Annotated in this window: 54 protein-coding genes and 1 tRNA gene (1 of these 55 only partly in view); 21 read left to right on the forward strand and 34 right to left on the reverse strand. The window is 68.4% G+C overall.

What is annotated here, in order from left to right:
• On the forward strand, positions 1–212 hold a 212-nt coding region (locus tag AC1RU4_RS19765), incomplete at its 5' end, for a hypothetical protein (RefSeq protein ID WP_492892843.1).
• Between the two features lie 152 nt (positions 213–364).
• Positions 365–961, forward strand: a complete 597-nt coding sequence (locus AC1RU4_RS19770) for a glycosyltransferase family protein (protein WP_492892844.1) — start codon at positions 365–367, stop codon at positions 959–961.
• Between the two features lie 69 nt (positions 962–1,030).
• Here AC1RU4_RS19770 and AC1RU4_RS19775 read toward each other — a convergent pair whose 3' ends face one another.
• The 5 genes from AC1RU4_RS19775 to AC1RU4_RS19795 all read right to left on the reverse strand — a co-directional run bounded on the left by AC1RU4_RS19775 (position 1,031) and on the right by AC1RU4_RS19795 (position 5,377).
• Positions 1,031–2,023, reverse strand: coding sequence for a glycosyltransferase (locus AC1RU4_RS19775; protein ID WP_492892845.1), 993 nt, complete (start codon positions 2,021–2,023; stop codon positions 1,031–1,033).
• A gap of 42 nt (positions 2,024–2,065) precedes the next feature.
• On the reverse strand, positions 2,066–2,656 hold the full coding sequence (gene moaB, locus AC1RU4_RS19780) for a molybdenum cofactor biosynthesis protein B (protein WP_492892846.1): 591 nt from the start codon (positions 2,654–2,656) through the stop codon (positions 2,066–2,068).
• A gap of 14 nt (positions 2,657–2,670) precedes the next feature.
• Positions 2,671–3,567 (reverse strand): KPN_02809 family neutral zinc metallopeptidase, encoded by an 897-nt coding sequence (gene ypfJ, locus AC1RU4_RS19785; RefSeq protein WP_492892847.1) that lies wholly within the window; start codon positions 3,565–3,567, stop codon positions 2,671–2,673.
• 142 nt (positions 3,568–3,709) lie between these two features.
• On the reverse strand, positions 3,710–4,381 hold the full coding sequence (locus tag AC1RU4_RS19790) for an alpha/beta hydrolase (RefSeq protein WP_492892848.1): 672 nt from the start codon (positions 4,379–4,381) through the stop codon (positions 3,710–3,712).
• A gap of 63 nt (positions 4,382–4,444) precedes the next feature.
• Complete coding sequence (locus AC1RU4_RS19795; RefSeq protein ID WP_492892849.1) at positions 4,445–5,377, reverse strand: ring-cleaving dioxygenase; 933 nt, start codon at positions 5,375–5,377, stop codon at positions 4,445–4,447.
• A gap of 190 nt (positions 5,378–5,567) precedes the next feature.
• Between AC1RU4_RS19795 and AC1RU4_RS19800 the strand changes: the two genes are divergently transcribed.
• Entirely contained in the window at positions 5,568–6,503 is a 936-nt protein-coding gene (locus AC1RU4_RS19800; protein WP_492892851.1) for a LysR family transcriptional regulator, read from the forward strand.
• 27 nt (positions 6,504–6,530) lie between these two features.
• Here AC1RU4_RS19800 and AC1RU4_RS19805 read toward each other — a convergent pair whose 3' ends face one another.
• Positions 6,531–6,980, reverse strand: coding sequence for a MarR family winged helix-turn-helix transcriptional regulator (locus AC1RU4_RS19805; RefSeq protein WP_492892852.1), 450 nt, complete (start codon positions 6,978–6,980; stop codon positions 6,531–6,533).
• 127 nt (positions 6,981–7,107) lie between these two features.
• On the opposite strand from AC1RU4_RS19805, the gene AC1RU4_RS19810 reads away from it, so the two are divergent.
• A complete protein-coding gene (locus AC1RU4_RS19810; protein WP_492892854.1) occupies positions 7,108–8,130 on the forward strand; it encodes a sugar-binding transcriptional regulator in 1,023 nt (340 codons plus the stop codon).
• A gap of 102 nt (positions 8,131–8,232) precedes the next feature.
• Positions 8,233–9,567: an NAD(P)H-dependent oxidoreductase gene (locus AC1RU4_RS19815; RefSeq protein ID WP_492892855.1), complete on the forward strand. Its 1,335-nt coding sequence runs from the start codon at positions 8,233–8,235 to the stop codon at positions 9,565–9,567.
• Between the two features lie 167 nt (positions 9,568–9,734).
• Here AC1RU4_RS19815 and gnd read toward each other — a convergent pair whose 3' ends face one another.
• The 3 genes from gnd to AC1RU4_RS19830 all read right to left on the reverse strand — a co-directional run bounded on the left by gnd (position 9,735) and on the right by AC1RU4_RS19830 (position 12,544).
• The gene (gene gnd / locus AC1RU4_RS19820; protein ID WP_492892857.1) at positions 9,735–11,168 is read right to left on the reverse strand and encodes an NADP-dependent phosphogluconate dehydrogenase; all 1,434 of its coding nucleotides are present in this window, start codon (positions 11,166–11,168) and stop codon (positions 9,735–9,737) included.
• Positions 11,169–11,195: 27 nt separating this feature from the next.
• Positions 11,196–11,486, reverse strand: a complete 291-nt coding sequence (locus AC1RU4_RS19825) for a hypothetical protein (RefSeq protein WP_492892858.1) — start codon at positions 11,484–11,486, stop codon at positions 11,196–11,198.
• Positions 11,487–11,617: 131 nt separating this feature from the next.
• Positions 11,618–12,544, reverse strand: coding sequence for a LysR family transcriptional regulator (locus AC1RU4_RS19830; protein ID WP_492892859.1), 927 nt, complete (start codon positions 12,542–12,544; stop codon positions 11,618–11,620).
• 99 nt (positions 12,545–12,643) lie between these two features.
• On the opposite strand from AC1RU4_RS19830, the gene AC1RU4_RS19835 reads away from it, so the two are divergent.
• The 4 genes from AC1RU4_RS19835 (at position 12,644) to AC1RU4_RS19850 (ending at position 15,348) form a co-directional block, all read left to right on the forward strand.
• Positions 12,644–13,216, forward strand: coding sequence for an ester cyclase (locus AC1RU4_RS19835; RefSeq protein WP_492892860.1), 573 nt, complete (start codon positions 12,644–12,646; stop codon positions 13,214–13,216).
• Between the two features lie 43 nt (positions 13,217–13,259).
• The gene (locus AC1RU4_RS19840) at positions 13,260–14,027 is read left to right on the forward strand and encodes a 3-oxoacyl-ACP reductase family protein (RefSeq protein WP_492892861.1); all 768 of its coding nucleotides are present in this window, start codon (positions 13,260–13,262) and stop codon (positions 14,025–14,027) included.
• Between the two features lie 38 nt (positions 14,028–14,065).
• Entirely contained in the window at positions 14,066–14,668 is a 603-nt protein-coding gene (locus AC1RU4_RS19845; RefSeq protein WP_492892862.1) for an NADPH-dependent F420 reductase, read from the forward strand.
• Positions 14,669–15,138: 470 nt separating this feature from the next.
• A complete protein-coding gene (locus tag AC1RU4_RS19850) occupies positions 15,139–15,348 on the forward strand; it encodes a hypothetical protein (protein ID WP_492892863.1) in 210 nt (69 codons plus the stop codon).
• Positions 15,349–15,376: 28 nt separating this feature from the next.
• Here AC1RU4_RS19850 and AC1RU4_RS19855 read toward each other — a convergent pair whose 3' ends face one another.
• On the reverse strand, positions 15,377–16,033 hold the full coding sequence (locus tag AC1RU4_RS19855; RefSeq protein WP_492892864.1) for an exopolysaccharide biosynthesis protein: 657 nt from the start codon (positions 16,031–16,033) through the stop codon (positions 15,377–15,379).
• A gap of 129 nt (positions 16,034–16,162) precedes the next feature.
• Positions 16,163–16,321: a hypothetical protein gene (locus AC1RU4_RS19860; RefSeq protein ID WP_492892865.1), complete on the reverse strand. Its 159-nt coding sequence runs from the start codon at positions 16,319–16,321 to the stop codon at positions 16,163–16,165.
• Between the two features lie 129 nt (positions 16,322–16,450).
• On the opposite strand from AC1RU4_RS19860, the gene AC1RU4_RS19865 reads away from it, so the two are divergent.
• Entirely contained in the window at positions 16,451–17,926 is a 1,476-nt protein-coding gene (locus tag AC1RU4_RS19865) for a sensor domain-containing diguanylate cyclase (RefSeq protein WP_492892989.1), read from the forward strand.
• A gap of 48 nt (positions 17,927–17,974) precedes the next feature.
• On the opposite strand, the gene AC1RU4_RS19870 is transcribed toward AC1RU4_RS19865, so the two are convergent.
• Positions 17,975–18,379 (reverse strand): VOC family protein, encoded by a 405-nt coding sequence (locus AC1RU4_RS19870; protein ID WP_492892866.1) that lies wholly within the window; start codon positions 18,377–18,379, stop codon positions 17,975–17,977.
• Positions 18,380–18,578: 199 nt separating this feature from the next.
• On the opposite strand from AC1RU4_RS19870, the gene AC1RU4_RS19875 reads away from it, so the two are divergent.
• Positions 18,579–19,352, forward strand: a complete 774-nt coding sequence (locus AC1RU4_RS19875; protein WP_492892867.1) for a ferredoxin--NADP reductase — start codon at positions 18,579–18,581, stop codon at positions 19,350–19,352.
• Positions 19,353–19,391: 39 nt separating this feature from the next.
• On the opposite strand, the gene AC1RU4_RS19880 is transcribed toward AC1RU4_RS19875, so the two are convergent.
• On the reverse strand, positions 19,392–19,697 hold the full coding sequence (locus AC1RU4_RS19880; protein ID WP_492892868.1) for a hypothetical protein: 306 nt from the start codon (positions 19,695–19,697) through the stop codon (positions 19,392–19,394).
• A gap of 208 nt (positions 19,698–19,905) precedes the next feature.
• Here AC1RU4_RS19880 and AC1RU4_RS19885 point away from each other — a divergent pair, with 208 nt between their 5' ends.
• Complete coding sequence (locus tag AC1RU4_RS19885; RefSeq protein ID WP_492892869.1) at positions 19,906–20,409, forward strand: GNAT family N-acetyltransferase; 504 nt, start codon at positions 19,906–19,908, stop codon at positions 20,407–20,409.
• Between the two features lie 88 nt (positions 20,410–20,497).
• On the opposite strand, the gene ahcY is transcribed toward AC1RU4_RS19885, so the two are convergent.
• The 6 genes from ahcY to AC1RU4_RS19915 form a co-directional block, all read right to left on the reverse strand.
• Positions 20,498–21,919 (reverse strand): adenosylhomocysteinase, encoded by a 1,422-nt coding sequence (gene ahcY / locus AC1RU4_RS19890; protein WP_492892870.1) that lies wholly within the window; start codon positions 21,917–21,919, stop codon positions 20,498–20,500.
• 177 nt (positions 21,920–22,096) lie between these two features.
• Positions 22,097–22,393 (reverse strand): HPr family phosphocarrier protein, encoded by a 297-nt coding sequence (locus AC1RU4_RS19895; protein ID WP_492892871.1) that lies wholly within the window; start codon positions 22,391–22,393, stop codon positions 22,097–22,099.
• Positions 22,390–22,791: a PTS sugar transporter subunit IIA gene (locus AC1RU4_RS19900; RefSeq protein WP_492892872.1), complete on the reverse strand. Its 402-nt coding sequence runs from the start codon at positions 22,789–22,791 to the stop codon at positions 22,390–22,392. Before AC1RU4_RS19900 ends, AC1RU4_RS19895 begins: the two co-directional genes overlap by 4 nt.
• A gap of 274 nt (positions 22,792–23,065) precedes the next feature.
• Positions 23,066–23,551, reverse strand: a complete 486-nt coding sequence (locus AC1RU4_RS19905) for an HPr kinase/phosphorylase (RefSeq protein ID WP_492892873.1) — start codon at positions 23,549–23,551, stop codon at positions 23,066–23,068.
• A 10-nt stretch (positions 23,552–23,561) separates the two neighbouring features.
• On the reverse strand, positions 23,562–25,352 hold the full coding sequence (locus AC1RU4_RS19910; protein ID WP_492892990.1) for a stimulus-sensing domain-containing protein: 1,791 nt from the start codon (positions 25,350–25,352) through the stop codon (positions 23,562–23,564).
• A 118-nt stretch (positions 25,353–25,470) separates the two neighbouring features.
• Entirely contained in the window at positions 25,471–26,169 is a 699-nt protein-coding gene (locus AC1RU4_RS19915) for a response regulator transcription factor (RefSeq protein ID WP_213365125.1), read from the reverse strand.
• Positions 26,170–26,382: 213 nt separating this feature from the next.
• On the opposite strand from AC1RU4_RS19915, the gene AC1RU4_RS19920 reads away from it, so the two are divergent.
• From AC1RU4_RS19920 to AC1RU4_RS19930, 3 genes are all read left to right on the forward strand, one after another.
• Positions 26,383–27,150 (forward strand): HugZ family pyridoxamine 5'-phosphate oxidase, encoded by a 768-nt coding sequence (locus AC1RU4_RS19920; protein WP_492892874.1) that lies wholly within the window; start codon positions 26,383–26,385, stop codon positions 27,148–27,150.
• A gap of 159 nt (positions 27,151–27,309) precedes the next feature.
• On the forward strand, positions 27,310–28,905 hold the full coding sequence (locus AC1RU4_RS19925) for a phosphoenolpyruvate carboxykinase (ATP) (RefSeq protein ID WP_492892991.1): 1,596 nt from the start codon (positions 27,310–27,312) through the stop codon (positions 28,903–28,905).
• 37 nt (positions 28,906–28,942) lie between these two features.
• The gene (locus AC1RU4_RS19930; protein ID WP_492892875.1) at positions 28,943–29,458 is read left to right on the forward strand and encodes a DUF3016 domain-containing protein; all 516 of its coding nucleotides are present in this window, start codon (positions 28,943–28,945) and stop codon (positions 29,456–29,458) included.
• Positions 29,459–29,465: 7 nt separating this feature from the next.
• Here the strand turns inward: AC1RU4_RS19930 and AC1RU4_RS19935 are convergent, their stop codons facing one another.
• Positions 29,466–30,905 carry a sodium:proton antiporter gene (locus tag AC1RU4_RS19935; RefSeq protein WP_492892876.1) on the reverse strand — a complete coding sequence of 480 codons (1,440 nt, stop codon included), beginning with the start codon at positions 30,903–30,905 and terminating at the stop codon, positions 29,466–29,468.
• A 249-nt stretch (positions 30,906–31,154) separates the two neighbouring features.
• Between AC1RU4_RS19935 and recR the strand changes: the two genes are divergently transcribed.
• A complete protein-coding gene (gene recR, locus AC1RU4_RS19940; RefSeq protein ID WP_492892878.1) occupies positions 31,155–31,772 on the forward strand; it encodes a recombination mediator RecR in 618 nt (205 codons plus the stop codon).
• 123 nt (positions 31,773–31,895) lie between these two features.
• Here the strand turns inward: recR and AC1RU4_RS19945 are convergent, their stop codons facing one another.
• The 7 genes from AC1RU4_RS19945 to AC1RU4_RS19975 form a co-directional block, all read right to left on the reverse strand.
• Positions 31,896–32,465 (reverse strand): hypothetical protein, encoded by a 570-nt coding sequence (locus tag AC1RU4_RS19945; RefSeq protein WP_492892879.1) that lies wholly within the window; start codon positions 32,463–32,465, stop codon positions 31,896–31,898.
• 454 nt (positions 32,466–32,919) lie between these two features.
• Positions 32,920–34,260, reverse strand: coding sequence for an AmpG family muropeptide MFS transporter (locus AC1RU4_RS19950; protein ID WP_492892880.1), 1,341 nt, complete (start codon positions 34,258–34,260; stop codon positions 32,920–32,922).
• Between the two features lie 141 nt (positions 34,261–34,401).
• Positions 34,402–35,361 (reverse strand): transglutaminase family protein, encoded by a 960-nt coding sequence (locus tag AC1RU4_RS19955; RefSeq protein WP_492892881.1) that lies wholly within the window; start codon positions 35,359–35,361, stop codon positions 34,402–34,404.
• 69 nt (positions 35,362–35,430) lie between these two features.
• Positions 35,431–37,944, reverse strand: a complete 2,514-nt coding sequence (locus tag AC1RU4_RS19960) for a circularly permuted type 2 ATP-grasp protein (RefSeq protein ID WP_492892882.1) — start codon at positions 37,942–37,944, stop codon at positions 35,431–35,433.
• 97 nt (positions 37,945–38,041) lie between these two features.
• Positions 38,042–41,353 (reverse strand): transglutaminase family protein, encoded by a 3,312-nt coding sequence (locus AC1RU4_RS19965; protein WP_492892883.1) that lies wholly within the window; start codon positions 41,351–41,353, stop codon positions 38,042–38,044.
• Positions 41,354–41,638: 285 nt separating this feature from the next.
• Positions 41,639–44,815 carry an efflux RND transporter permease subunit gene (locus AC1RU4_RS19970; protein WP_492892884.1) on the reverse strand — a complete coding sequence of 1,059 codons (3,177 nt, stop codon included), beginning with the start codon at positions 44,813–44,815 and terminating at the stop codon, positions 41,639–41,641.
• A 79-nt stretch (positions 44,816–44,894) separates the two neighbouring features.
• Positions 44,895–46,094 (reverse strand): efflux RND transporter periplasmic adaptor subunit, encoded by a 1,200-nt coding sequence (locus AC1RU4_RS19975; protein WP_492892885.1) that lies wholly within the window; start codon positions 46,092–46,094, stop codon positions 44,895–44,897.
• Between the two features lie 239 nt (positions 46,095–46,333).
• Between AC1RU4_RS19975 and AC1RU4_RS19980 the strand changes: the two genes are divergently transcribed.
• Entirely contained in the window at positions 46,334–46,741 is a 408-nt protein-coding gene (locus AC1RU4_RS19980) for a hypothetical protein (protein ID WP_492892886.1), read from the forward strand.
• Between the two features lie 113 nt (positions 46,742–46,854).
• Positions 46,855–46,944 (forward strand) — tRNA-Ser (locus tag AC1RU4_RS19985).
• Positions 46,945–46,976: 32 nt separating this feature from the next.
• On the opposite strand, the gene AC1RU4_RS19990 is transcribed toward AC1RU4_RS19985, so the two are convergent.
• The 3 genes from AC1RU4_RS19990 to AC1RU4_RS20000 all read right to left on the reverse strand — a co-directional run bounded on the left by AC1RU4_RS19990 (position 46,977) and on the right by AC1RU4_RS20000 (position 50,193).
• Positions 46,977–47,336, reverse strand: coding sequence for a hypothetical protein (locus AC1RU4_RS19990; RefSeq protein ID WP_492892888.1), 360 nt, complete (start codon positions 47,334–47,336; stop codon positions 46,977–46,979).
• 282 nt (positions 47,337–47,618) lie between these two features.
• The gene (locus AC1RU4_RS19995) at positions 47,619–49,037 is read right to left on the reverse strand and encodes an FAD-binding oxidoreductase (protein ID WP_492892889.1); all 1,419 of its coding nucleotides are present in this window, start codon (positions 49,035–49,037) and stop codon (positions 47,619–47,621) included.
• Positions 49,038–49,131: 94 nt separating this feature from the next.
• A complete protein-coding gene (locus tag AC1RU4_RS20000; protein WP_492892890.1) occupies positions 49,132–50,193 on the reverse strand; it encodes an ABC transporter substrate-binding protein in 1,062 nt (353 codons plus the stop codon).
• Between the two features lie 292 nt (positions 50,194–50,485).
• Here AC1RU4_RS20000 and dapA point away from each other — a divergent pair, with 292 nt between their 5' ends.
• The 3 genes from dapA to AC1RU4_RS20015 all read left to right on the forward strand — a co-directional run bounded on the left by dapA (position 50,486) and on the right by AC1RU4_RS20015 (position 53,753).
• Positions 50,486–51,388: a 4-hydroxy-tetrahydrodipicolinate synthase gene (gene dapA, locus AC1RU4_RS20005; protein WP_492892891.1), complete on the forward strand. Its 903-nt coding sequence runs from the start codon at positions 50,486–50,488 to the stop codon at positions 51,386–51,388.
• 22 nt (positions 51,389–51,410) lie between these two features.
• Positions 51,411–52,493, forward strand: a complete 1,083-nt coding sequence (locus tag AC1RU4_RS20010; protein WP_492892892.1) for a hypothetical protein — start codon at positions 51,411–51,413, stop codon at positions 52,491–52,493.
• A gap of 63 nt (positions 52,494–52,556) precedes the next feature.
• Entirely contained in the window at positions 52,557–53,753 is a 1,197-nt protein-coding gene (locus tag AC1RU4_RS20015; protein ID WP_492892893.1) for an MFS transporter, read from the forward strand.
• Positions 53,754–53,776: 23 nt separating this feature from the next.
• Here AC1RU4_RS20015 and AC1RU4_RS20020 read toward each other — a convergent pair whose 3' ends face one another.
• The 4 genes in view from AC1RU4_RS20020 to AC1RU4_RS20035 are tightly spaced (at most 22 nt apart) and all read right to left on the reverse strand, a layout consistent with a single transcriptional unit that may run on beyond the window.
• Positions 53,777–54,427 (reverse strand): 3-oxoacid CoA-transferase subunit B, encoded by a 651-nt coding sequence (locus tag AC1RU4_RS20020; RefSeq protein WP_492892894.1) that lies wholly within the window; start codon positions 54,425–54,427, stop codon positions 53,777–53,779.
• Complete coding sequence (locus tag AC1RU4_RS20025; protein WP_492892895.1) at positions 54,424–55,095, reverse strand: 3-oxoacid CoA-transferase subunit A; 672 nt, start codon at positions 55,093–55,095, stop codon at positions 54,424–54,426. The genes AC1RU4_RS20020 and AC1RU4_RS20025 overlap by 4 nt, the downstream gene beginning before the upstream one ends.
• Before the next feature lie 22 nt (positions 55,096–55,117).
• The gene (locus AC1RU4_RS20030) at positions 55,118–55,933 is read right to left on the reverse strand and encodes an ABC transporter permease (RefSeq protein WP_492892896.1); all 816 of its coding nucleotides are present in this window, start codon (positions 55,931–55,933) and stop codon (positions 55,118–55,120) included.
• 2 nt (positions 55,934–55,935) lie between these two features.
• A protein-coding gene (locus AC1RU4_RS20035; protein WP_492892897.1) for an ABC transporter permease crosses the window boundary here: on the reverse strand, positions 55,936–55,962 show its end. The gene runs 1,209 nt beyond the window's last position; only the last 27 of its 1,236 coding nucleotides appear in the window; its start codon lies off the right edge, out of view; the stop codon is at positions 55,936–55,938.

Below are 55,962 nucleotides of genomic sequence, written 5' to 3' on the forward strand. Positions count from 1 at the left end.
CCGCCTCGGCCGCGCGGCGGGCCTGCCGCTCCTCGGCCAGCCGGCCGAGATGTTTTGGCGTGGACGGCCTGGGGTTCGAGGCGCTGGGGTTCGAGGCGCCGGACCGGGCGGCGGCGGGCGCGGCGGAGCGGGCCGCCGCGGCCTGGAGCGGAGGCCGCGGCGCGGCGGCGGAATCGGCAGGTGGGGCGGGGCGGCGTTCCATGCCCGATTAGCTAGCGCAAAGATGCGAACATATCAAGAACATCATGCAAAATGCCCCGGCGGGCGCTTCACGCGCCCGGTGGCTTGCTGTAGGCAGAACAAGGGTTTGCGGGGGCCGTCATCATTTGCGGGCGGCACGATTGACAAGGGATGGGCGCTTCGCGTGATCTCGGTGGTGATTCCGGCGCGCGAGTCGGGCGACCTCTTGATACCGACACTCGCGGCGCTGGTTCCGGGCGCCGCCGTCGGGCTGGTGCGCGAGGTTCTGCTGGTCGACGGACCCGCCGGGGCGGGAACCTATGGCGAGACCGCCGAGGTCGCCGACGCCGCCGGCTGCGAGTACCTCGAAGGCCCGGCCGATATCGGCGCGCGGCTGCAGATCGGCGCCGCGAGCGCGCGCGGCCCGTGGCTGCTGTTCCTCGAACCCGTGGGGCTGCTGCAGGAAGGCTGGACGCGCGAGGTGCGCAGCTTCATCGACCAGGCGGAACGCACGGACGGCACCGAGATGCGCGCGGCCAGCTTCCGGGTGGCGCTCGACGGCTTCGGCATCGGCTCGCGCCTCCGGGAGACCGCCTCCGTATTCCGGCAGGCGGTGACCGGCCGGCCCCGGCCCGAGCAGGGACTGCTGATCCATCGCCGGCTCTACGACCGGATGGGCGGCTACGAGACGGGCCCGACGGCGCCGCACCGGATGGTGGGCCGCATCGGCCGGGGGCGGCTGGTGCTGCTGCGCTCGCATATCCTGCTGCCGACGGGCTGATGGGGCCCTTGACGGCGGCTTCCGGCATCCGAACCGAAACGTCCTCCGGCTCGACGGCAGGCCGGCGCCTCAGCGAAACCAGTTGATCGGATTGAGCGCGCCGCCCGAGCGCTTCTTGCGCCGCCGCCGACGCGGGGGCGCCGGCTCGGCCGGGGGCGAGGATTCGGACGAAGGCCCGGCCGGGGGCGCATCCGGCGCGAGAGGCGCGCCGGCGCCCTGCTCGGCTTCGAGCCATTCGGCCCTCACCAGCTCGGCCTCCTGCGCCCTGGCCTCCAGCTCCCGGAGCTGGCCGCCGAGATGGCCGCGCAGCATCTCGAACTCGCCGTGGAAGGCGCCGTCGGTCACCTCGTCATATTGCCCGATCACCATTATCTGGCCGCGCAGCCGGTCGGCGGGCGACAGCTGGCTCCACTGGCCGCCGCCATGGTCGCGATAGACCGACATCGGCGTATGCAGGAGCCCGAGCGGGCCGGTGCGGGCGGCGCAGATATTGATCGCCCAGTCATAGGCGATGAGGTCGAACAGCCGCTCCGGCAAGGTGCGCAGCGCCGAGACCCGGTACATGCAGGCGGAGAAATTGCCGGGCACGTTGTCGAAGATCAGCGCCCGCGGCTCGAAGAAGCTGGAGCCGCCGTCGACCGGCACGCGGGTGCGCAGGGCGCCGTCGCGGGCGTTGAATATCTGGTAGTTGGCCGCGCAGATGCTGCATTCCGGGTGGGCATCGAGAAAGCCGGCCATAGTGGCGAGCCGGTCCGGCCGCGTCCAGTAGTCGTCGCCCTCCAGCACCGCGGCGTATCGGGCATCGCAGGCGGCGAAGGCGCGCCGGTAGTTGCGGGTGATGCCGAGATTGGGATCGGGGCCGAGGAAGCGCGCCGTCCGCCCCGCCGCCGCCAGCCGGCGCTCGATGATGGCACGGGTATCGTCCTGCGAGGCGTCGTCGGCGACGATGATCTCGAAGGGCTCGGCGGTCTCCTGCATCAGGATGCTGTCGAGGGCCTCGTCGATGAAGCGCGCGTGGTTGTAGGTGACGAGGATGACGGCGAGCTTAGGCTGTTCCGACAAGGCTGTGTTCCGCGTTGTTGCTTCCCGGCGGGCGGGGACATATCAGCTTCGCGCCTTGTCGCGCTTGAGGTGCTCGTCGAGGCGGGGGAGGATTTCGACGAAATTGCATGGCCGGTGGCGGATGTCCAGCTGACGCACCAGGATCTCGTCCCAGCCGTCGCGGCAGGCGCCGGGCGAGCCGGGCAGGCAGAAGATGTAGGTGGCGTTGGCCACCCCCGCCGTCGCCCGGCTCTGCAGCGTCGAGGTGCCGATCTTGGCGAAGGAGACCATGTGGAACACGGTGGAGAAGCCCTCCATCCGCTTCTCGAACAGCGGCTCCACCGCCTCCGGCGTGACGTCGCGGCCGGTGAAGCCGGTGCCGCCGGTGGTGACGACCACATCGATGCCGGCATCGGCGATCCAGCCGGACACGCGAGTGCGGATCGCCTCGACATCGTCCGGCACGATGGCGCGGTCGGCGAGGCGGTGGCCGGCGGCCTCGATGCGCGCGGCCAGCGTGTCGCCCGAGCGGTCGTCGGCGAAGGTGCGGCTGTCCGACACCGTCAGCACGGCGATGGAAAGCGGGACGAAGGACCTCTCCGCCGGGGCGGCGGGCGGGCGCGCGGACGGCACGTCGGCGGGCGGTGTGGCCATGGATCGGGCGCGCCTCAGATATTGCTGGCGTTGAAGGTGTTGCACTGCTGGAGCGAGCCGGTCTTCAGCCCGCGCTTGAACCAGGTGGCGCGCTGGGCGGAGGAGCCGTGGGTGAAGCTGTCCGGCACCGCATAGCCCTGCGCCTGCTTCTGCAGCCGGTCGTCGCCGATGGCGGACGCCGCGTTCAGCGCCTCGTCCACATCGCCATCCTCGAGAATCTGGAACTGCTTGTCGGCGTGAAAGGCCCAGACGCCGGCAAGGCAGTCGGCCATCAGCTCGACCTTGACCGACAGCGCATTGGCCTCGGCGCGGGAGACCTGGCGCTGGCGCTCCTGCACCTTGGCGAGCAGGCCGATCTGGTTCTCGACATGGTGGCCGACCTCATGGGCGATCACATAGGCGGCGGCGAAGTCGCCCGGCGCGCGGAAGCGGCTCTTCAGCTCCTGGAAGAAGGAGAGGTCGAGATAGACCTTCTGGTCGTTCGGGCAATAGAACGGGCCCATGGCCGACTGGGCATTGCCGCAGGCCGAGCGGGTGGCGCCGGAAAACAGCACCATGCCGGGCTGCTGGTAGGTGCGGCCGGTCTCCTTGAACACGGCGGTCCACACATCCTCGGTCTGGGCCAGCACGGAACTGGCGAACCGGCCGAGCTGGTCGTCCGGCGCGGCGCGCTTGGCCGGCGGCTGGGCGGTGTCGGTCTGCTGCTGGCCGTCGCCGAACAGGATCTCGGCGCCGCCGATCAGCACCGCCGGGTTGATGCCGGTGGCCCAGGCGATCAGGCCGACGATGATCAGGCCGCCAATGCCGAGGCCGCCCCGGCCGCCGGGCAGGCCGCCGCCGCCGCCGAAACCGCCCCCCGAACCGCGCCGGTCTTCGACATTGTCGCTGCGCCGGAAATCTTCCCACCGCATGGTCGCCTCCCGCGCCGGACGAACCGCCGGCTGTCATGATCCTGGTCCCGACCATAATAGGACGCGCGGCGGCGATCCAGCCGCGCCACAGCGGCAATGCGCGAGGACGCCGCCGGTTCCATGATGCCGGCGGCGAGATTCGTCAGGCGACGGGCGCGGCGAGCCCGTCGAGAAACTGCTTCGTCAGCGTGAGGTCCGGCGAAGACAGGCCGTGGCCGGTCGGCAGCACCTGGTGCGTCACCCGTGCGCCGGATGCCTTCAGCGTCGCGGCGAGGCGGGCGGCGTTCCCGGACGGCACGATCGGGTCCATGTCGCCGGAGAGGATGAGCACCGGCTTGCCGCCGATATCGGCCCTCGGCGGATTGGCGAAGGGCGACTTCTCCGCGAAGGGAGACATGGCCCGCAGCAGCACCGCGCCGGCCAGCGCCTCGGGGCGCAGCAGCAGCATAGAGGCGGCGATGTTGGCGCCGTTGGAGAAGCCGAGCGCCACCGGCGCCGGCAGGCCGTGCTCCCGGCGGATCGCTTCCACGAAATCGGCGAGCTCGTGGGTGCGGGCGGCGAGGTCCGCCTCGTCGAACACGCCCTCGGCAAAACGGCGGAAGAAGCGCGGCGCACCGCCTTCCGTCACCTTGCCGCGCGGGGAGATCAGCGCCGCGCCGGGCGCGACGCGCTCGCCGAGGCCGAGGAGGTCGTCCTCGTTGCCCCCGGTGCCGTGGAGCAGCAGCAGCGGCGCCCGGTCCGGCCGGTCGGCGGGGACGTAGCGATGGATGAAGGTCGGCGGAGTCGCAGCGGCCATGTTGGTGGCGGCAGTCATGACAGCCTCCTGTGGTTCGAAGGGGAGACGCCCCGCCGCGACGGGCGGCGGGACGATGGAAGGTCAGGCGACGTCGGGGAGCACCGCCTCGATATTGGCGCGGCGGCTCTCCAGGAAGTCCGGCAGCTTCAGCGCCTGGCCGAGGGTGGCCAGCGGCTCGTCCGCGGCGAAGCCGGGGATGTCGGTGGCGATCTCGAACAGGACGTGGCCGGGCTCGCGGAAATAGACGGAGCGGAAATAGTTGCGGTCCTTCTGCTCCGTGGTCTGGAGGCCGTGATGCTCGCGCAGCTTGCGCACCATCTCCTCCTGCGCCGCGTCGTCGGCCGCGCGGAAGGCGATGTGGTGCACCGAGCCGCCGCCCATGCGGGCCGGCAGGAACGAGCCGGCGACATGGATGTCGACGATGCCGCCCATGTCGGTGCCGTCCGCCTTGAAGCGCACCAGCGAGCCTTCGCGGCCGAGCTCCCTGAAGCCGAACACGTCGGTCAGGATGGCGCCGGTGGGCGCGGCGTCGGCCAGCAGCAGGTTGACGCCGTGGAAGCCGCGGATGGCATGCTCGGCCGGCACGTCGGTGCCGATCCAGGCGGTCTCGTTCTCGATGCCGGCGACGCCGACCAGAGCGAGGCGCATGCCGTGCGGGTCCTTGAAGGACAGCACGGTCTCGCCGAAGCGCTTCACCGGCGCGCTGTGGGCGACGCCCTTGTCGACGAAGCGATGCGTCCAGTAGCCGATCGAATTCTCCGGCACGCGGAACGCGGTCTCCTGCGTCTCGCCGATGCCGAGGCGGCCCGGTGCGACGTGGTCCCACGGAAAGAAGGTGAGGATGGTGCCCGGCGAACCGGCCTCGTCGCCGTAATAGAGGTGATAGGTGCCGGGATCGTCGAAATTGACCGTCTTCTTCACCAGCCGCAGCCCGAGGGTGCCGGTGTAGAATTCGAGGTTGCGACGCGCGTTGCCAGCGATCGCGGTGACGTGGTGAATGCCGTTGCGGGTCATGGTCTTTGCCCTCTCTGAAGCGCCGATGCGCTCTTGCATGGGCCAACACATAAGCCCGGAGCGGCGCGATGCCACGCCCTATCTATTGCATTGACGCAATCTATCCTCTGCTGATATGTATACCGCATTGCAACGAGGAAAGACGCGTTCTGAAATTCCTCAGTATCGCCAGCTACTTGGAAAAAGCGCCATGGCCGACCCTTTCAAGAACCTTGCCTGGGACGACTTCCGGCTGATCAAGGCGGTGGCGGACGCCAGGGGCCTTCCGGCCGCCGCGGCGCAGATCGGCGTCAACCATTCGACGGTGTTCCGGCGGCTGAAGCAGATCGAGGAGGCGCTCGGCACCACGCTGTTCGAGCGCCACCGCACCGGCTATGCGCTCACCCCCGCCGGCGAGGAGATGGTGGCGCTCGCCACCCGGCTCGACGACGAGATCACCTCCACCGGCCGGCGCATCGCCGGGCGCGAGCCGGCGCCCTGCGGCGAATTGCGGGTGACGACGCCGGATTCGCTGCTGATCCACCTGCTGATCCCGATGATGGCGGAGTTCCGCCGCCGCTACCCGCAGGTCCAGCTCGACATCGTGCTCTCCAACCAGGCGCTGAACCTGTCGCGGCGCGACGCCGACGTCGCCATCCGCGCCACCGACAGCCCGCCGGAAAACCTGGTCGGGCGGCGCATCGCCCGCATCGCCTGGGCGCTGTACGGGCGGGCCGAGGACTTCCCCGACCCGGCGGCGGTGGACATGGGCACGCTGCATGCCCGCAACTGGGTGTCGCTGGGGGAGAATCTCGGCACGCTGAAGGCGGTGAAATATGTCGAGGCCCATGTGCCGCCGGAGAATGTCGCCTACCGGATCAACACCGTGCTCGGCCTCGCCGAGGCGGTGGAGGCCGGGCTCGGCATCGGCCATATCCCGTGCATGATCGGCGATGCCCGCCCCTCGCTGGTGCGCCTCGCCCCGCCGGAGCCGGACTTCGCCGCCGACCTCTGGCTGCTGACCCACCCGGACCTGCGCCATTCGCCGCGGGTGCGGGCGTTCCTCGATTTCCTCGCCGAGGCGATCGCCCGGCATCGCCGCTTCATCGAGGGCAACGGCCTCGCCTCCACCGAGGCGGCGGCCTGAGCGCAAGCCGGGACTTAAGGCCGGGACCTACGCCTTGGAGCGCGCCAGCAGCGTGTCGCGCAGCGCGGCGAGCTCGCCGGTGAGCCGCTCCACCGCCTTGCGGTCGCGGGCGAGGCACAGGCCCATCTCGCGCGGCACGGCGAGCGCCTCGGCCTTCAGCGACTTGCCCTTGTCGGTGAGATAGATGCGCACCTGCCGCTCGTCCTGCGCGTCGCGCACCCGGCGCACCAGCCCGGCGCTCTCCAGCCGCTTCAGGAGCGGGGTGAGCGTATTGGTCTCCAGCAGCACCTTGTCGCCGATCTGGCCGACGGTCAGCCCGTCGCCGGACCACAGCGTCACCATGGCGAGATATTGCGGATAGGTGAGCCCGAGCCGGTCCAGCAGCGGCTTGTAGACGCGGTTGAAGGCGTGGTTCGCCGAATAGACGGCGAAACACAGGAAGTCGTCGAGCTTCAGCTTTTCTGAGGTGTCGGGCATGGCCGCGAATCTGCCCCCGATCGCCCGCCACCTCAAGCGCCAATTCGCCGCGCGACCCCCGGCATTTGAAGATGGACGGCGGCTCCTCTATAGCATCCGATACGGAACGACCGGGGAGACGGGGGACATGTCGGAAGGTGCCGCAAGGATGAAGCCTGCCGATCTGCCCGAGGCCGACGCCTATTCCGGGCTCAGCGCCAGCGGACGACGCTCCGCCCGCCTGCGGCTGCGCGCCGCCTGGATGTACTATGTCGAGGGCATGACGCAGAGCGCCATCGCCGAGGCGCTCGACATCGGCCGCGTCACCGTGGTGCGCCTGCTTGCCGATGCCCGCAGCCTCAACGAGGTCAAGATCAGCCTCAGCCGCGAGATCGCCGAGCTGCCGCGGCTGGAAATGGGCCTGCAGAAGGCTTTCGGCCTCAAGGAGGCGATCGTGGCGCCGGTCTCCGATCCCGCGGCCGACCCGACCGCCGCCATCGGCGCGGCCACCGGCCAGTTCATCTCCGAGCTGATCCGCTCCGACATGACCATCGGCTTCGGCTGGGGCCGCACGCTGATGCGCGCGCTCGGCTTCATCGACGAGAAGCCGGTCGCCAATCTCTCGGTCGTCTCGCTGCTCGGCGGCATCACCAAGGCCAAGCAGTACAATCCCTCGGAATTCGCCTGGCAGCTGTCGCGGCTGTACCAGGCCGACTGCCACCTCATCGCCGCCCCCGCCATCGTCGACAGCGTCGAGACCAAGCGGGCGCTGATCGAGCGCTGCGGCCTGTCGACGGTCTACACCCTCGCCCGGCGGATGGACGCGGTGGTGGTGAGCGTCGGCGAGATGGACGACAGCAGCACCTCGCTGCGATTCGGCTTCTTCTCCGGGGCGGACTGGGCCTCGCTGGTGGCGGCCGGCGCGGTGGGCGACATCGCCTATAATTTCTTCGACATCGAGGGCAAGCCGGTCGATCACCCGATCAACACGCGGGTGATGTCGATCCCGATCGAGACGCTGCGCTCCACGCCCGAGCGCATCCTCACCTCCGGCGGGCCGGCGAAGACGCCGGCGATCCTCGGGGCGCTGCGGCTGCTGCGCCCGACGGTGTTCATCACCGACGAGGCGACCGCGACGCGGGTACTGGAAGCCGCCGGCGCCGATTTCTGACCCCCGCGCGACACATCCGCATTTGACTCGGAACAAATGTCGAGTACCGAAGGGCACTGATGCGCGGCACACCATCGGCGCCGCGTCCTGAGAGGTTTCGCCATGCTCGTCGAAAACAGGATCGTGCGGTCGGGTATCGCCGCCGAACTGGACAGGTGGACACAGGCCCACGGCCCGGTGACCATCGGGCTGGCCGGTGCCGGCCAGATGGGTACCGACATCGTGGTGCAGGTGGCGCTGATGCCGGGCGTGCGCATCGGCGCGATTTCCGAGATCGACCCGCAGGCCGCCATCGACGCCGCGCTGATGGCCGGGCACGCGCGGGGCGACCTCGTCGCCGCCTCCACCGCCGCCGCGGTCGACCGCATCGTCGAGGCGGGGCGCATCGCCATCACCGACGACTACCGGGCGCTGTGCGCGGCCGGGCATATCGACGTGGTGATCGACGCCACCGGCAATCCCAATGCCGGCACCCTGGTGGCGCTGGAGGCGATGGGACACGGCAAGCACGTCGTCATGCTGAATGTCGAGGCCGACATCACCATCGGCCGCTGGCTGAAGCAGGAGGCCCGCAAGGCCGGCGTGGTGCTGACCGGCGCGGCGGGCGACGAGCCGGCGGCCACCATCGAGCTGATCGGCTTCGCCCAGTCGCTGGGCTTCGAGATCGTCGCCGCCGGCAAGGGCAAGAACAACCCGCTGAAATTCGACGCCACCCCGGACGAGTACGAAGCCGAGGCGCGGGCGCGGAACATGAACCCGCGCATGCTGGTGGAGTTCGTCGACGGCTCCAAGACCATGGTGGAGATGACCGCGCTAGCCAACGCCACCGGCCTCGTGCCGGACGTGCCGGGCATGCACGGCCCCAAGGCCACCCGCGAGGAACTGGCGCAGGTGCTGTGCACGCGGGAGGATGGCGGCCTGCTCTCGCGCTCGGGCGTGGTCGATTATTCGATCGGCAAGGGCGTGGCGCCGGGGGTGTTCTGCATCGTCAAGCCGCGCCATCCCCGGGTGCTGGAGCGCATGACCGACCTCAAGGTCGGCCCCGGCCCCTGCTTCGCGCTGCTGCGCCCCTATCATCTCACCAGCCTGGAGGTGCCGCTCTCGGCGGTGCGCGCCGTGCTGCACGGCCGGCCGGACATGGAGGTGCTGGACCATCCGGTGGCGGAATGCGCCGCGGTGGCCAAGCGCGACCTCGCCGCCGGCCAGGTGCTCGGCAAGATCGGCGAATACGACTATCGCGGCCACGCGATGGAATGGCGCGCCGCGCATGACAGCTTCGCGCTGCCGCTCGGCCTCGCCGAGAAGGCGCGGGTGCTGCGGCCGATCCGTATCGGCGAGCGGCTGACCTATGAGAACTGCGCCCCCGACGAGGCGCTGGTGGTGACGCAGATGCGCCGCCGGCTCGACCAGTCCGACGCGCAATATCTGGCGGCGTAAGCGGCGGGTTTCCGACGCGCAGAACGACCTGCTCCCTCTCCCCGTCGGGGAGAGGGGTGGGGTGAGGGTCTTCAAGCCGCCGAAGCGTCGTGCCCCTCACCGACCCGCTTCGCGGGCCACCTCTCCCCCATGGGGAGAGGGTTGAGAAAGAACGTTCCCGCGCGCGCTCACCCCTCGACTTCGGTGCCGTCCTGCGCCCAGCGGGTGTGGAACTTGCCGGGCCTGTCGAGCCGGCCATAGGTGTGGGCGCCGAAATAATCGCGCAGGCCCTGCAACAGGTTCGCCGGTCCCCGCCCGCGGCGCAGCCCGTCATAATAGGCCAGCGCCGAGGAGAAGGCCGGGGTCGGCACGCCGGCCTCCACCGCTCGCGCCACCACCGAGCGCCATTTCGGCTCGGCAGCCAGCACCGCCTCGCGGAAATACGGCTCGAACAGCAGGTTCGCCACCGGGGCGCCGTCGCCATAGGCCTCGCGGATGCGGTTGAGGAAGCGGGCGCGGATGATGCAGCCGCCGCGCCAGATGGTGGCGAGATCGCCCAGCTTCAGGTTCCAGCCGAACTCGTCGGAGGCAACCTGGATCTCCTGGAAACCCTGCGCATAGGCGACGATCTTGGAAGCATAAAGCCCGGCGCGGATCGCCTCGATGGCTTCCGGCGTCGCCGGCGTCACCGGCTGCGGCGGGTGGACGAGCAGCTTCTCGGCCTGCAGCCGCTCGTCGCGGCGGCTGGAGAGCACGCGGGCGAACACCGCCTCGGTGATGGCGGTGAGCGGCACGCCGAGATCGAGCGCCGACTTCGAGGTCCACATGCCGGTGCCCTTCTGCGCGGCCTCGTCGGTGATGACGTCGACCAGCGGGCGGCCGGTGGAGGCGTCGATCTTGCGCAGCACGTCGGCGGTGATCTCGATCAGGTAGGAATCGAGCTCGCCCTTGTTCCACTCGGCAAAAATGTCGGCGATGGCAGGCGCTTCCAGCCCGTGCAGCGTCTTGATCAGGTCGTAGGCCTCGGCGATCAGCTGCATGTCGGCATATTCGATGCCGTTATGCACCATCTTCACGTAATGACCGGCGCCGTCCGGGCCGATATGGGTGCAGCACGGCTCGCCGTCGACCTGCGCCGCCATGCGGGTGAACATCGGCGCCACCCGCTCATAGGCCTCGACCTCGCCGCCCGGCATCATCGAGGGGCCGGTGAGCGCGCCCTCCTCGCCGCCGGAGACGCCCATGCCGACGAAGCGCAGGCCCTTGCCCTTGAGATAGGCGTTGCGGCGGGCGGTATCGGTGAACAGCGAATTGCCGCCGTCGATGATGATGTCGCCCGGCTCCAGGTGCGGCAACAGTTCCTCGATCACCGCGTCGACCGGCGCGCCGGCCTTCACCATGATCAGGATCGGCCGCGGCCGGGCGATGGAAGCGACGAATGCGGCGATCGAGTGCGCCGGCAGGAAGGTGCCCTCGCCGGCATGCTCGGCCATGAGTTCGTCGGTGCGGTCCGGGTTGCGGTTGGCGATCGCCACCGCGAAGCCTTTGCCGGCGGCGTTGCGGGCGAGATTCGCGCCCATGGTGGCGAGGCCGTAGACGCCGATGTCAGCGAGCTTTGTCATTGCGATACCGTTGGATGGGGGAATGTGTCAGGCGCGGCCGACCGTGGCGAAATGCGCGTCGGCCAGGCGCGCTTCGGCCTCCGCCAGCGCATGGGCGAGTTCGCGCACCTGCGAGGGCTGCAGCACCAGTTGCAGCGCCGGCACCGGCTCGCCGGGCTTGGGCGGCGAGGCGCCGATCTCGAGGCGCAGGCCGACGGTCTCGCCGTTCATCAGCGCGGTGGTGAAGGCTTGCAGCGGCCACATCTTGAGGCGCCCCTGCTCGTCCTTGTCCCAGCTGGCGAAGGCGGCGATGGGCGAGAGGGCGGGTCCGTCGCTCATGGGGTCTCCTTGGATTTCTCGGGCAGGCGGCGCGCGCCGGCCGTGGTTGCCTGACGAGTAGCACCAAACGCCGCGCTTGTGACCCGCGCGCGTGCCCCCGCATGCGTGACCCGCGTTTCAGGCACACCCGGTCAGCCGAGGCTGCCGGCGAAGCGCTCGGCGAGGCGCTGGCGACGGAACGCCTCGGTGACGAAATCGACGAAGGCGCGGGTCTTGCCCGGCAGCAGCGTCCGGCTCGGATAATAGAGCGAGATGGCGCCGAGATCGGCATACCAGTTCGGCAGCAGGCGGACCAGCGCACCGGATTCGAGATCGGCCAGCGCGTCCGGCATCGCCACCAGCGTGACGCCGAGGCCGAGCCGCGCCGCCCGGCACAAGGCGGCGGGATCGTTCAGCATGATGTCCTCGCCGATGAGGGCCGGCATCTCCATCCCGGCGATATCGCGCATGACGAAGTGGCGGACGCGCCCGGTGCGGGCCGCGCGCATGACGATGCCCGGAAGCGCCGCGAGCCCGGCCGGATCGAGCGGCAGCGCGCGGCCCGCCACCAGCGCCGGCGCCGCCACCGCGACGATATGGGCGGGGGCGAGCGGGCGGGCGACGAGGCCGGGGGCGAGATCGAAGCCGCCGCCGATCGCCGCGTCGAAGCCTTCCGCCACCAGGTCGACCTGCCGGTTGTCGAACTGCCAGTCGATGCGCACGCGCGGATAGCGGGCGCGGAAGGCCGGCAGCAGCGGCAGGATATGCGCGACGCCGAAGGTGGGGCTGAGGCTGACCCTGAGCACGCCGGCCGGCTCGCCGCCCTCCGCCACGTCGGCGATGGCCGTGCGCAATGCGTCGAGGGGACCGCCGATTCCGGCGAGGAAGCGCTCGCCCGCCTCGGTCAGCGCCAGCCGGCGCGTGGTGCGCTGGAACAGCCGCACGCCGAGGCCGCGCTCCAGCAGCGCGACGTTGCGGCTCACCGCCGCCGGGGTCAGCCCGAGCCGCCGCGCGGCGGCGGAGAAGCTGCCGGCCTCGGCGCTGCGCAGGAAGGATTCGAGATGGGCGAGGCTTTCCATTTTCAACATATCATTGAAAGTGATTGCCGATATTACCGGCTAATCCGCGATGAATAAAGCGGCCACATTCACTCCACCAACGCAAACGGAGTGACGGCCATGACCGCCTCGACTTCCGCTCCAGCTTCCGCCCCGACTTCCGCTCCAGCTTCCGCCTCGACGTCCCGCCCGGCTTCGTTCCCGCTCGCCTCCCTCGGCCGCCGCGCGGTCCTCGCCGGGCTGACCGGCGCGCTGCTGCCCGTCCCGGCCCTTGCCGCGCAGCCCGACGCGGCTGCCGCCAACAAGGCGACCGTCCGCCGCCTGCTGGAGGGCGTGCAGCAGGGCGGCGATTTCGACCTGTTCGAGACGCTGTTCGCCCCCGACTATGTCGACCACACGCCGTTCGGCGGCTTTGCCCCGGACCGCGACGGCACCCGCGCCATCTACCGGGCCTTCCGCGCCGGCTTCCCGGACTGGCGGGCCGAGATTCACCTGCAGGTCGCCGAAGGCGATCTGGTGAGCACCTACAAGACCTATCACGGCACCCATCTCGGCCCGTTCATGGGCCTCGCCGCCACCGGCCGCGCCACCCGCTTCACCGTCATCGACGTGTTCCGCATCCGCGACGGCCGCATCGCCGACCACTGGGCCGTCGCCGACGGCACCGCGCTGCTCGCCCAGATCCGCGGCTGATCGCCCTCCTCATCCCGATAGATCGAACGCAAGGAATATCCCCATGACCAATGCTCTCCCCCTCGCCGGCAAGGTCGCCCTCGCCGGCAAGGTCGCCCTCGTCACCGGCGGCTCGCGCTCCATCGGCGCCGCCATTGCCGGCCGGCTCGCCGCCGACGGCGCCGCCGTCGCCTTCACCTATGCCTCTTCACCCGACAAGGCGGAGGCGGTCGCGCGGGCGATCCGCGCGGCCGGCGGCACCGCATTGCCGATCAGGGCCGATGCCGGCGACCCGCAGGCGGTGCGCGCCGCGGTGGCGCGAACGGTCGAGGAACTCGGCGGGCTCGACATCCTCGTCAACAATGCCGGCATCGCGCTCGGCGGCCCCATCGAGGAGATCCGCTTCGAGGACTATGAGCGGATGATCGCGGTGAACGTCACCGGCGTGTTCGTCGCCACCCAGGAGGCGGTGCGCCACATGAAGCCCGGCGGGCGCGTGGTGCATATCGGCTCGTCGATGGTGCGCTACGCCGCCTTCCCCACCGCCTCGCTCTACACGCTGACCAAGGGCGCGGTGGCCGGCTTCAACCGCAGCCTGACGCGCGACCTCGGCCCGAAGGGCATCACGGTGAACACCGTGCATCCCGGCCCGACCGACACCGACATGAACCCGGACGGCGGCCCGGTCTCCAAGATCGTCGGCCCCGGCATGGCGGTCGGCCGCTACGGCAAGCCGGAGGAGATCGCCAGCGTGGTCGCCTATCTCGCCAGCCCACAGGCCGGCTTCGTCACCGGCGCCGACATCGTCGCCGATGGCGGCTTCACCGCCTGATCCGCCATCCCGTTCCACCCCCATCGAGGAGACATGCCATGAACAGCATCGGCATCATCGGCGCCGGCCATATCGGCGCCGCCTTCGCCCGCGCGCTCGCCCGCGCCGGCATCCCCGCCACCCTGTCCAACAGCCGCGGGCCGGACAGCCTCGCCCCGCTCGTCGCCGGGCTCGGCGCGTCCATCACCGCCGGCACCCGCGAGGATGCGGCGTCCAGGGACATCGTGCTGGTGGCGGTGAACTGGACCAAGCTGCCGGCGGCGCTGGCCGGCCTGCCGGATTTCGGCGGCCGCATCGTCATCGACGCCAACAACCCGATCGAGGCGCCGCTGTTCAAGCCGGCGGAACTGAACGGGCGGCTGTCGAGCGAGATCGTCGCCGGGCTGGTGCCGGGAGCCCGGCTGGTGAAGGCGTTCAACCACCTGCTGGCGCAGGTGCTCGCCAGCGATCCGGCGGCGGAGGGCGGCAAGCGGGTGCTGTTCTATTCCGGCGACGACGCGCCGGCCAAGGCCGAGGTCGGCGCGCTGATCGAGGCGCTGGGCTTTGCCGGCATCGATCTCGGCCCGCTCGCCATCGGCGGCAGGCTGGCGCAGTTCCCCGGCGGGCCGCTGCCGGGCCTCAACCTGGTGCGCTTCGGCTGAGCCGAAGGCCCGCACGCCATCGCGCCATGCAGCGCCGCGGGGGTGGCCATGCGAATATTCATATCGCCGCAGATAAGATCGTGTGCGATACATATCGCAACACCGGACCGGGACGCGGCCACCGACGGCCGGCCCCGATCATCCCTCGAAGGAGAAGCGTCATGCTGAACGTCACGATCATCTCCCTCTTCGCCGCCTTCATCTCGCTGGCGACCTTCTCGGCGGGCCGCATCGCCCGCGACGAGCGCCCCGCGCGCCGTCCGGCGCGCTGCGACGCCTGACCCGCATCGCCGGAGCTTTCCTCCAGCTCCGGCGTTCCGGCGGGCGGGCGCGGGTTGCCCCCTTCGCGCCCGCCCAGCCGGATCCGCCGCCCATCTCGCGCCCGTCTGCGGTAAGGGGAGGATGGCGTTAACCAATTGCCGGCATCGTTCAGGGAACGCCACACCGCGATTCGCCGAACCGAGTGCCGCATGAGTAATGTGATTCCCTTCCCCGTTCCGGCGCCGCATGTCGATCCCGAACCGGATATCGACCTGATCACCGCCGTCGACGTCGCCATTCGCGACCTGCGCGATCTGGCGCAGCGCCTGCGCGGCGATGCCGTCGGGCAGGAGCAGGCGGAGGAGTGCCTGGACATGCTGACGCGGGCACTGGCCAGCGCCCAGTCCATCGCCGGCTAGGCCGGCCGTCCGGCGCGGCCCTCGCCGCTCAGGCGAGAAAGCTCTTCACCAGATACAGCCCGGCCTCCACGAATCCCCAGACCACGCCGGAAACCACGCCGAGCGAGGCGACCGCCACCGCCATTCCGGCCAGCACCCAGATCCCGTCACGCTCCAATATGCCGAGCGCCAGGATGCAGATGGCGAGCGCCGGCAGCATGTTGCCGAGCGGAATCGGCAGCACCAGCACCAGCGCCAGTATCAGGCACACGATGCCGACCGCATATTCCGCCGGCGGATGGGCGAACGCGCGCAGGCGCGGGCGCAGCAGGCCCTCCGCCTTGGCGAGCCACGGCACCGCGCGCGTGACGAAGCTGGCGAAATCCTTGCGGGCGATGGAGCGGCGGGCGATCAGCGGCGGCAACCAGGGATCGCGGCCCAGCGCGAGTTGCGCGGTGAGGAAGATCAGCGGCGCGCCGAGGATCGCCGACGTGCCGGGCGGGGTGGGCAGCACGTTCGGCAGCGCGAAGACCAGCATCAGCGGCCCGAACGCCCGCTCCTGCATGGCGGCGAGCAGATCGCCGACGGCGATGCGTTCGCGCGTCTCGTCGAAGGCGATGCCGTTCAGCACGTCGGACAGCCGGCCGGCTTCGGCGGCGGGCGGCACGTCCTCGACGGGGTCGGGTGACGGACAATCGGACTGCACGATGCGGAACGCTCCTCCCCGACCCATTCACCGGCCGCTGGCGGCCGCGCCCCTACAGATAGGCAGTGAATGTGACAAAGACCAGAAGCCTCGCATCGGAAGCCGCCATTGCGCGGCGGCGCGGCCCGATCACGTCCAGCTGAACAGGAAGGCGCCCACCGCGATGAGAAGAATGACCGTCACGACGATCCAGTGCTTGGCGGTGAAGTCGTGCATGATCATCGCGGCGGCACCCCTGTCGATCGAACCGCCGGCAGCGTAGCCGACAACCGCCGCAGGAAACCGCACCTGATTACCTTACGACACCGCTCCACGCCAATATTTCCAGACTCGGAATATTCGCGCATCATCCAACGTGGTAATGCTCGCGCCCACATGGGCAAAGGTGGCGCGACTGACGACATGAGTGAAGCGCGAATGCTGCATCAGCAGAACCTCCCGCACGCGACGGCCGCCAATGCCTCCAGCTTCGACGACAGCCAGATATTCGACCTGGCGCCTATTCCGATGTGGCTGGAGGACTACAGCGATCTCAAGGCCCTGTTCGACCGCTGGCGCGCGCAGGGCGTGACCTCGCTGCGCGACTTCCTGTGGGAGGATTCGCGCCGCGTCGCCGAATGCGCCGCGTGCATCCGCGTGCTCAAGGTCAATCGGGCGACGCTGCAGCTTTTCGAGGCCGAATCGCTCGACCACCTCGTCGCCAATCTCGACAAGGTGCTGCGCGGCGACATGCTGCGCCAGCATATCGAGGAACTGGCCCTGCTCTGGGACGGCGAGACGCATTTCTCCAGCAACACCGTCAATTACACGCTCAGCGGCGGCCGGCTGGACATCCAGCTCAAGGGCATGCTGCTGCCCGGCCACGAGGAGGCGATGGACCGCGTCCTCGTCTGCACCGAGGACGTGACCGAGCGCGAGACCGCCCGTCGCGCCACCGGCAAGGCCGAGGAATATGCACGCGGGCTGTTCGAGCACTCGCCGGTGTCGCTGTGGGTCGAGGACTTCTCCTCCATCAAGCATCTGCTCGACGACCTGCGGCGCTGCGGCATCGACGACCTGCGCGTCTTCACCGACGTGCACCCGGAATTCGTGCAGCGCTGCATCAGCGAGGTGCGGGTGATCGACGTGAACCAGCACACGCTCGACATGTTCCAGGCCGGCGACAAGAAGACGCTGATCGCCAATATCGACAAGGTGTTCCGCGAGGACATGCACCGGCATTTCCGCGAGCAGCTGATCGACCTGTGGAACGGCAAGCTGCTCCACCAGCGCGAGGTGGTGAATTATTCGCTCGCCGGCGACGAGATCAACGTGCACCTGCAATTCTCGGTGCTGCCCGGCTATGAGCGCGACTGGTCGCTGGTGCAGGTGGCGCTGATCGACATCACCGCCCGCAAGAAAGCCGAGGCCTATCTCGAATATCTCGGTAATCACGACGTGCTGACCAAGCTCTACAACCGCTCCTTCTATGTCGACGAATTGAACCGGCTGGAGCGGCGCGGGCCGTTCCCGGTCACCATCCTCATGATCGACCTCAACAACCTGAAGATCGTCAACGACCTGCTCGGCCACGCCGCCGGCGACGCCCTGCTGCGCCGGGCCGGCGAGGTGCTGGGCAAGGCGATCGACAAGCCGAACGTCGCCGCGCGCATCGGCGGCGACGAATTCGCGGTGCTGCTGCCCGGCATCGACGAGGATGGCGGGACGCTCGCCATGGCCGCCATCGCCGAACTGATCGCGGTGAACAACCAGTTCCACTCCACCCAGACGCTGAGCATCTCCATCGGCATGGCGACCAGCGCCGTCGGCGAGCGGCTGGAATCGGTGGTCAAGCGCGCCGACCTGCGCATGTACGAGAACAAGCGCAGCTTCGACCCCGCCATCGAGATCTGAGCAGCCGGCCGGGGCCGGGAGTATCAGTCGCCGGCGAAGCCGGAGGTATCAGCCGCCGTCAAAGCCGGCGTGGACGAAGCACAACTTGTTGCCTTCCGGGTCGCGGCAATAGGCGCCGTAATAGTCCGGCCCGTAATGCGGGCGCGGCCCCGGCGCGCCCTCGTCGATGCCGCCATGCGCCAGCGCCGCCGCATGCGCCGCGTCGACCGCCGCCGTCGAGGGCGCCATGAAGCTCACCTGGGTGCCGTTGCCCCAGGTCGCCGGCAGCCCGTTGAAGGGCAACTGCACGAAGAATTGCGGCCAGTGCCGGCCGGGACGTGCGAACATCACGCCCTCCGGCCCGCCATCGGGCGGCTCGTCGCGCCGCTCGAGGCCGAGCGGTGCCAGCGCCGCCTCGTAGAAGGCCGCCAGACGCGCCAGATCGCGGGCGCCGAGAATGATGTGGCTGAACATTGGGCTCCCTCATCGCCGAAGCGGCCGACCCCGCCCATTCAGGACAGCGGAGCCGCCCTGCGCAAGCCGGGACACGCGCAAGCCGGGAGCGGCTACGCAACGGATCCGCTCGACAGCGGCGCCGATGCGCAGTAAACCCCCGCCACGGAATTACATGACTTCCGGCTTGTTTGGAAGTTTTCACATAAACGGTTCGTAAATGAGCAATCTCCATCACGAGCGCGTCCTGTCGGTGCATCACTGGACGGACAACCTGTTCACCTTCACCACCACGCGCGATCCGGCGCTGCGCTTCAAGAACGGCCAGTTCGTGATGATCGGCCTGCCCGTGAACGGCAAGCCGCTGCTGCGCGCCTATTCGATCGCCAGCGCCAATTACGAGGAGACGCTCGAATTCTTCTCGATCAAGGTGCCGAACGGCCCTTTGACCTCGCGGCTGAGGAACCTCAAGGTCGGCGACGAGGTGATCGTCGGGCGCAAGCCGACCGGCACGCTGCTGGTCGACTATCTGGTGCCCGGAAGGCGGCTCTATCTGCTCGCCACCGGCACCGGGCTGGCGCCCTTCATGAGCCTGATCAAGGACCCGGAGACCTACGAGAATTACGAGAAGGTCATCCTGGTGCACGGCGTGCGCACCGTCGCCGAGCTCGCCTATCAGGACTTCATCGAGAAGGAGCTGCCGGATAACGAGTATTTCGGCGAGCTGGTGCGCGAGAAGCTGGTCTATTACCCGACGGTGACGCGCGAGCCCTATCGCAACCAGGGCCGCATCACCGACCTCATCACCTCCGGCAAGCTGTTCGCCGACATCGGCGAGCCGCCGCTCGACAAGGAGGACGACCGCGTCATGCTGTGCGGCAGCCCGCAGCTGCTCGACGACATGCGCGTCATCCTGAAGGAGCTCGCCTTCGAGGAAGGCTCGACCACCGAGCCGGGCGACTTCGTGATCGAGAAGGCGTTCGTCGAGAAATAGCCCGCGCCGGGCAGCAGCCCGCGCGGAAAAACCTCCGGCTCAGCGCAGCCGGTCGGTGTCCCGCGCGGGGCCCGGCCGGCGCGCGGCCTCTTCCGGGGTGAGCACGCGGTATTCGGCGTCGATCACGGTGACGCCGCCCGGCCGCGCCGGCTTGCGGCCGCCGAACAGCTTGTAGGCCAGGCCGGCGATCAGCACCACCGGCGCCACCACCAGGAACACGCTCGCCGCCACCAGGGCCAGTGCCGTGCCCAGGGCCAGCGCCACGGCGACGACGATCGCCACCTGCCACCAGCTCACGCGCTGCACGGTAAATCGCATCTGGCCGAACGGATCGTTCGCGCTCATTCCTTTTCCTTCCTCGTCACGTCGCCAGTGGCTTGAACCGCTGGTACCCGTCATATGGGTCGATCCGGTGGCCGTTCCAGATTTGCGCGGTCGATTTTCGCCACGCGCGACATTGCGCCCCGTCGAAAATGCGCGAAAGATCGTCCGTCATGGCCGTCCCATTCGGCCCCGAATCGGCCGGTGGAAGGCCCAAAACGAAAGAACCGCCATGCTGCTTCGCCACGCGGAGGAGCGCGATCTCGTCGGCATCCTCGACATCTACAATCGCGCCGTCCTCACCTCCACCGCCATCTGGAACGACACCCCCACCGATCTCGCCAACCGGCGCGCCTGGCTCGCCGACCGCATCTCCAAGCGCTATCCGGTGATGGTGGCGGTCGGGGAGGACGAGGCGATCGGCGACGAGGTGCTCGGCTATGCGAGCTTCGGCGATTTCCGCCCCTTCGAGGGCTACCGCGTCAGCGTCGAGCATTCGGTCTATGTGGCGGAGCGCGCACAGGGGCGCGGCATCGGCCGGCAGCTGGTCGAGGCGCTGTTCGGGCCGGCGCGGGCATTGGACAAGAAGGTGATGATCGGCGGCATCACCGCCGGCAATGCCGCCTCCATCGCCCTGCACGCCCGGCTCGGCTTCGAGCAGAGCGGCTACATGCGCGGCATCGGCATCAAGTTCGGCCAGCGGCTGGACCTGGTGCTGATGCAGAAGGACCTGTGAGGCCGCGGGAGGCGCCGCGCTCCCTCCCGGACGAAAAAGGGCGCCGCGAGGCGCCCTTCACCGTCGGCAAGCCGCAAAGGCCGCACGCTCAATAGCGGTAGTGATCCGCCTTGAACGGGCCGTCGACCGTCACGCCGATATAGTCGGCCTGTTCGGGGGAGAGCTTGGTCAGCTTCACGCCGAGCTTTTCGAGATGCAGCGCCGCCACCTTCTCGTCGAGCACCTTCGGCAGGGTGTAGACCTTCCGGTCGTACTTGCCGGGGTTCACCCACAGGTCGACCTGCGCCAGCGTCTGGTTGGAGAACGAGGACGACATCACGAAGGACGGGTGGCCCATCGCGTTGCCGAGATTCACCAGCCGGCCTTCCGACAAGAGGATGATGCGGTTGCCGGCCGGGAACGTGATCTCGTCCACCTGCGGCTTGATGTTGGTCCAGGTGAAGTTGCGCAGGCCGGCGACCTGGATCTCGTTGTCGAAATGGCCGATGTTGCAGACGATGGCCCGGTCCTTCATCTGCCGCATGTGGTCGACGGTGATGATGTCCTTGTTGCCGGTGCAGGTGACGTAGATGTCGGCGCGGGAGAAGGCGTCCTCGATGGTCGCCACCTCATAGCCTTCCATCGACGCCTGCAGCGCGCAGATCGGGTCGACTTCCGAGACGATGACGCGGGCGCCGGCCTGCCGCAGCGAGGCGGCCGAGCCCTTGCCGACATCGCCGAAGCCGGCGACGAAGGCCACCTTGCCGGCCAGCATCACGTCGGTGCCGCGGCGGATGGCGTCGACCAGCGATTCGCGGCAGCCATAGAGGTTGTCGAATTTCGACTTGGTCACCGAGTCGTTGACGTTGATCGCCGGGAACAGCAGCTTGCCCTGCTCGGCCAGCTTGTAGAGCCGGTGCACGCCGGTGGTGGTCTCCTCCGACACGCCCTTGATCGAGGTGGCGACCTCACCGAACCAGCCCTTCGGCTTCTGCGACAGCAGGCGGCGGATCAGCGCGAAGAAGATCTCCTCTTCCTCCGAGCCCGGCGTATCGAGGAAGGCGGTGTCGCCCTGCTCGGCACGCAGGCCGTAATGCACCAGCATGGTGGCGTCGCCGCCATCGTCGAGGATGAGGTTCGGCACCAGGGTTTCGCCGTCCTTGCCGCCGTGCCAGTCGAACAGGCGGGCGGTGAAGTCCCAATATTCCACCAGCGTCTCGCCCTTGTAGGCGAAGACCGGGATGCCGGCCTCGGCAATGGCGGCGGCGGCGTGGTCCTGGGTGGAGAAGATGTTGCAAGAGACCCAGCGCACGTCGGCGCCGAGCGCCTTCAGCGTCTCGATCAGCACCGCGGTCTGGATGGTCATGTGCAGCGAGCCGGCGATGCGCGCGCCCTTGAGCGGCTGCGAGGGGCCGTATTCGGCGCGGATCGCCATCAGGCCCGGCATTTCGGTCTCGGCGAGGTCGATCTCCTTGCGGCCGAAGCCGGCGAGGCCGATGTCCTTGACAATGTATTCGCTGGCGAGGGCCATGGTCGCAATTCCTTTGGCTGACGGTGCGTGCCGCGAGCCGGCGCGGCCCATGCCGGACGACAGGGGCGATGCGAACCGGCCCCGGTCCGGTGGATCGAAGCTCGGTCGGGTTGATAGCAGCCCCGGCCGGAGGTTTCAATAACGATATAAAGATGTCTTTATGTGACAGGCCGCAGCCTACTCGCCTTCGCCGAAACGGTCGGCGACGAGATCGGCCAGCGCGGCGATGGCGGCCTGCGCCTCCCGTCCCTCGGCCTCGACGAGGATGGTGGTGCCGGTGGCGGCGGCGAGCATCATCAACCCCATGATCGAGGTGCCGCTCACCGTCTCGCCACAGCGGGTGACGCGCACCGCGGCGTCGAAGCGCTCCACGGTCTGGACGAATTTGGCGGAGGCGCGGGCGTGCAGGCCACGCTTGTTGAGGATGGCGAGCTCGCGCTGCAGCGGTTTCGACACGCCCGGCACGGTCGTCATTTTCCCGCGAGCACCCGGCTGGCAATGTTGATGTATTTGCGCCCGGCCTCCTGGGCCTGGGCGACCGCGACATCCATCGGCACCTCGCCGCGCACGGTGGCGAGCTTGACCAGCATCGGCAGGTTGATGCCGGCGACCACCTCGATATCCGGCTCGGTCATCACCGAAATGGCGAGGTTGGAGGGGGTGCCGCCGAACATGTCGGTGAGGATCACCACGCCGTCGCCGGTATTGACCGCCTTCACCGAGGCGACGATGTCGAGGCGGCGCTGCTCGATATCGTCATCGGGCCCGATGGTGACGGACTCGATCTGGGACTGCGGTCCCATCACATGTTCCAGTGCGGCACGGAACTCGCTGGCGAGGCGGCCGTGGGTGACGAGTACAAGCCCTATCATTCTGCTCCGCCGTGCGGCTGAACGGCACGAACCCGAGCGCGTCGACAGCGACTGGGCGCCGGGACTTCCGAGATACGCAGATCCGTTCCCGCTCTTCGCGGGGCACATATCATCGTTGCGCTGCACCTAAATGGCAAGTGCGGTGCGTGAAATCCTGGGGATGACGCTGGAGCAGCTATGGCGAGGCCCGGACCGGCGGCGCCCGTCCCGCTCCATGCCACTGCATCGAAAGCATTTTCTGCCGCGCGGGCGCCTCCCCCCGGACGACGGGGGCCTATGCGTCGTCCAGTCCCGCCTCGGTGGTCAGCATGGCCAGCACCTGGTGGACGGCATCGCCGCGGTCATAGACCGGCAGCCGGTGGATCTCGACGCCGCCGAGGCGGATGCGGCCGTCCTCGCGGCGCGGCAGCCTGGCGCCATCGGCATCGGCGAGGTCGACGACCAGCGCCACCTCCACCTCCTCGACATGCGGCACCCGCCGCAGCCCGGCGCCGCGCACCTCGATCAGGCCGGCCAGCACCGGCACCGGGCGGGCCAGCAGCCGGTCGCCGCGCGACTCCAGCACGATGCGGTCGTCGCCGACCAGCACGGTCGGCGGGATCAGCCCGGCGCGGCCGGCGAGGATGAGCGCGAAGGCGAGATGCGACTTGCCCGAGCCCGAGGGGCCGCGGATCAGCACCCCCGCCTCGCCGACGCGCACGCAGGAGGCGTGGTGGGTGGCGCTGAGACCTGCGCCGGGCTGCGTAGTGTCGTCGGCCATCTCGTCCTCCTCAGGCGCAGGGCAGCCTCACGATGAAGCGCGCCCCGCCGGACGCCCCCTTCTTCGCCGCGCGGCGGCGCTTGCCGGGTTCGGGTGGGGGCGGCGGCGCGGCCGGGCGGTTCTCCGCCCAGATGCGCCCGCCATGCGCCTCGACGATCTGCCGGGAGATCGACAGGCCGAGGCCGGAATTCTGGCCGAAGCCCTGCTCCTCCGGCCGGTCGGTGTAGAAGCGCTCGAAGATGCGCCCGAGCGCGTGCTCGGGAATGCCCGGCCCGTCATCGTCGACGAGGATCTCCACCGCCCCCTTGGCCTGGCGGCAGGTCACGCGCACCTCGCCGCCCTTGGGCGAGAAGGAGCGGGCATTGTCGACGAGGTTGTTGATCACCTGGCCGAGCCGGGAATCGTGGCCCGGCACGATGAAGGGATGCCCCTTCGCCTCGCCGCCCGCCGGCTCGAAGATCAGCTTCACGGTGACGCCATCGCCGCGCATCACGTCATTGTGCACCCCGCACACGGTGGTGAGCAGGCGCCGCAGGTCGACCGGCTCGGCCTCCTGGCGCTGCAATTCGGCATCGAGGCGGCTGGCGTCGGAAATGTCGGTGATCAGCCGGTCGAGCCGCTTCACGTCGTGCTGGATCACTTCCATCAGCCGGCCGCGCGAGACGTCGTTGCGGGCCAGCGGCAGCGTCTCGACGGCGGAGCGCAGCGAGGTGAGCGGGTTCTTCAATTCGTGCGAGACGTCGGCGGCGAAGCTCTCGATCGCCTCGATGCGCGAATAGAGCGCGTCGGTCATGTCGCGCAGCGCGCCCGACAGATGCCCGATCTCGTCGGAACGGCTGGTGAAGTCGGGGATCTCCACCCGCTGGCGGGTGCGCCGGCGCACCCGCTCGGCGGCGTCGGCGAGGCGGCGCACCGGGCCGGCAATGGTACCGGCGAGCAGCAGCGACAGCACCACCATCACCACCATGGCGACGACGAAGACCCGCACGATGACCAGCCGCTCGGCCGCCACCGCCTCGTCGATCTCGCCGCCCTGGGTGGAGAGCAGCAGCGCGCCGAGCACGGCGCGGAAGCGCTGCACCGGCACCGCCACCGAGACGATGATCTGGCCGCGCTCGTTCACCTGCACCGCGCTCGACTTCTGGCCGGTGAGCGCGTCCACCACCTGCGGGTAGCCCTTGCCGTTATTGGGCCCGAGCTCGCGATAGAGCGGCAGGTCGCCGCGCTCGAACCACATCTTCACGCTGTTCCAGCCGTGCTCCATCCAGTTCGGCGGACGCGCGGTGGGGGTCGGCAGCTCGAAGCGCAGGATCTCGCCGCGCGAATAGAGCGACTGGGAATCCAGCAGCAGCAGCCCGTCGCGGTCATAGATGCGGGCGCGGGTGCCGGTCGGCTCGACGAGGCGCTTCAGCACCGGGGCGACGCGCTCGGGATTGATCGGGAATTCCAGCGGGGCGAAGCCCTCCTCGCCCGGCCCGTAGCTCTCGCCGGCCTGCAGTTCCAGCAGCCGCTCGGGGTCGATGGTGATGGCGTTGGTCTCGACCTGCGCATTGGCGGCGATGGCGCCGGCGATGATCTCGCCCTGCACCAACAGGCTCTGCACCCGCGCGTCGATCAGCCCGGCGCGGAATTCGGAGAGATAGAGGATGCCCGCCACCAGCGCCGCCATGCCGGCGAGGTTGAGCAGCACGATGCGGCGGGTGAGGCTGGAGAAGCTCTTGAAGGCGACGAAATTGCGCAGCCGGCGCGCCGCGCCGACGATGCCGGAGACCAGCGCCCCCGAGGCGAGCGCCGCCGCCAGGCCGAGCCTGCGCCGCCCGGCTTCGGGCGCGGCCTCGTCCTGTTCCTCCGGCTCGTCGCCGGGAGGCGGTTCGCCCGGCAGCCTGGCGCGCGTCGATTCGGGATCGAGCAAGGAACGCCTACTCCTTGAAGCGGTACCCGACGCCGTACAGCGTTTCGATCATCTCGAAATTGTCGTCCGTCACCTTGAACTTCTTGCGCAGCCGCTTGATGTGGCTGTCGATGGTGCGGTCGTCGACATAGACTTGGTCGTCATAGGCCGCGTCCATCAGCGCGTTGCGGCTCTTCACCACGCCGGGGCGGGTGGCGAGCGCCTGCAGGATCAGGAACTCGGTGACGGTGAGGGTGACGTTCTCGCCCTTCCAGGTGCAGGTATGCCGCTCGGGGTCCATGCGCAGCAGCCCGCGCTCCAGCACCTTGGCGCTGTCGGTCTCGCGCGGGGCGGTGCCGTCCTTCGGCGCCACGCGGCGCAGCACCGCCTTCACCCGCTCGACCAGCAGGCGCTGGGAGAACGGCTTCTTGATGAAGTCGTCGGCGCCCATCTTCAGGCCGAACAGCTCGTCGATCTCGTCGTCCTTGGAGGTGAGGAAGATCACCGGCATGTCGCTCTTCTGCCGCAGGCGGCGCAACAGCTCCATGCCGTCCATGCGCGGCATCTTGATGTCGAAGATGGCGAGGTCGGGGGGATTGCTCTTGAACCCGTCGAGCGCGGTGGCGCCGTCGGTATAGGTCTGGATGCGGTAACCTTCGGATTCGAGGGCGATCGAGACGGAAGTCAGGATGTTGCGGTCGTCGTCGACGAGAGCGATGGTCGGCATCTACATTTTCCTGTTCGGCGGCGTCATGCGCAACGGGCGGTGAACCGTGCTGGCGTGTCCATAATGTGACACGCAAGGAGACTCACCTAGGAATAGCGCGTTTTGAGTCACATAGCCAATGTGCGGCCGCATGCCGCCCGCGACGGTGCTTGACGCCGCCCGCCGGCTTCGCCACTCAGGCTCCTGGCCGGGAAAGCCATTCAGGGGACTTCCATGAACGACACCTCCACCCCCGGTTTCGACGCGCCCGCCACCGTCAGGCGGCTCATCCGCGAGGCGCGCACCGGCGCGCTGGCCAGCCTCGACCGCGACGGCTGGCCCTATGCCTCGCTGGTGCAGACCGCGACGCTGCATGACGGCTCGCCGCTGCTGCTGCTCTCCCAGCTCGCCCGCCACACCCGCAACATCGCCGCCGACTCGCGGGTGAGCCTGCTGCTGGACGAGGACCGCCAGGGCGACGAATTGCAGGGCGCGCGGGTCAGCCTGAAGGGCCGGATCGGCCGCATCGCGAGCGAGGAGGACATCGCCACCGCCCGCCGGCGCTTCCTCGCCCGCCATCCCGACGCCGCCGGCTTTGCCGGTTTCGCCGACTTCGCCTTCCACCGCATCGTGCTGGAAAGCGCGCATCTCGTCGCCGGCTTCGGCCGCATCGTCGAATTGCCCGCCGCCGATTTCCTCACCGACCTGACCGGGGCCGACGAGGTGGCGTCGAGCGAGGCCGGCGCCGTCGAGCACATGAACGACGACCATGCCGACGCCATCGGCCTCTACGCCACCGCCCTGCTCGGCGCCGCGCCCGGCGACTGGCGGATGGCCGGCATCGACCCGGAGGGGTGCGACCTGATGACCGGGGTCGAGACGCGGCGCCTGCCGTTCGACCGGCGCATCACCACGGCCGGCGACGTGCACCGCATCCTGGTCGAACTCGCGGTGAAGGCTCGCAAAATCGCCGGCGTGCCCTCCTCGCGCGGCGACCATTGACGCTGGGTCCGGCGGCGGGGCGAGGGTAAACGCCGCCTCGCCCCCGACCCGGTTTCGCCACGAATTCGACCCCGTATGACAGACAAATGGCCCGAGTGCTCCTTCACGGTGCCGGCCGGCGGGCATGACGAGAAGGAGTTCAACATGCTGGAAACCGGCATGCGCAACCTGGAGAACGCCGCTGCGGCGACGGGTCTTTCGGGTTCGGGCAAGGTATTCTGGAACCTTGCGGGCCCCACGCTCTATGAGCGCGCCATCGCCCGCGGCGAGGCGCGGCTGTCGGCGACCGGCGCGCTGGTCGTGGAGACCGGCGCCGGCGACACCGCCGCGCGCCATGTGGTGCGCGAGGATGTGGTGCGCGAGGATTTGGCGCACGAGGAAATCCTCCATGAGGATGCGGGAGCGGCGCAGGACGGCGCCCCGGCCCTCGACCACCGGGCCGATCCGCTGGCGCTGCCGCGCGAGGCCTTCGAGCGGCTCCGGGACGACATGATCGCCTATGCGGCCGGGCGCACCCTTTTCGCGCAGGACCTTCATGCCGCGACGGCGCCGGGCCATGTGCGCCGGGTGCGGGTATTCGCCGAGCATGCCTGGCACGCGCTGGCGATCCGCAACCTGATGCAGCGCCCCGACCGCGCGGCGCTCGACGGCTTCGTGCCGGACGTCACGCTGTTCTGCCTGCCGCATTTCCGGCCGGATGCCGAGCGGCACGGCCTCGGCGAGGCCAGCGCCATCGTCGAGGACCCGGCGCAGGGGCTGATCCTCGTCGGCGGCACCCTCGATTTCGGCGCCGTGCAGCGCGCCGTCCTCGCCCATCTCGACGCGGTGCTCGGCGAGGCCGGCGTGCTGGTGCTGGACGGGGCGGCGGATATCGGCCCGCATGGCGAGGTGACGCTGTTCGTCGGTTCGCCGGGCAGCGGCAAGAGCACGCTGGCCGGCACGCTGGCCGCCGACCCGCGCACCGGCCGCATCGGCGACGGCGCCCTCGGCTGGAGCGCCGACGGCGTGTTCAGCCCGCTCGGCGGCCTGCGCCCGCGCGTGCGGGATATCGAGGCGGCGGGCTTCGACGTGGTGTTGGAGAATGTCCCGCTCGACGCCGACAGCCGGGAGCCGGACCTCGCGGGCGTCGGCGAGGCGGCGCGCGCGACGCTGGCGGCCGGCGATTTCGGCATGGCGGCCGGCGCGCCGCGCACGCTGATCCTGACCAGCTGCGACAGCTTCGGCGTGCTGCCGCCGATCGCCCGCCTCAGCGCCAGCCAGGCGCTCTATCATTTCCTGTCCGGCTATTCCGTCGGCCCGGACGGACACGAGCCGCGCTTCGCCCCCGACGAGCGCTCCCCCCTCCACGGCCGGCTGCTGCGCGACCGGCTCGCCGGCGGCGAGGTGACCTGCTGGCTGGTCAATACCGGCTGGAGCGGCGGTCCCGCCGGCCGGGGCGCCGGTCCGGAAGCCGGCAAGGGCACGCGCATCCCGCTGGAGACCACGCGCCTGCTGGTCGCCGCCGCGCTCGACGGCACGCTGGCGCAGGGCGAGTTCCGCCCCGACCCGCATTTCGGCATCGAGGTGCCGGTGGCGGCCGAGGGCGTCGACGCGCGCCTGCTGGAGCCGGCGCAGAGCTGGGGCAACCGCATGGACTACGTGATGGCGGCGCGCCGCCTCGTCGGCCTGTTCGCCGCCAATTTCGCCCGCTTCGAGGGCGAGTTCGACGCGGAATTGCGGGACGCCCAGCCGGGCATGGCGATCGCCGCCGAGTGATGGCACTCTCTCCCGGCACAAGGCCGGGAGAGACGCCGTGGCGGAAGCGAGCCGATACGCGATCCGGGCCGTCGCGCTGGCGGCCGCCCTGCTCACTGCGGCCCCGGCGCTCGCCGGCGACGGTGCGGCGGCCTTGCGCTTCATCGCGCCCGAGACCTATGTCGACGGCAATCTCGCCTGGTCGCCGGTCGACCGGCGGCTGACCTTCGAGGGTCTGTCCCGCATCTTCGCCCGCGAGGCGGCGCGCGCCCTGCCGGCCGGCGACGTGCTGGAGATCGACATCCTCGCCCTCGACCTCGCCGGCAGCATCGATCCCCTCGCCTCCCGCACCGGCGAATTGCGGGTGATGCGCGCGGACACCTGGCCCTCGCTCGCCCTGCGCTACCGGCTGCTGCGGCACGGCCGCGTGATCGCGCGGGGCGAGGCGACGCTGCGGGCGATGAACTACCTGATGGACCCGCGCGCCGCCCGCTCGTCCGATCCGCTGCGCTACGAGCGGGCGATGATCGCCGCCTGGTTGCGCGCCCGCTTCGCCACCGGCGCGCAAGGCTGAGCCCGGCTCAGCGGAAATACAGGAAGGTGAGCAGCGCGAAGCAGGGCAGCAGGAAGATGCCCGACCACGCCATGTAGCCGAAGAAGCTCGGCATCTTCACGCCGCGGCTTCTGGCGATGGCCAGCACCATGAAGTTCGGCGCATTGCCGATATAGGTCAGCGCCCCCATGAACACCGCGCCGGCCGAGATCGCCTCCAGCGTCGTCGCGTAGCGGTTCATCAATTCGCCCGCGTCGCCGCCGGCGAGGTTGAAGAACACCAGGTAGGTCGGCGCATTGTCGAGGAAGCCGGACAGGATGCCGGTCATCCAGAAATAGCCGGCATTGAACGGCTCGCCCGCCTCGTCGGTGACCAGCGCCACCAGCCCGGACAGCGCGCCGCCGGAGCCGGCCTTGAGGATCGCGATCACCGGGATGATGGTGAGGAAGATCGCCGCGAACAGCTTGGCCACCTCGCGGATCGGCTCCCAGTCGAAGCCGTTGCGCTCGCGGATGAAGGCGGGCGTCACCGCCATCGACACGCCGGCCAGCACCAGCAGGATGGCGTCGCGCACCACCGAGGGCAGCGGCAGGTGGGTGCCGGCGACGTTGAACTCGATATCCGGCTTCCACAGCGCGCTGACCAGGATGGCGCCGATGACGCCGGCGAGCAGCGGCAGGTTGGCGAGGCCGCGCAGGCCGATGCTCTCGGTGTCCGGCGTCGGGTCGGGCCTGGGCGGCCGCCTCTCCTCGCGCGCGTAGAACCAGCGGTCGAGCCCGTAGAAGGCGACGAGCAGGATCGCCACCACCAGCGCGGTATCGTGGAACAGGTGGCTGGTGGTCCAGAAGAAATCGACGCCCTTGAGGAAGCCGAGGAACAGCGGCGGGTCGCCGAGCGGAGTGAGCGAGCCGCCGATATTCGAGACCAGGAAGATGAAGAACACCACGGTGTGCACATTGTGGCGCCGGTTGTCATTGGCGCGCAGCAGCGGGCGGATCAGCACCATCGAGGCCCCCGTGGTGCCGATCAGGCTGGCGAGCACGGTGCCGATGGCGAGCATCGCGGTGTTCACCGCCGGGCTGCCATGCAGGTTTCCGGTGACCAGGATGCCGCCGGAAATGGTGAACAGCGTGAACAGCAGGATGATGAAGGGGATATATTCCAGCAGCGCCGCGTGCACGACCTCATAGGTCGCGATGCCCGCCCCCTGCAGCGCCACGAAGGGCACCAGATAGGCCAGCGCCCAGAACAGCGCCACCTTGCCGTAATGGTGATGCCAGACATGCGGCGACACCAGCGGCAGGATGGCGATGGAGAGCAGCATGCCGGCAAAGGGGATGCCCCAGGCCAGCGACAGGCTGGCGCCGTCGATGCCGGCCCCCTCGGCGGCGAGGGCCGGCGCGGCCATGCCGGCCATGAGGCCCGCCGCCAGCGCCGCCGTCCTCGCCGCTCCGAACAGCTTCGCCATCGCGCTCCCCCACGTCTCGATGCCCCGCGTTGGGGTTAGCAACCCCTCCCCGGCCTGTCGAGGAAATCCGGCCGGCATCGATGCCGGCGCCGATGTCGATGCCGGTGCACCCCGCGCCGGGCGGCCATGGTCGCGCGGCCGGGACGGTTCTAGCCAGCGCGGACGGCGCCGCAGCGGCGCCGCCGGTTGAATCGCCCGCGCGAGGGTTCTAGTTCTAGCCCGCGCCGCCGGCGCGCAGGAGGATTCGCCATGGCCCGTGCCGTCGCCGGCCCCGAGATCGAACGGCTCATCCAGCTGCTGGCGCGGGTGCCCGGCCTCGGGCCGCGCTCGGCGCGACGGGCGGCGCTGCAATTGATCAAGAAGCGCGAGGCGCTGATGGCGCCGCTGGCAAGCGCGCTTTCCGAGGTGCTCGGCAAGATCGAGACCTGCCCGGTCTGCGGCAATCTCGACGTGCGCAGCCCGTGCCTGGTCTGCTCGGACCCGACCCGCGACACCGCGATGCTGATCGTGGTGGCGGACGTGGCCGACCTGTGGGCGCTGGAGCGTTCCGGGGCGATGAATGCGCGCTACCATGTGCTGGGCGGCACGCTCTCCCCGCTCGACGGCATCGGCCCGGACGAGCTCAACATTGCCAGCCTGATCGGTCGGGTGCGCGAGCGGGGGCCGAATGGCGGCATCACCGAGGTGCTGATCGCGCTCGGCGCCACGGTGGACGGCCAGACCACCGCGCATTACGTCACCGAACTGTTACGCGACACCGGAGTGAAGGTGACGCGGCTGGCGCATGGCGTGCCGGTGGGCGGCGAGCTCGACTATCTCGACGAGGGTACGCTGGCGGCGGCGATCCGGGCGAGGACGGCGTTGTAAAACAACCGATCAATCTACAATTCGACGTCAACCTAAAAGGCGATTATCCTCTTTACGCAAGTAAGCATCCACGCACTTGCGCGGCGCGGGCGGCACGATTTTGCAAGACCTAATCACGTAGTTTTACTTAAATATGCCACCCGGTTCTTCCTGCTCTTCGTAGTCTACACCCGGATCGGGTAGCTCAGAGAGGCTCATGTTGAGGGCATTCTCCATGAGGGTATTGTTCTCGGGGGTATAATCGGCGTCAGGGTAAGGAATTTCTGCCAGCCAATACCCTTTCTTGGTGCGAGCGATGCGGTCCTTCATCCGCCAAAGCATCGTAGACAGTACCATTTCGGGATCAGATCCGTTTAGGATCACCCCGCGCGACCGCAGTCCTGAGAAAAGTTCGGTACGACTCATTGGGCGGCCACCGTCCATAAGAATCGCCCGCGCCTCCTCTATTACCTGTTCTTTTGGTGGATTCTTCGGCCGCGGCGTGCGCGTATCTAGCGACACGGCGCTGATATCCACATTCCCCACAGGGGTGCTATCGACACTCACACCCGCAAATTCTTGCCAATCTTCCATAAATTTTGAAACGCGAATTAGGTCGCGCCTCGCCTCCTCAAGTCTCTGTTGGAGCTTGTTTATTTCCGCGGCCAGATCCTCTCGTCGCGCTGCCGCGTTACGGTAAGCTGCGTCTTCCATGATGGCCTCCGTTTGTTCCCCATACGTATCTCACGCCCGCGCCCACACAGCAACACCGGGCAGCTTGTGTGGAGCGGCCTCATCATGTAGATTGTGAATGCGGTAAATACCGCGCAAAGGCCCCGGATCATCCGGGGCCTCCGTGCAAGCGGCATACGCGCCATGGAAGCGCGAGATTGGAGGTAGATTATGGGGAACGGCATCCCCGGGAAATTTGGATGGCTGGTACCCATCCTATTTCCCCTGCTCTTGACATAGAGTCAGGACGGCGGGGCAATGCCCCGCCGTTTCTATTCGATAGCATACACGCCGACGAAACGCAAGGAATCCCTGCATAATACGCTTTGCTGATGCGGCAAAGGCCGGGCAATTTAATGGCCCTCTAGAGCGCTTCTGATATGTGTCAAAGCGCCATGAGTGGGACATTTGCAGGCACTATCATACACTCGCCCCCCTACCCCAGCCCCCGGAAATGCCCCCGCGCCTGCAGATAGGCCAGCAGCGCCAGCCCCGGCAGCGCGGCGAATGCCGTCACCGCGAAGAACACCACCCATCCCGTGCTTTCGGCGACGAAGCCAGCGCCTGAGGCGAGGAACGTCCGCCCCACCGCCGCCAGCGCGGTCAGCAGCGCGTATTGCGTCGCGGTGTGCGCGCGCGCGCCGCACAGCGCCGAGATATAGGCGACGAAAATCACCGTGCCGATGGCGCCGGTGAAGTTCTCGACGAGGATGGTCAGCGTCAGCGCGCCGAGGTCCACCCCCATCCAGGCCTGCCACGAGAACACCAGGTTGGAGAGCATCTGCAGGATGCCGGCGATCCACAAGGCCCGGCCCAATGGCAGCGCTCGGGCGATCAAGCCGCCGGCAAAGCCGCCGAGCAGTGCGGCGGCGAAGCCCACGCCCTTGACGATGCCGGCATAGGCCGCCTTGTCGAAGCCGATATCGATGACGAAGGCGCCGGTCAGCACCCCGGCAAAGGCGTCGCAGAACTTGAAGAACACCACGAAGGCGAGGATGGCGACCGCGTCGCGGCGCATCAGCATGTCGGCAAAGGCGCCGACCGCGGTGTCCCATACCCGCTTGGCGACGTTCGGCTCGCGCACCAGCCCGGCATTGCCCGCCGGCTCGCGGGCGAACAGCGTGGCGAGGAAGCCGACGCCGACCATCAGCGCCGCCGCCATGTAGCCGAAGGCCCAGACATCGGCGCGGTCGACGCCGATCGCCTCGAACCACGCCACCAGCAGCACCACCCCGGCGCCGGAGGCCAGCATGCCGACCCGGTAGGCGGCGACATAGCCGGCCATGCCGGCCGCCTGCTCGCGGGTCTCCAGGCTCTCGACGCGGAAGGCGTCGACGACGATGTCCTGCGTCGCCGAGGCGCAGGCGACGAGGAAGGCGCCGAGCGCCACATGCCAGGGCGCCGCGACCGGGTCCTGGAAGCCCAGCCACAGGATCGCCACCGCCAGCAGCAATTGGGTGAACACCAGCCAGCCGCGCCGCCGCCCGAGCAGACGGGAGAGGATGGGAACATCCAGCGCATCGACCAGCGGCGCCCAGATGAACTTGAAATTGTAGGGCACCCCGACCAGGGCGAACAGGCCGATGGTGGCGAGGTTCACCTTCGCCTCCGCCATCCAGATGGTCAGCGTCGCCCCGGACAGCGCCAGCGGCAGGCCGGAGGAGAAGCCGAGCAGGATGACGATCAGCACCCGCGGGCGCAGATAGACCCGGAGGCTGGCGAGGAAGCCGTCCATGCCCTCGTCGGCCGGCATGGATGGACGGGCGGTCTCGGTCATGAGCGGCACATTCCCATGAGCGGGGGGTCGGCGGGAATTCGGCGGGGGGACCGGTGGGCGATTCGGATGGCGATGCGGTCTTTCTAACCCGCCGCCGCCACGCTGTCGCGCCGGCGCGGCTCCCGGCCCGAAATCGGTCCGTCAACCGGGATTTTCGGTCCCATCGTACACCTCACCGGTCTCACTGGACGTCTCGCCGGACACGGCGTCGGCCGCCGGTTCCTCCGGCATCGGGATGACGTCGACGGCGACCGAGAGCTTCTGCCGGCCGGAGCCGATCAGCACCCCGCCGATCGGGGCGACATCGGTATAGTCGCGGCCGATGGCGAGCACGACATGGTCGGTGGAGACGACCAGCGCATTGGTGGGGTCGAGGCCCACCCAGCCGATTTCGTTTCCGCACCAGACATTTACCCAGGCATGGGTGGCATCGGCGCCCTGCAGCCGCTCCTTGCCGGGCGGCGGTTCGGTACGCAGGAAGCCGGAGACATAGGCCGCCGGAAGCCCGAGCCCGCGCAGGCCGGTGATCATGATATGCGCGAAATCCTGGCACACGCCGCGCCGCATCTCGAAGGCATCGATGGCGGGGGTGGAGACATCGGTGGCGCGGGAATCGTAGGTGAACTCGTCATGCAGCCGGTTCATCAGCTCGACCGCGCCTTCCAGCATCGGCCGGCCGGCGGAAAAACTCTTTATCGTCCAGTCGGTTATCGGCGAACTGAGCGGCACCGCCGGGCTTGGGTAGACGTGATGCACCGGCGAGCGGTCGGACAGGTCGTCGCACAGCCCCACTGCCTCGCGCACCTCTTCCCAGCCCGGCCCGGAGGCAGGGTCGTGCTCGATGCCGGGATCCACCTCGACCCGCGCGGTGGTGCGCACGGTGAAGCGGGTATGCGGGGTCTCGATGCGGATATGCGCGACCTTGTTGCCGAAGAAGTCGGTGGTGTCGGTCCACTCCGCCGGCTCGGGGTCGACGGAGAAATGGCTGGCGACCACGCGCTGGCCGGGACGGTTCACCGGCACCATGCGCACCACATGTCGTGCCACCGGCACCGGTTGGGCATAGGCGTAGGCGGTGGTCTGGTGGATGTCGTATTTCATGCGCGCCATCCGCTCACGCCGGCACATCTCCGTTCGGGCCAGGAAATCCGGTTCAGGCCAAGAAGCCGATCAGGCCAGGAAATCCCATGGCGTCTCGACCGGCGACCGATGGATGAAGTAGCGCTCGGCGATGTCGTTTGACAACTCCATCAGTTGCGATTCGACCTCGCGCAGCCGGGCATCGTCGAACTCGTTGGCGCCGAAAGCCCGCATCGAGGCCAGCAGCCGCGCGGCGAGGCGCTCCTCCGGCAGAGGCGGCTCGTCGCCGTGGTGGCCGGGCAACTGGTCGAGATGATCGGCGACGCAGTCGATCTGGTAGGCGAGCGAGCGCGGGTTGACCGGGTCGAGCAGAACGAGATCGAGCACCGGCGCGCGGCTCTCGGTCATCACATAGCGCGAGCGATAGGTGATCTGGCTGTCGCAGAGCTCGAGCAGCACGTCGAGCGTGCTGGCGCTGGCGGTCTCGCCGACCAGGGTGCGGGACATGCGGGCGGTGGCGATGCCCCGCTCGATGCGCCGGCCGAGATCGAGGAAGCGCCAGCCGGCCTGCCGGTTCATGTTTTCCGAGGCGAGGCCGGAAAAGGCCGAGAGCGCGCGGAGCGCCCGCTCCAGCCGCTCATGCGCATCGGCCTCGATGCCCCTGGCGGGAACCGGCTCGGCCAGCATCAGCGCGAGATCGGCGAGGGTGCGCCAGGCATCGGGCGACAGGCGGTCGCGGATGACCGAGGCGGTCTGGCGCGCCGCCTCGACGATGTTGGGCAGCGCCCCGGACAGGTCGCGGCGGGAGAGCACGGCAAGCGCATGGCGCGTCGTCTGTTTCTGGGCTAGGCCCGCCGGCACCGCGCCCCAGGTCTGGAGCAGCAGGGTGAGCTTCTCCACCGATGTCGTGTCGCCCTCGATGGTCGAGGACAGCCGGCCGACCAGGGTGCGCAGCAGGCGCAAGGTGAGCTCGGCGCGCTCGACATAGCGGCCGAGCCAGAAGAAATTGTCAGCGGCGCGGCTGGGCAGCGGGCCGATCTGACGTCGCACCTCGCCGGCACCGGGGGTCGGCAGCAGCGTCGTCTGCTCCGCCGGCGCAGTGCCGAGCACCCAGACATCGGCCGAGCGCCCGCCGCTCTGCATGGTCACAGCGCGGGCATCGAGGCTGTCCGAGACGCGGCAGAAGCCACCGGGCATCACCCGCCAGCCGTCTTCGGTCGCCGCCACGTAGATGCGAAGGATGAAGGGGCGCGGCTCCAGCTGGCCATTGCGCCAGACCGGCATGGTCGACAGGCGCACCGCCTCCTGGCCGATGAAATCCACCCCGCGGGTGCGGATCGCATTGATGAGCTCGGCGCGGCGCGCGGGCGTCAGGTCGGCGCCGATCACCGGGCCGTCGTCGAGCAGGCCCGGCAGCGTGCGGGCGAAAGCCGGGGCGATGACGAGATCATCGATCTCATCCAGCACCCGCTCGCGCTCGGCCGCCTGCCCGCACCACCAGGTGGCGACGTTGGGCAGCTGCAGGTCCTCGCCGAGGATGCGCGGGCCGATCTTCGGCAGGAAGCTCATCATCAGCGGCGCCTCGATGAGGCCGGCGCCGAGCGCATTGGCCAGCGCCACCCCGCCGGCGCGGATCGCCTGCACCAGGCCCGGAACGCCGAGCCGCGAGCGCGGATTGAGCTCGAGCGGATCGGCGAAATCGGAATCGAGGCGGCGCAGCAGCACGTCGACCCGCTTCAGCCCGGCAACGGTGCGCACATAGACCGCGTTGTCGCGCACGGTCAGGTCCTCGCCCTCCAGCAGCACGAAGCCGAGATAGCGGGCGAGATAGGCATGCTCGAAATAGGTCTCGTTGAGCGGACCGGGGGTAAGTAGCCCCACCCGCCCCTCGCCGGAGCGGTCGAGCCGGGTGAGGCCGGCGCGCAGGCCCTGGAAATAGCCGGCGAGCCGCACGACGTTCATCGAACGCGACAGTTCCGGCAGCGAACGCGAGATGGCGATGCGGTTCTCCAGCGCGTAGCCGGCACCGGAGGGCGACTGGGTACGGTCGGACAGCACCCACCAATTGCCATCCGGCCCGCGCCCGACATCGGCGGCATAGATGCGCAGGAAGCTCCCGCCATGCGGATCGACCCCGACCAGCGGTCGCAGGAATTCCGGGCTACCGGCCACCGCCGCCGCCGGCAGGGCGCCGGAACGCACCAGTTCGCCATCGCCATAGATGTCGGCGAGCACCGATTCCAGCATCTGCGCGCGCTGGATCAGCCCGCGCGACAGCGCCTGCCATTCCGTCTCGTCGATGAGCAGCGGGAGATGCGACAGCGGCCAGGGGCGCTCGCCGCCGCCGGGATCGTCATAGACGCGGTAGAACACGCCGGAACGGTAGAGATAGCGGTCGGCGGCCGTGAAGAGGCGGTTGACCTCGTCGACGCCCATCTCAGCCAGCGTCGCCAGCAGCGGCCCCCAATGCGGGCGCAGCTTGCCCTCGCCGTCGACGAGTTCGTCATGGACGCCGGGCAGCGGCCGATAGCCGGACAGCAGCGAATCCGCCGCTTCAGCCTCGAAGCGGCGCGTCAATGCCTGCAGCTCGCTCCCTCCCGCCATGGCCTCCTCGACCCGGGTTTTCGGACACGCCCCCACGCGGCACCACGGCCGGGGCCGGCGATCAACGCCGGCGCCGCGCCGCGCTCCCGGCGCCGCGTCAGATCCGCGCCGGCCTCCTGAGATCGAGAGTGGCGGGGAATTCCGGCGTCGGCTCTTCCGGCGGCACGAACAGATAGCCGGGAGTGTGGCCGTAATCCTGGAACCGCGCCAGACGCCGGGCCTGCGCCTCGTAGGAATTCACCGGAAAAGTCTCGTAATTCCGCCCGCCCGGATGGGCGACATGGTAGACGCAGCCGCCGAGCGAGCGGTTCGACCACAAATCGACGATGTCGAATGTAAGCGGAGCATGCACCGGGATGGTCGGGTGCAGGCCGGACGCCGGCTGCCACGCCTTGAAGCGCACGCCCGCGACATATTCGCCGAACCGCCCGGTGGGGACCAGCGGCAGGCGCCTTCCGTTGCAGGTGACGATGTGGCGGGTCGGGTTGAGCCCCTCCACCCGCGCCTGCAGCCGCTCCACCGAGGAATCGACGAAGCGCACCGTGCCGCCCGCCGCCCCTTCCTCGCCGAGCACGTTCCACGGCTCCAGCGCCTGGCGGATCTCCAGCGACACGCCGCCATGCTCGACCTGGCCGAAATAGGGAAAGCGGAACTCGCGCTGCGCCTCGAACCAGGCTGGGTCGACGCGATAGCCGGCACGGCCGAGATCGTGCAGCACGTCCATGAAGTCCGCCCACACGAAATGCGGCAGCATGAAGCGATCGGCGAGCGACGTGCCCCAGCGGGTGAGCTCGCCCTCCTGCGGCTCGCGCCAGAACCAGGCGATGAGGGCGCGCAGCAGCAATTGCTGGGCAAGGCTCATCCGCCAGTCCGGCGGCATCTCGAAGGAGCGGAACTCGACGAGGCCGAGCCGGCCGGTCGGCCCGTCCGGCGAGAACAGCTTGTCGATGCAGATTTCCGAGCGGTGGGTATTGCCGGTGACGTCGGTGAGCAGGTTGCGGAACAGCCGGTCAACCAGCCAGGGCGGCGGCGCCATGCCGCGATGGGGCGCCGGCACGTTGGAGAACGCGATTTCCAGCTCGTAGAGGCTGTCGTGCCGGGCCTCGTCGATGCGCGGGGCCTGGCTGGTCGGGCCGATGAACAGGCCGGAGAACAGGTAGGACAGCGAAGGATGGCGCTGCCAATACAGGATCAGGCTCTTCAAGAGGTCCGGCCGGCGCAGGAACGGACTGTCCGCCGGGGTGGCACCGCCCACCACCACATGGTTGCCGCCGCCGGTGCCGGTGTGGCGGCCGTCGACCATGAACTTCTCGGTGCCGAGCCGGGTCTGGCGGGCGTCCTCATAGAGGTCGCGGGTAATCTCGACACAGGTCTTCCAGTTCGCCGCCGGGTGGACGTTGACCTCGATGACCCCCGGATCGGGAGCGACGCGGATGACGTTGAGCCTCGGATCGACCGGCGGCGTATAGCCCTCGATATGCACCGGCAGCTTGAGCTCGGCGGCGGTAACTTCGACCGCGGCGAGCAGTTCGAGATAGTCCTCCAGCCGCTCGGTCGGCGGCATGAACACGCAGATGCGTCCGTCGCGCGGCTCGACGGAAAGCGCGGTGCGCACCGAGCCGGTGCCGGTGAGCACCTGATCGATCTTCTCCTGGTGGCCTTCCTCGTTACTCACCCGCCGATAGCGCTGATGCAGCGCCTCCACATCCGGCAGATCGCCGGAAATCACCATCGGATCGGCCGGATTGACATAGGGATACAGCGCCGGCGGCACCCAGGGCAGGCTGGCGAGCGGCAGGCGGTAGCCGACCGGGCTGTCACCGGGAACCAGCAGCAGCTTGCCGCGCCGGAACTGCCAGACTTCGCTCATCCAGCCGAGGCGGCTGCGGGCCTGCCAGCGCTGGATCGGCAATACATAGCCGCTTGCCTTGCCGAGGCCGCGCGAGAAGACGCGAGCGAGACGCGCGCGCTCCTCCGGGTTCTCCAGCTTGGAATCAAGCGTGTCGACGTTTTCCGGCAGCTCGCCTTCCTTGACGATCCAGTGAGCGGCGTCCTCATAGGCGGGCTGGGCATAGGCGGCCGCCAGGCCGAGCCGCTCGGCGAGATTCTCGGTGAAGGCCTTGGCCTCCTCGATTGCCGCGCCGGTATAGGTCTCGGCGGCGACGAGCGCGGGATCGCGCCAGATCGGCTTGCCGTCCTTGCGCCAATACAGCGAGAAGGTCCAGCGCGGCAGGCTTTCGCCGGGATACCACTTGCCCTGTCCGTAATGCAGCATGCCGCCCGGCGCGAAGCGCTTGCGCAGGCGCCGGATGAGATCGTCCGCCCGCATGCGCTTGGTCGGCCCGACGGCGGCGGTGTTCCATTCGGCGCTCTGATAGTCGTCGATGGAGATGAAGGTCGGCTCGCCGCCCATGGTGAGGCGCACATCCTGCGCGGCGAGGTCGGCATCCACCCGGTCGCCGAGCGCGTCGAGCGACGCCCAGGCCTCGTCGGAGAAGGGCAGCGTCACGCGCGGCTTCTCGGACACGCGCGTGACCCGCATGTCGAACTCGAAGCCGGTCTCCGTGCCTTCTTCCGCCGTGAAGCCGCCGGTGATGGGGGCGGCCGAGACATAGTTCGGCGTGGCGCAGAGCGGCAGGTGGCTCTCGCCGCAGAGCAGGCCGGAGGTCGGGTCGAGGCCGATCCAGCCGGCACCGGGCAGATAGACCTCGCACCACGCGTGCAGGTCGGTGAAGTCGACCTCGGTGCCGGTCGGGCCGTCCAGCGCCTTCACGTCGGGCTTCAGCTGGATGAGATAGCCGGAGACGAAACGGGCGGCGAGGCCGAGCCGGCGCAGGATCTGCACCAAGAGCCAGCCGGAATCGCGGCAGGAGCCGGCGGCGAGGCTCAAGGTCTGGTCCGGCGCCTGTACGCCCGGCTCCATGCGGATGAGATAGCTGACGTCGGACTGGAGCTGCTGGTTGAGCTCGACCAGATAGTCGACCGTCGGCGCCCCGTCCTTCGGCCGCACCTTCTCGACATAGGCGTCGAGCAGCGGCCCGCCCTCCTCCGCCTCGAGATAGGGAATCAGTTCCTTGGCGAGGTCGGTCGTATAGGCGAAGGGCAGCTTCTCGGCATATTCCTCGACGAAGAAGTCGAAGGGATTGTAGACGGTCATGTCCGCGATGAGGTCGACCTCGATGCGGAACTCCGTTGTCTTCTCCGGGAAGACGAACCGCGCCATCCAGTTGCCGAACGGGTCCTGCTGCCAGTTCACGAAATGGTTCGATGGCGTGACCTTGAGCGAATAGCTCTTCACCGGCGTGCGGCAATGCGGTGCCGGGCGCAGCCTGATGATCTGGGGGCCGAGCGATACCGGACGATCGTATTTATAGGCCGTGACGTGATGCAGGCTGGCGAAAATGGTCATGGCACCACAACTGAGAACTAAGAACGCGGACAGCGGCCGCCAGCCTACGCCGACGATCGCCCGCCCTGAAAGAGGCGATTGGACTTCGCCCAGGACAAACGCAGGAATCGTGCCGCGGCCTTTGTCCGCGCTGCGTCAGGCGGCCGGGTCTCCGATGTCGCAACGACGCTCACGGAAGCGCCAGAATCATGCCTGTTATCAAGGCAGGTCGATACCGGCGGCGGGTAACGGCAACGGGTGCGGCGCGCGCGAGGATGGCGGCCGGAAGCGAGAACGATCCTCCGTTCAGGCGGCCGGATTGGCTTCGCCCTCGCCTGCCGCGGCAACCGCCGGCTTGGCCTTGCCGCGCGAGCGCCATTCCTCGAAGCGCTGCAGCACCGTGTAGAAGGACGGCACGAACAGCACGGCGAGACAGGTCGAGGCCAGCATGCCGCTGAACACCGCGATGCCGATCGACTTGCGCGAATTGGCGCCGGCACCGGTGGCGAGCACCAGAGGCAGCACGCCGAGGATGAAGGCGAAGGACGTCATCAGGATCGGCCGGAAGCGCAACCGCGCCGCCTCCACCGCCGCCTCCATGATCTCCATGCCCTCCGCCCGTTTCTCGCGGGCGAACTCGACGATCAGGATGGCGTTCTTCGCCGACAGCGCGATCAGCAGGATCAGGCCGATCTGGGTATAGAGGTTGTTGGCGATGCCGAGCCCGGTGAGCGCGGCGACGGTGCCGAGCAGCGCCAGCGGCACGGCGAGCAGCACCGAGAACGGCTGGATCCAGCTTTCATACTGGCCGGCGAGCACGAAATAGACCAGCAGGATGGCAAGGCCGAACACGAAGTAGATCTCGTTGCCGACCGCGACCTCCTGATAGGACATGGCGCTCCAGTCGAAGCCCATGCCCGGCGGCAGCGTGGCGTCGGCCAATTGCTGCATGATGTCGAGCGCCTGGCCGGAACTGAAGCCGGTCGACTGCACGCCGACGATGGTGGAAGCCGGGTAGAGATTGTAAAGGGTGATCAACGAGGGTCCCAGGACCTGCTTGATGGTCGCCAGCGTGCCGATCGGCACCATCTCGCCGGACGGCGCGGGGATCTTCATGTTCAGGATCTGGTCCGGCGTGCGGCGGAACTCCGCCTCCGCCTGCACATAGGCCTGGAAGGTCTGGCCGAACTGATTGAACTGGGTGACGTAGCTCGACCCCACATAGCCCTGGATGGCGGAGAACACCTGCCCGACGGTGACGCCGAGCGTCTCCGCCTTCACCCGGTCGATGCTCATGAACAGCTGCGGGACATTGGCGCGGAACGAGGTGCTGAGATGCTGGAGCGCCGACTGCGAACTGGCGTTCTGCACGATCTGCTGGGTGGCGGTCTGCAGCTGGGGGAAATCGAAGCTGCCGTCCTTCGATTCCACCATCATGGTGAAGCCGCTGGCATTGCCGATGCCCTGGATCGGCGGGGGCACCAGCACGAAGGTCACCGCCTCCTGGATCTGCGCCAGCTCCTTGTTGAGCGAGGTGTAGATCTCCAGAAGGCCCTGCCCGGCCTTGTCGCGCACGTCCCAGTCCTTGAGCATGACATAGGCGACGCCGCCGTTCGGCAGGGTGGCGTTGTTGTCCAGCACCGAGATGCCGGCAATCGCGATGACGTTCTCGACGCCCGGCGTATCGCCGGCGATCTTCGAGATGCGCTGCATCACCGCCTGGGTGCGCTCCAGCGAGGAGGCATCCGGCAGCTGGGCGCCGATCAGCACATAGCCCTGGTCCTCGGTCGGCAGGAAGCCGGTCGGAACGCGGGTGATGCCCCAGATGGCGACGCCGATGAGCACCAGGGCAACGGCGACGGTGAGATAGCTCACATGCACCATGCGGCGGATGATGCCCGCGTACCAGTGCTCGGCCTTGTCATAGACCGCATTGAAGCCGCGATAGAAGAAGTTGCGCTTCTCCGGCGGCACCGGCTTGCGCAGCCAGAGCGCGCACTGCGTCGGCTTCAGCGTCATCGCGTTGATGGCGGAGATGAAGGCGGTGGCGGCGATGACCAGCGCGAATTGCTGGTAGAGCTGGCCGGTGAGGCCCGGCATGAAGGCCGCCGGGATGAACACCGACATCAGCACCAGCGTGATGCCGATGATCGGGCCGAGCAGCTCGTCCATCGCCTTTTCCGCCGCCTCCCGTCCCGGCAGGCCGCGCTCGATATGGCGCGACACGCCCTCGACGATGACGATGGCGTCGTCGACCACGATGCCGATGGCGAGCACGATGGCGAAAAGGGTGGAGAGGTTCACCGTGAAGCCCATCGCCGCCATGGCGGCGAAGGTGCCGATGATGGTGACCGGAACCGTCGTCGCCGGCACCAGCGTCGCACGCCAGTCCTGCAGGAAGACGAGGATGACGACCAGCACCAGGATGCCCGCCTCGAACAGCGTCTTGTAGACCTCGGTAATCGAGGCATTGACGAACACCGTGGTGTCGAACGGCACGTCGTAGGACAGGCCCGGCGGGAACTCCTTGGCGAGCACGGCCATCTTGGCGCGCACTTCCTGCGCCACCTGCAGCGAGTTCGCCTCCGGCAGCTGGTAGATGCCGAGAGCGGCGGCCGGCTGGCCGTTATAGGTGAAGATCTGGCTGTAGGTCTGGGCGCCGAGCTCGACGCGGGCGATGTCGCGCAGGCGGGTGATCTGCCCGCCATTCTGATTGTCGACCTTGACGATGATGTTTTCGTAGTCGACCGCGTCGTTGAGGCGGCCGGCGATGTTCAGCGTGAACTGGAAATTCTGCCCCTTCGGCACCGGCGGCATGCCGACGACGCCCGAGGCGACCTCCTGGCTCTGCTGCTGGATCGCCGACATCACCTGGTCCGGCGTCAGCCCGCGCGCCTGCAGCTGGTCCGGGTTGAGCCAGATGCGCATCGCATACTGGCCGGAACCGAAGATGCTGACGCTGCCGACGCCCGGCAGGCGGGCGATCTCGTCCTGCAGGTTGATGATGCCGTAATTGGCGAGGAACAGGCTGTCATAGCGCCCGTCCGGCGCGAACAGCGTGACGAACTGCAGGATGGAGGTGGACTTCTTCTGCGTCGTCACGCCCTGGACCTGCACCGCCTGCGGCAGCGAGGCCATGGCGATGGCGACGCGGTTCTGCACCAGAACCTGCGCGAAATCCGGGTCGGTGCCGATGGCGAAGGTGACGGTGAGCGTATAGGTGCCGTCGCTGGCGCTGGTCGACTGCATGTAGAGCATGCCCTCGACGCCGTTGACCTGCTGCTCGATGGGCAGGGCGACCGTATCGACGAGGGTGCGGGCGCTGGCGCCCGGGTAGAGCGTCGTCACCTGCACGGTGGGCGGCACGACATTGGGATATTGGGCGACCGGCAGCTTGAGCAGCGCCACCGCGCCGATGAGCACGAAGACCAGCGCCAGGACGTTCGACAGAACCGGCCGTTCGATGAAGAAGCGGGAGATCATGGCTCGTGCCTCGGGGTTCGGGTCTGCCGGTGTCGACGTGACGGTCCGCCCGATGCCGGGCGGGGGACGCTTGGCACGATCAGGGCTTGGGGGTCGCCGGCGCAGCCGTGGCGGGCGCCGTCGTGGCCGGCGCAGGCGCAGCGGGTGCAGGCACGGCGGTGGCCGGAGCCACCTCCGGGTCGACCTTGGCACCGGGCACGGCGCGCTGGATGCCGCCGACCACCACCTTGTCGCTCGCCTCGATGCCGGTTTCGATCACCCGGTACTGGCCGACGAGCTGGCCGGTGGTGACCAGCTTCTCTTCCACCACATTGTCCTTGCCGACCACCAGCACATAGCTGCCCTGCTGGGCGGAGCCGATGGCGGTATCCTCCACCAGCAAGGCCTTGGGCAGGCGCTGGACCGGCACCCGCACCCGCGTGAACAGGCCCGGCAGCAGCGCGAGATCCTTGTTCTCGAACAGCGCCCGCACCAGCAGCGTGCCGGTCGACGGATCGACCTCGGGGGAGACGTAGTCGAGCCGGCCCTTGTGCGGGTAGCCGTCCTCGTTCTGCAGGCCGATGTCGATCTCGATCTCCTTGACCTGCTCGATGGTGCGGCCGGTTTCGGCCAGTGCCTGCTTGATGCGCAGGACCTGGTTCTCGCTCAGGTTGAAATAGACGTAGATCGGGTCCATCTGCACGATGGTGGCGAGCTTGGTCGGCTCGCCATGGCCGACCAGCTGGCCGACATCGGCGAGATGGCGGGTGACGATGCCGTCGAACGGCGCCACCACCGATGTGTAGCCGAGATTGATGGTGGCGATCTCGATATTGGCCTTCGCGGAATCGACCCCCGCCTGCGCCTGGTCGCGCGCCGCGCGGGCCTTGTCGACCACCGCCTGCGAGGCGAAGTCCTGCTGGCCGAGCGTGGACTGGCGGTTATATTCGGCGGTGGTGTTGATGAGCTGCGCTTCGGCCGAGGCCAGCGAGGCCTTCGCCTGGTCGAGATCGGCCTGGTAGGTGTCCTGCTGGATGAGGAAGAGCCGGTCGCCCTTCTTCATCACGGCGCCGTCCTTGTAGTCGATGGCCATCAGGAAGCCCTCGACACGCGCGACGAGGTCGACCGAATTGATGGAGGCGGTGTTGCCGGTGAGTTCCAGATAGCGGATGACCGGCTGCTCGACGGGCGAGACCACGGTGACTTTCGGCGGCGGGGGCGGGACGTATTCGTTCTTTTCGCTGCATCCGGATACCGCCAGAGCGAGCCCCAGCACGCCGACCGCAGTCAGGCCCGTCATACGCCACTTCACCGGACCCATCCGCCGCTCCCGCTGTCTTCCCCGCTGTCTCGACTATATGAGGGGGGTGATCTTGTCTAGGTTATCGGCGTTTTTGAACTTTACTATGAAGGGGTTCGCCACGCCGCGCCTGCGTGGCGCGGACGCGGTATTTTCTGGCGTCCTCGCCCATCAGACCTTATTGATTCCGCGACGACCTCTCGACCATCAGTCCGGCGCCAGCGGAAATGAGACGCAGCATGAAGACGACGAGCCTCGCCCGGAACGCCCTCGCCCGGAACGCCCTCGCCCGGAACGCCCTCGCCTGGAACGCCCTCGCCTTGGCCATGCTCGCCGTCGTTCCGTTCGCCCTTGGCGCCTTCCCGGCCGCCGCCGACCCGATGCTGAAGGTCAAGCAGGGCGACATCTTCACCGACCCCGTCGGCACGGTGATGAACGTGTCGGTGGCCAATGAGGGGACCACGCCGGTGGGCGCGGCGGTGGTAACCTGCGACTTCACCGCCGCGGGCAAGCCGGCGGGCACGGCGAGCACCACCATCTACAACATCCTCCCCGCCAGCACCGGCAAGGATCAGGTGCATCTGCTGGGCAGCGCTGCGGATGCGGCGAGCTGCGCGATCTCGTCCACAGCCCCGGCGACGAACTGAAGCCGCGGAGGCCGCCGTTTTCAGCGACGGCTTGCCAAGCGCGCGGCTTCGCTATATTCGGCGCCTCTCTGTCCCTGCGGCGGAGCGCACGACCCCTGAACGGTCTGTGTCGAGGAGGGGTGGCCGAGTGGTTGAAGGCGCACGCCTGGAAAGTGTGTATACGGGAAACCGTATCGCGGGTTCGAATCCCGCTCCCTCCGCCATTTCGGAACAAAACCGGGAACGCCGATTCCCGCTAGAGACCGAAGTAAGGGGCGCGCAGCAGTTCGCCCTTCGATCCCATGATGCGAACATGGCCCTCTCCGACCTCGACGCGCTGGGCAAAAGCGCGCAGATGATCCCACCGATAGTCGCCGCCATCCTTCCGGAGCCGACGCTGCGCGGTCGTGGCGAACTTGCGCAGAACGGCCGGTGTGACGGCCATGCTACCGGAGCTTTCGAGCTGGGCCTGTGCCCGCTCGGAATCGGCCTGCGCCTGATCGCGTAGCGCCCGAAGGGCGACGACGCGCTCCTTCAGCGCCGGATCGTTCAGATCGGTCACGCCCGATTCGATGGCCTCGTAGAGGCGTTTCAGGCGAAGCTCGGTTTCGGCCACGCGCCGGTTCAACTCGGCGATATGCTCGCGGCGGCGCTCGGCCCGCTCCTCGCGCCGATCGAGGATCGAGGATCGAGGATCGAGGATCGAGGCGAGAACTTCCTCCGGTCGCTCGGACCGCGATCATCGCGACGGCTATTGGTCCACCGAGTTCTATCGTCTCCGCCACAATATATGGAGATGTCGCGAAGTTTGCGAACGCCATGCGCGCACCTTCATGCGGCACGTAGAGCTCGGTCCGGCATTGTCTGGATTGGGGCAAACCGACAGAGGAGATCAGTCTTAGGTTGCCTTGGGCAGCAGCTTTCCCGGGTTCATAAGACCTTGGGGATCGAAGAATGTCTTTATGCCAAAAAGCAGTTTGAGATCTATCGCGGATTTGTATCGCGCCATCTCTGGCAGCAACGTCTGGCCGACGCCATGCTCGGCGCTGAACGAGCCGCGATGATGTATCACGGCAAGATCGTTGATGCGTTTCCGCACTTCGTAAATGTAAGACGGCTTGTCTTCTATCCCCTGCCAAACCGATGACTTGACCATGACGATGTAATGCACATTGCCATCGCCTAGATGCGACACCACAACGATCCGTGCCTGCGGAAAGTACGTGGCGACCTCGGCTTCCGCCGCCGCGAGAAAGGCATCTATGGCGCTGGTCGGTACCGACGCGTCCATGGTGATGCCCATGCCTTCGGTCCTGTTGGCTTCGGCGACGCCATGGCGGATATGCCAGAAATGCTCGGCCTGCGCCGAGCTCTCGGCGAGCACCGCATCGACGATCAGCCCCTCCTCGAGGCAACCGGCAAGGAACTCCTCCAGCATGGTGCGGCATATGCCGGGCTGCGACTGTCCGGCGATCTCCAGCAGGACGTAGAAGGGGTGGGGATCCTGGATGGGCAGCCGCGCATTGTGGCAATGCGTCTGCACCAGCTCCGCCTGATGACGGTTGATCAGCTCCAGCGCCGCCACTGCGACGCCGAGCTCGCGACGCGCGCGGGTCGCGAGCAGCACCGCATCGCGCGCGGTGGCGACCGCCAGCCAGGCGGAGGCGCTGTCCTTCGGCTGGGGGAACAGCCGCAGCGTCGCCTTGGTGATGATGCCGAGCGTGCCCTCGGCGCCGATGAACAGGTGCTTGAGATCGTAGCCGGAATTGTTCTTGCGCAGCGCGTTGAGCCCGTTCCAGACGCTGCCGTCCGGCAGCACGACTTCGAGGCCCATCACCAGATCGCGGGTATTGCCGTAGCGCACCACGCCGGTGCCACCAGCATTGGTGGAGATGTTGCCGCCGATCTGGCAAGAACCCTCCGCTCCCAATGTCAGCGGGAACATCCAGCCGGCCTCGATAGCCGCCTGCTGGATGGTCGCCAGCACGCAGCCGGCCTCGACCGTCATGGTGCCGTCGATGGGGTCGATTTCCAGAACCTTGTTCATGCGGTTCAGCGACAGCACGATGCTGCTGGCGTCGTTGGGGACCGACCCGCCGCTCAGCCCGGTATTGCCACCCTGCGGCACGATGTGGACCCCCGCCTCGGCGCAGAGCTTCACCACGCCGGTCACCTCCTCGGTGGAACGGGGCAGCACCACGCAGAGCGGCATTCCCGCATAGCGGCCGCGCCAGTCGCGTCCGAAGGCTTCGGTGTCCTCCGGTGCGACCAGAACGGAGCGGGTGCCGAGAAGCGAGACGAGTTGATCGATGATCACGTAACGGGTCCGTCGGGAATGCAGGGAAGGAACGGCTCTTGAACGCGGCGGCCCGCCCGGCATCCATAGGCGGGCCGCTCGCAAGAGATGCCGCTTACTTGGCGGCCCAGACGCTGAACCGCTGGGTCAGTTCGTCATTGTAGTCCGACCAGAAGGCGTCGTCGCGGCGCAACGTGTGCGAGACGAGGTCCGGCGTCATCAGGTCGGCGGCAAGCTTGGGGTCGAGCCCGTCATAGGCCTTCAGATTGGCCGGGCCGTAGCCGATGAACTCCGGGAAGCGGCGCTGGTTGGCCGGATCGAGGATGTAGCGCACGAGGTCATAGGCTTTGTCGAGGTTCGGCGTACCTTTGACGATGGCGATGTACTCGACGAAATAGATGCCGCCCGCCTGCCAGACCATCTTGAAGTTGCGCTTCTCCCCGCGATTGGCGGCGACGACGCGGCCGCTGAAGGCCGGCACCATCGTCACTTCGCCCGAGGTCAGCAGCTGGATCGCCTCGGCGCCGAGCTTGTACCAGGTGATATAGGGCTTGAGCTCGTCCAGCTTCTTGAAGGCGCGGTCGATGCCGCCCGGCTTGCGCAGTTCCTCATAGACTTTGTCCGGCGCCACGCCGTCCGCCATCATCGCGATCTCCATCGACCGCTTGGGGTCGGCACCAAGGCCGCGCTTGCCGGGAAACTTCTTCACGTCCCAGAAGTCCGCCCAGGTCTTCGGGCCGTCCTTCAGCTTGTCGCCGTCATAGGCGAGCACCAGCGCGCCGGTGAAGATGCCGGCACCGCACGGCGTCATGGTGCCGGAGGGGGCCAGCAGGTCGTCCTTCTTGATGCCGAGGCGCGACCAGTCGAGCGGCTCGAGATAACCCTCCTGGCACCCCTGCAGCACGTCGTTGGATTCGATGTCCGCCACATCCCAGTTGACGGTACCGGCATCCACCTGCGCGCGGATCAGCGACAGCGAGCCGTTATAGGTATCCATCAGCACCGGCATGCCGGTCTCCTTGGAGAACGGCTCTACCCACGCCTTCTTGATGGCGTCCTGCAGCGATCCGCCGAAGGACACCATGGTCAAGTCGCGCGCGGAAGCGGCCGTCGAGGCGGCCGGGGACAAGGCGAGGCCGAGGATGAAGCCAGTCAGCAAAAGGGAGGGAGATCGCATGGGATGCTCTTCGATGAACGGGTTGCGGGGGCGGCACCAATCACGTCGTTACTAACGGCAAAGTTTGTATACGGGATACGAACGCATGACAAGTGAGCAGTTTCAAGATTGCTGCAACATTCAGCATATGTCATTTAATTATATGAAACATAAGGGATAATATCATGTGAACGCTAGCGGCAATGCCTCGAAATGCTCGGCCATATTGTCGACGGAGCCGCAAAAAGTCGATGTACATTGTATCCTGAAATTCGTATGTTCAGGCCATCGATCCGTTCGCAGGAGCCCTTAAGTGTCCGATCTGCAACCGTTCGGCGGTATGATTCCCGCCTTCCCGACCCCCACCAAGGCCGATGGCAGCGTCGCGTCCGACGTGCTGGCCCGCATGGTGTCCTTCATGGTCGCCAACGGCGCCGATGGCCTGGTCCCCATGGGCGGGACGGGCGAATTCACCGCGCTCACCCCGGCGGCGCGCGAGGCGGCGGTCGAGGCCACCGTGGCGGCGGCGGGCAGCGTGCCGGTGATTCCGGGCGTGATCAGCCCCGGCTTCGGCGAAGCGGTGGCGACCGGCAAGGCGTTCCAGAAGCTCGGCGCCAAGGGCCTGATGGTGATCTCGCCCTTCTATGCGCCGACGACGCAGCGGGGCGTGCGCGACTATTTCAAGGCCTATCGCGACGCGGTGGACCTGCCGATCGTGCTCTACGACATTCCCCGCTACACCAACACGACCGTCGATGCCGAGACGATCGCGCAGATGGTGGATGACGGCTCGATCAATGGCCTCAAGGCCTGCAACACCGATTTCAACCATTTCATGAAGGTCGTCCATCTGTGCGGCGACCGCATGTCGGTGCTCAGCGGCGAGGATCGTTTCTGCCCGCTGCACATGGCGCTCGGCGCGGTCGGTGGCGTGCTCGCCTCGGCGACGCTGGTCCCCAACCACTGGAAGACCATCATGAAAACGCTCGCCGAGGGCACGCTGGCCGAGGCCATCGCCGAGCAGAAGCGGCTGCTGCCGCTGTTCGACGCCATTTACCGCGAGACCAATCCGGCACCGATGAAGCGGGCGCTAAAGCTGCTCGGCTTCGAGGCCGGCGATCCCCGCCTGCCGCTGGTGCCGGCCTCGGAGGAGACCACCGCCAAGCTCGCCGACGCCATCCGCGCGCTGCGCGAGGACGGCATCCTCGCGCTTTGAACCTCGTGACGGGCAGGACGACATGACCGCGCATGCAAAAATCGACACCTCGCTCTGGCCGCTCAAGCGGCAATGCGAGACCATCGGGCGCTTCTGGGCGCTGCACTGGAGCGCCATCCAGCTCACCGTGCTGAAGGAAAAGGGCGAGCGCGACCTCGCCCGCTTCAAATACCTGATCCTGCGCCGCCACCAGCGCAGCCATTTCCTCGAAGGCGTCGGCAAGCTCGGCATCGACCGCTCGCTGCCGCCCGCCATCGTCGCCGGCCGCTACCACTATTTCTCCAACGCCATCGGCGGCCTGAAGATGGAGTATATCGAGGAGAGCGACCGCAAGGTCTGGATCCGCTACATGCCGCCGGCGTGGAGCTTTCCGGGCGTGAGCCTGTTCGCCGTTCCCGCTTCGGTGCAGCGGGCGATGTTCGAGGGCTGGCACCCGTTCAACGGGCGCTCGCTCGGCACGCGCCGGCTCGGCTTCGTGGTGACCAAGGTCTACCAGGAAGGCTGCCCCTACGACGAAGGCTATTTCTACGAATACGACCATGATCTCGACGACGACGAGTTTATCCGCTTCGCGCCGGTCACCTCCTCGCCGGACTATGATCCCGAGAAGGTGCCGCAGCTCGATCCGCAGGTCTGGCCGGAAGCGCGTCTCGTCAAGGCGCGGCGCAACTTCGCCCTCGGCTATGTCGAGGATGCGGTGACCACCGCGATCGAGATGTACGGCGTCAAGCAGGCCGCCGATTTCATCGGCCAGGCTGCGCGCATGACGGCGCTGCAGTTCTTCGGCGAGCTGAAGGACAATCTCGGCGTCGAGGCGGTCGATGCCGCCGCCTTCGTCTCGGTGTTCGAGACGCTGTCCGTGCTCGCCGGTGAGCATTTCCTCGCCGAGCAGACAGGGCCGAAGTCGTTCCTGGTGTCGCGCACCAACCGGGTGCTGGCGGGACAGCCGGTTGACGCCGACATCTACCGCGCCTTGTTCCAGTATCAGGACATGGCGGCGAAGGTGCTGAGCCCGCGCGTGCGCGTCGAGCTCGCCAGCGTGACGACCGTGGACGGTGTCCGCGAGACATGGCGGGTGGAGGACAGCCCGGTCCGCCTGTTCTGATCTTTGAAGGGCGGCCGCGCGCCTTTATCGTGCGGCCGCCGCGGCTGTAAGGCTGAGGTTCCCATGTCCGTCTCCACCACCGCCGGCAGTGCCGACGCCGCCGGCCTCGGTCGGGCGGCGCAATGGGGCGTCATCGCCGCCGGCTTCTGCTCGATGCTCAATCTCTACGCCCCGCAGGCGATCTTGCCGCGGCTGGCGAGCGATTTCGGCGTGCAGCCGTCCTCCGCCGGCCTCGTCATCACCGCGACGACGCTGGCGGTGGCGCTGTTCGGGCCGTTCTCCGGCCTCGCCGCCGACCGCTTCGGTGCCAAGCGGGTCATCGTGCTGGCGCTCGTCGGCATCTGCGTGCCGACGCTGATGTCCGGCATCTCCACCGGCTTCGAGATGCTGCTCGTCACCCGCTTCCTGCAGGGCATGTTCATGCCGGCGGTGTTCACCGCCTCGCTCGGCTATGTCGCCGCCGAATGGCCGCGCGCGCAGGTCGGCCGCGTCACCGCGCTTTATGTCGCCGCCAATGTCAGCGGCGGCTTTGCCGGCCGCTTCCTGGGCGGACTCGCCGCCGATATCGGCGACTGGCATTCCACCTTCTTCGTGCTTGCGGCGATCAATCTCGCCGGCGCGGTGGCGGTGTGGCGGCTGCTGCCGCCACCGCGCGCGCATCGCCCGCATGACGCGCTCGGCCAGATGCTTGGCGCGCTGCCGAGGCTGCTCGCCGAGCCGCGGCTGCTGTCGGTCTATGCCGTCGGCTTCAACGTGCTGTTCGGGCTCGTCACCATCTTCACCTATGTGAATTTCCACCTCGCCGCGCCGCCCTATGGCCTGTCGGCGAGCCAGCTCGGCCTCGTCTTCTGCGTCTATCTCATCGGCGTCGCGGTGACGCCGCGCGCCGGGCGCTGGATCGACCGAATCGGCCAGAAGCGCATGGTGCAGATGGCGGCGGCGATCAGCATTGCCGGCGGCTTCGTCACTCTGGCGGCGCCGCTCTGGGCGATCCTGCTGGGGCTGGCGATGTTCTGCACTGGCGCGTTCATCGCCCAGGCCGCGGCGACCAGCCAGGTCGGGCTGATCGCCGGGGCGCAGCGTTCCACCGCGGCGGGGCTCTATCTCAGCTTCTATTATCTCGGCGGCGGCCTCGGCGCGGCGCTACCGGGCTATGTCTGGGCCTGGGGCGGCTGGCCGGCCTGCGTGATGCTGGCGCTCGCCGTGCAACTCTGCGCCGTGCTGATCTCCTCGCTGCTCTGGCGCCGCGCCGCGGCGTGAGCGCCACCCGGCGCTGCCGGTCGTCAGACGGTGGGGAGGGGAAACAGCAGCGGCACCGCCGTCAACGCCTGCACCTCGTCCAGCGTCTGGCCCGGCGCGAGTTCCAGCACCCGCACCCGGCCGCCCCCCAGCGCCAGCACCGCCCGGTCGGTATAGATGCGCGTCACCACGCCGAAGGCGGTCGCCGGCAAGGTGCAGCGCGGCACGATCCGCATCTCGCCGCGTCGGCCGGCATGCTCCATCAGCACCCACACCTCGCGCGCGCCGATGGCGAGGTCCATGGCGCCGCCGACACCGGGCGGCACGCCCTCGCGGCCAAGCGACCAGTTGGCAAGGGTGCCGTCGGCGGCGACCTCGAACGCCCCCATCAGCGCGATATCAACATGCCCGCCGCGCATGATGCCGAAGGCCATGCCGGAGTCGCAGATCGCCGCGCCGGACCGAAGCGTGGTGAAGTCCTTGCTGGCATTGATGAGGTCGGGATCGCCGGCGCCCTCCGCCGGCGGCGGCCCCATGCCGATCAGCCCGTTCTCGCTCTGGTAGACGATCTCGCGCTCCGGCGGCACGAAAGCCGGCACCAGCGTCGGGATGCCGATGCCGAGATTGACGCAGGCGCCGTTCGGAAGGTCGCGGGCGGCGCGGGCAGCGATGCGCGAACGGACATCGGTGATCATCGGGCCGGCTCCCGGACATAGACGCGATCGACGAACAGGCCGGGCGTCGCCACCGCCTCGGGGTCGAAGCTGCCGAGCGGCACCGCCTCGCGCACCTCGGCGATGGTGAGGCGCGCGGCGGCGGCCATCAGCGGCGCGAAATTGCGGCTCGCCAGCCGGTAGACGAGGTTGCCCCAGCGGTCGGCGCGGTCGGCCCGGATCAGCGCGACATCGGCGGTGAGGGCGTATTCCAGCACATGCGGGCGGCCGCCGATCATGCGCTGCTCCTTGCCCTCGCCGAGCGCGGTGCCCGCGGCGGTCGGTGTGTAGAAGGCGCCGATTCCGGCGCCGCCGGCGCGGATGCGCTCGGCGAGCGTGCCCTGCGGCACGAGGTCGAGCGCGATGCGGCCGTCGCGGTAGAGTTCGTCGAACACCACCGACCCGCGCGAGCGCGGATAGGAGCAGACGATCTTCGATACCACCCCCGCCGCCAGCAGCGCGGCGACGCCGCGGGCGGTGCTGCCGGCATTGTTGGAGATGACGGTGAGGTTGCGCGCGCCGTGGCCGATCAGCAGGTCGATCAGCGTCTCCGGCACGCCGGCCTCGCCGAAACCGCCGACGAAGACGCTCGCGCCGTCGCCGATCCCCGCCATCAGCTTTTCGGGGTCGGAGCAGAACTTGTCGATCATCTGCCTGTCCCCGGCCGGCCGGTCAGTGCGCGCTTTGCAGCTTCTGGGCCCGCCGTGTCAGCACGTTGTTGGCCAGCATCAGCAGCACCGAGAGGATGGTGAGCAGCGTCGCTGCCGCCAGGATGGTCGGGCTGATGTTCTCGCGCACGCCGGCATACATCTGCCGCGGCAGCGTCAGCTGGCCGGGGCCGGCGATGAACATCGCCACCACCACGTCCTCCAGCGAGGTCGCGAAGGCGAACAGCGCCCCGGTGGCGACGCCCGGCGTGATCAGCGGCGCCGTCACCCGGAGGAACACCCGGATCGGCCGGGCGCCGAGATTGGTAGCGGCGCGGGCATAGTCCGGCGACAGGCCGGCCAGCGAGGCGCGCACCGTCACGAAGACGAAGGGGAGCGCCATGGTGGTGTGGGCGACGATGAGGCCGATATAGGTGCCGGTCAGCCCGAGCGTCGCGTAGAAGAAGAAGAACGACACCGCGAGGATGACGACCGGGATCGCCATGGGCAGCATCAGCAGCGCGCTCACCGCCGCCTGCAGCCCGCGCGGCAGCCGCGACAGGCCGAGCGCCGCCGCGGTGCCGAGCCCGGTTGCCAGGATCACCGTGCCGAAGCCGACGATGAAGCTGTTCTGGATCGAGGAGATCCACTCCGACCGCGTGAAGAAGTCGACATACCAGCGCGTCGACCAGCCGGGCATCGGATAGACCAGCGCGGCGCTGGAGGTGAAGGACAGCGGGATGATCACCACGATCGGCACGATCAGGAAGGCGAACACCGAGAGGGCGAACAGCCGCGACAGCAGGCCGAGACCGTCGAAGAGGGCCGGGTTGCTGCGCATGGTCACATTCCCGCCTTGGCGCCGCTGAG

The sequence above is a fragment of the Ancylobacter sp. GW821-FHT10E12 genome, from assembly GCF_058809335.1.

Coding starts and splice junctions, on each gene's coding strand:
- AC1RU4_RS19980 (WP_492892886.1), top strand. CDS start 46,334: ATGAAGACGACGAGCCTCGCCCGGAACGCCCTCGCCCGGAACGCCCTC.
- AC1RU4_RS20000 (WP_492892890.1), bottom strand. CDS start 50,193: ATGCGATCTCCCTCCCTTTTGCTGACTGGCTTCATCCTCGGCCTCGCC.
- AC1RU4_RS20020 (WP_492892894.1), bottom strand. CDS start 54,427: ATGATCACCGATGTCCGTTCGCGCATCGCTGCCCGCGCCGCCCGCGAC.
- AC1RU4_RS19900 (WP_492892872.1), bottom strand. CDS start 22,791: ATGATAGGGCTTGTACTCGTCACCCACGGCCGCCTCGCCAGCGAGTTC.
- AC1RU4_RS19970 (WP_492892884.1), bottom strand. CDS start 44,815: ATGATCTCCCGCTTCTTCATCGAACGGCCGGTTCTGTCGAACGTCCTG.
- AC1RU4_RS19825 (WP_492892858.1), bottom strand. CDS start 11,486: ATGAGCGACGGACCCGCCCTCTCGCCCATCGCCGCCTTCGCCAGCTGG.
- AC1RU4_RS19800 (WP_492892851.1), top strand. CDS start 5,568: ATGGCCGACCCTTTCAAGAACCTTGCCTGGGACGACTTCCGGCTGATC.
- AC1RU4_RS19835 (WP_492892860.1), top strand. CDS start 12,644: ATGACCGCCTCGACTTCCGCTCCAGCTTCCGCCCCGACTTCCGCTCCA.
- AC1RU4_RS19945 (WP_492892879.1), bottom strand. CDS start 32,465: ATGGAAGACGCAGCTTACCGTAACGCGGCAGCGCGACGAGAGGATCTG.
- AC1RU4_RS19880 (WP_492892868.1), bottom strand. CDS start 19,697: ATGAGCGCGAACGATCCGTTCGGCCAGATGCGATTTACCGTGCAGCGC.
- AC1RU4_RS19845 (WP_492892862.1), top strand. CDS start 14,066: ATGAACAGCATCGGCATCATCGGCGCCGGCCATATCGGCGCCGCCTTC.
- AC1RU4_RS19950 (WP_492892880.1), bottom strand. CDS start 34,260: ATGACCGAGACCGCCCGTCCATCCATGCCGGCCGACGAGGGCATGGAC.
- AC1RU4_RS20010 (WP_492892892.1), top strand. CDS start 51,411: ATGACCGCGCATGCAAAAATCGACACCTCGCTCTGGCCGCTCAAGCGG.
- AC1RU4_RS19830 (WP_492892859.1), bottom strand. CDS start 12,544: ATGGAAAGCCTCGCCCATCTCGAATCCTTCCTGCGCAGCGCCGAGGCC.
- AC1RU4_RS19895 (WP_492892871.1), bottom strand. CDS start 22,393: ATGACGACCGTGCCGGGCGTGTCGAAACCGCTGCAGCGCGAGCTCGCC.
- AC1RU4_RS19840 (WP_492892861.1), top strand. CDS start 13,260: ATGACCAATGCTCTCCCCCTCGCCGGCAAGGTCGCCCTCGCCGGCAAG.
- AC1RU4_RS19925 (WP_492892991.1), top strand. CDS start 27,310: ATGCGCAACCTGGAGAACGCCGCTGCGGCGACGGGTCTTTCGGGTTCG.
- AC1RU4_RS19815 (WP_492892855.1), top strand. CDS start 8,233: ATGCTCGTCGAAAACAGGATCGTGCGGTCGGGTATCGCCGCCGAACTG.
- AC1RU4_RS19810 (WP_492892854.1), top strand. CDS start 7,108: ATGTCGGAAGGTGCCGCAAGGATGAAGCCTGCCGATCTGCCCGAGGCC.
- AC1RU4_RS19965 (WP_492892883.1), bottom strand. CDS start 41,353: ATGACCATTTTCGCCAGCCTGCATCACGTCACGGCCTATAAATACGAT.
- AC1RU4_RS19850 (WP_492892863.1), top strand. CDS start 15,139: ATGAGTAATGTGATTCCCTTCCCCGTTCCGGCGCCGCATGTCGATCCC.
- moaB (WP_492892846.1), bottom strand. CDS start 2,656: ATGGCCACACCGCCCGCCGACGTGCCGTCCGCGCGCCCGCCCGCCGCC.
- AC1RU4_RS19790 (WP_492892848.1), bottom strand. CDS start 4,381: ATGACTGCCGCCACCAACATGGCCGCTGCGACTCCGCCGACCTTCATC.
- AC1RU4_RS20015 (WP_492892893.1), top strand. CDS start 52,557: ATGTCCGTCTCCACCACCGCCGGCAGTGCCGACGCCGCCGGCCTCGGT.
- AC1RU4_RS19865 (WP_492892989.1), top strand. CDS start 16,451: ATGCTGCATCAGCAGAACCTCCCGCACGCGACGGCCGCCAATGCCTCC.
- AC1RU4_RS19885 (WP_492892869.1), top strand. CDS start 19,906: ATGCTGCTTCGCCACGCGGAGGAGCGCGATCTCGTCGGCATCCTCGAC.
- AC1RU4_RS19805 (WP_492892852.1), bottom strand. CDS start 6,980: ATGCCCGACACCTCAGAAAAGCTGAAGCTCGACGACTTCCTGTGTTTC.
- ypfJ (WP_492892847.1), bottom strand. CDS start 3,567: ATGCGGTGGGAAGATTTCCGGCGCAGCGACAATGTCGAAGACCGGCGC.
- AC1RU4_RS19975 (WP_492892885.1), bottom strand. CDS start 46,094: ATGACGGGCCTGACTGCGGTCGGCGTGCTGGGGCTCGCTCTGGCGGTA.
- AC1RU4_RS19875 (WP_492892867.1), top strand. CDS start 18,579: ATGAGCAATCTCCATCACGAGCGCGTCCTGTCGGTGCATCACTGGACG.
- AC1RU4_RS19920 (WP_492892874.1), top strand. CDS start 26,383: ATGAACGACACCTCCACCCCCGGTTTCGACGCGCCCGCCACCGTCAGG.
- AC1RU4_RS20030 (WP_492892896.1), bottom strand. CDS start 55,933: ATGCGCAGCAACCCGGCCCTCTTCGACGGTCTCGGCCTGCTGTCGCGG.
- AC1RU4_RS20025 (WP_492892895.1), bottom strand. CDS start 55,095: ATGATCGACAAGTTCTGCTCCGACCCCGAAAAGCTGATGGCGGGGATC.
- AC1RU4_RS19905 (WP_492892873.1), bottom strand. CDS start 23,551: ATGGCCGACGACACTACGCAGCCCGGCGCAGGTCTCAGCGCCACCCAC.
- AC1RU4_RS19960 (WP_492892882.1), bottom strand. CDS start 37,944: ATGGCGGGAGGGAGCGAGCTGCAGGCATTGACGCGCCGCTTCGAGGCT.
- AC1RU4_RS19935 (WP_492892876.1), bottom strand. CDS start 30,905: ATGGCGAAGCTGTTCGGAGCGGCGAGGACGGCGGCGCTGGCGGCGGGC.
- AC1RU4_RS19795 (WP_492892849.1), bottom strand. CDS start 5,377: ATGACCCGCAACGGCATTCACCACGTCACCGCGATCGCTGGCAACGCG.
- recR (WP_492892878.1), top strand. CDS start 31,155: ATGGCCCGTGCCGTCGCCGGCCCCGAGATCGAACGGCTCATCCAGCTG.
- AC1RU4_RS19870 (WP_492892866.1), bottom strand. CDS start 18,379: ATGTTCAGCCACATCATTCTCGGCGCCCGCGATCTGGCGCGTCTGGCG.
- AC1RU4_RS19955 (WP_492892881.1), bottom strand. CDS start 35,361: ATGAAATACGACATCCACCAGACCACCGCCTACGCCTATGCCCAACCG.
- gnd (WP_492892857.1), bottom strand. CDS start 11,168: ATGACAAAGCTCGCTGACATCGGCGTCTACGGCCTCGCCACCATGGGC.
- AC1RU4_RS19915 (WP_213365125.1), bottom strand. CDS start 26,169: ATGCCGACCATCGCTCTCGTCGACGACGACCGCAACATCCTGACTTCC.
- ahcY (WP_492892870.1), bottom strand. CDS start 21,919: ATGGCCCTCGCCAGCGAATACATTGTCAAGGACATCGGCCTCGCCGGC.